Annotated in this window: 50 protein-coding genes and 2 tRNA genes (2 of these 52 running past the window's edge); 32 read left to right on the top strand and 20 right to left on the bottom strand. The window is 67.3% G+C overall.

The features are described 5' to 3' along the window. On the top strand, window positions 1-698 hold the final stretch of the coding sequence (gene gshA, locus CFB45_RS17675; RefSeq protein ID WP_179255072.1) for a glutamate--cysteine ligase. Its footprint begins 916 nt before the window's first position; the window shows 698 of its 1,614 coding nt (coding positions 917-1,614); its start codon lies beyond the left edge, outside the window; its stop codon occupies window positions 696-698. 102 nt (window positions 699-800) lie between these two features. On the opposite strand, the gene CFB45_RS17670 is transcribed toward gshA, so the two are convergent. After that, a complete protein-coding gene (locus CFB45_RS17670; RefSeq protein WP_089426676.1) occupies window positions 801-1,112 on the bottom strand; it encodes a DUF4148 domain-containing protein in 312 nt (103 codons plus the stop codon). Between the two features lie 420 nt (window positions 1,113-1,532). Between CFB45_RS17670 and CFB45_RS17660 the strand changes: the two genes are divergently transcribed. Then, window positions 1,533-3,173: an L-lactate permease gene (locus tag CFB45_RS17660; protein ID WP_089426615.1), complete on the top strand. Its 1,641-nt coding sequence runs from the start codon at window positions 1,533-1,535 to the stop codon at window positions 3,171-3,173. A 95-nt stretch (window positions 3,174-3,268) separates the two neighbouring features. Here CFB45_RS17660 and CFB45_RS17655 read toward each other — a convergent pair whose 3' ends face one another. Beyond that, a complete protein-coding gene (locus CFB45_RS17655; protein WP_089426614.1) occupies window positions 3,269-4,186 on the bottom strand; it encodes a LysR family transcriptional regulator in 918 nt (305 codons plus the stop codon). Window positions 4,187-4,414: 228 nt separating this feature from the next. Between CFB45_RS17655 and CFB45_RS17650 the strand changes: the two genes are divergently transcribed. Beyond that, on the top strand, window positions 4,415-6,589 hold the full coding sequence (locus tag CFB45_RS17650) for a phosphocholine-specific phospholipase C (RefSeq protein WP_089426613.1): 2,175 nt from the start codon (window positions 4,415-4,417) through the stop codon (window positions 6,587-6,589). Window positions 6,590-6,795: 206 nt separating this feature from the next. Beyond that, complete coding sequence (locus tag CFB45_RS17645; RefSeq protein WP_089426612.1) at window positions 6,796-7,524, top strand: phosphonate utilization associated transcriptional regulator; 729 nt, start codon at window positions 6,796-6,798, stop codon at window positions 7,522-7,524. Between the two features lie 118 nt (window positions 7,525-7,642). On the opposite strand, the gene CFB45_RS17640 is transcribed toward CFB45_RS17645, so the two are convergent. The 5 genes from CFB45_RS17640 to CFB45_RS17620 all read right to left on the bottom strand — a co-directional run bounded on the left by CFB45_RS17640 (window position 7,643) and on the right by CFB45_RS17620 (window position 14,275). Next, complete coding sequence (locus CFB45_RS17640; RefSeq protein WP_089426611.1) at window positions 7,643-9,031, bottom strand: FAD-dependent oxidoreductase; 1,389 nt, start codon at window positions 9,029-9,031, stop codon at window positions 7,643-7,645. 96 nt (window positions 9,032-9,127) lie between these two features. Next, window positions 9,128-10,258, bottom strand: coding sequence for a 2-aminoethylphosphonate--pyruvate transaminase (locus CFB45_RS17635; protein ID WP_089426610.1), 1,131 nt, complete (start codon window positions 10,256-10,258; stop codon window positions 9,128-9,130). 48 nt (window positions 10,259-10,306) lie between these two features. Then, window positions 10,307-12,034, bottom strand: a complete 1,728-nt coding sequence (locus CFB45_RS17630) for a putative 2-aminoethylphosphonate ABC transporter permease subunit (protein ID WP_089426609.1) — start codon at window positions 12,032-12,034, stop codon at window positions 10,307-10,309. Continuing rightward, window positions 12,031-13,122: a putative 2-aminoethylphosphonate ABC transporter ATP-binding protein gene (locus CFB45_RS17625; RefSeq protein ID WP_089426675.1), complete on the bottom strand. Its 1,092-nt coding sequence runs from the start codon at window positions 13,120-13,122 to the stop codon at window positions 12,031-12,033. Before CFB45_RS17625 ends, CFB45_RS17630 begins: the two co-directional genes overlap by 4 nt. Window positions 13,123-13,219: 97 nt before the next feature. Then, on the bottom strand, window positions 13,220-14,275 hold the full coding sequence (locus CFB45_RS17620; protein WP_089426608.1) for a putative 2-aminoethylphosphonate ABC transporter substrate-binding protein: 1,056 nt from the start codon (window positions 14,273-14,275) through the stop codon (window positions 13,220-13,222). A 208-nt stretch (window positions 14,276-14,483) separates the two neighbouring features. On the opposite strand from CFB45_RS17620, the gene phnA reads away from it, so the two are divergent. Next, complete coding sequence (gene phnA, locus CFB45_RS17615; protein WP_047852694.1) at window positions 14,484-15,722, top strand: phosphonoacetate hydrolase; 1,239 nt, start codon at window positions 14,484-14,486, stop codon at window positions 15,720-15,722. A 29-nt stretch (window positions 15,723-15,751) separates the two neighbouring features. Further along, window positions 15,752-17,206 (top strand): phosphonoacetaldehyde dehydrogenase, encoded by a 1,455-nt coding sequence (gene phnY / locus CFB45_RS17610; RefSeq protein ID WP_089426607.1) that lies wholly within the window; start codon window positions 15,752-15,754, stop codon window positions 17,204-17,206. An 88-nt stretch (window positions 17,207-17,294) separates the two neighbouring features. Here phnY and CFB45_RS17605 read toward each other — a convergent pair whose 3' ends face one another. Further along, a complete protein-coding gene (locus CFB45_RS17605; protein ID WP_089426606.1) occupies window positions 17,295-17,570 on the bottom strand; it encodes a hypothetical protein in 276 nt (91 codons plus the stop codon). A gap of 325 nt (window positions 17,571-17,895) precedes the next feature. Between CFB45_RS17605 and CFB45_RS17600 the strand changes: the two genes are divergently transcribed. From CFB45_RS17600 to CFB45_RS17590, 3 genes are read left to right on the top strand one after another with little or no spacing between them, the layout of a single operon-like run. Next, complete coding sequence (locus CFB45_RS17600) at window positions 17,896-18,678, top strand: amino acid ABC transporter substrate-binding protein (protein ID WP_043185191.1); 783 nt, start codon at window positions 17,896-17,898, stop codon at window positions 18,676-18,678. Between the two features lie 14 nt (window positions 18,679-18,692). Continuing rightward, the gene (locus tag CFB45_RS17595) at window positions 18,693-19,373 is read left to right on the top strand and encodes an amino acid ABC transporter permease (RefSeq protein ID WP_089426605.1); all 681 of its coding nucleotides are present in this window, start codon (window positions 18,693-18,695) and stop codon (window positions 19,371-19,373) included. Continuing rightward, window positions 19,370-20,128 (top strand): amino acid ABC transporter ATP-binding protein, encoded by a 759-nt coding sequence (locus tag CFB45_RS17590; protein WP_089426604.1) that lies wholly within the window; start codon window positions 19,370-19,372, stop codon window positions 20,126-20,128. The genes CFB45_RS17595 and CFB45_RS17590 overlap by 4 nt, the downstream gene beginning before the upstream one ends. A gap of 39 nt (window positions 20,129-20,167) precedes the next feature. Here CFB45_RS17590 and CFB45_RS17585 read toward each other — a convergent pair whose 3' ends face one another. Next, complete coding sequence (locus CFB45_RS17585; RefSeq protein ID WP_089426603.1) at window positions 20,168-20,983, bottom strand: alpha/beta fold hydrolase; 816 nt, start codon at window positions 20,981-20,983, stop codon at window positions 20,168-20,170. Window positions 20,984-21,064: 81 nt separating this feature from the next. Here CFB45_RS17585 and CFB45_RS17580 point away from each other — a divergent pair, with 81 nt between their 5' ends. Further along, entirely contained in the window at window positions 21,065-21,679 is a 615-nt protein-coding gene (locus CFB45_RS17580) for a CGNR zinc finger domain-containing protein (protein WP_089426602.1), read from the top strand. Between the two features lie 54 nt (window positions 21,680-21,733). Here the strand turns inward: CFB45_RS17580 and CFB45_RS17575 are convergent, their stop codons facing one another. Then, window positions 21,734-22,783: a DUF3592 domain-containing protein gene (locus CFB45_RS17575; protein ID WP_089426601.1), complete on the bottom strand. Its 1,050-nt coding sequence runs from the start codon at window positions 22,781-22,783 to the stop codon at window positions 21,734-21,736. A 187-nt stretch (window positions 22,784-22,970) separates the two neighbouring features. Continuing rightward, window positions 22,971-23,046: transfer RNA gene (locus CFB45_RS17570), tRNA-Lys, on the bottom strand. A 191-nt stretch (window positions 23,047-23,237) separates the two neighbouring features. On the opposite strand from CFB45_RS17570, the gene CFB45_RS17565 reads away from it, so the two are divergent. Both CFB45_RS17565 and CFB45_RS17560 read left to right on the top strand, forming a co-directional pair. Beyond that, the gene (locus CFB45_RS17565) at window positions 23,238-23,642 is read left to right on the top strand and encodes a PaaI family thioesterase (protein ID WP_059232891.1); all 405 of its coding nucleotides are present in this window, start codon (window positions 23,238-23,240) and stop codon (window positions 23,640-23,642) included. 8 nt (window positions 23,643-23,650) lie between these two features. Beyond that, the gene (locus CFB45_RS17560) at window positions 23,651-24,517 is read left to right on the top strand and encodes a patatin-like phospholipase family protein (RefSeq protein WP_089426600.1); all 867 of its coding nucleotides are present in this window, start codon (window positions 23,651-23,653) and stop codon (window positions 24,515-24,517) included. Window positions 24,518-24,575: 58 nt separating this feature from the next. Here the strand turns inward: CFB45_RS17560 and CFB45_RS17555 are convergent, their stop codons facing one another. Continuing rightward, on the bottom strand, window positions 24,576-25,589 hold the full coding sequence (locus CFB45_RS17555; protein ID WP_089426599.1) for a D-2-hydroxyacid dehydrogenase family protein: 1,014 nt from the start codon (window positions 25,587-25,589) through the stop codon (window positions 24,576-24,578). Between the two features lie 426 nt (window positions 25,590-26,015). Here CFB45_RS17555 and CFB45_RS17550 point away from each other — a divergent pair, with 426 nt between their 5' ends. Further along, a complete protein-coding gene (locus CFB45_RS17550) occupies window positions 26,016-27,065 on the top strand; it encodes a LysR family transcriptional regulator (protein ID WP_089426598.1) in 1,050 nt (349 codons plus the stop codon). A 126-nt stretch (window positions 27,066-27,191) separates the two neighbouring features. Here the strand turns inward: CFB45_RS17550 and CFB45_RS17545 are convergent, their stop codons facing one another. From CFB45_RS17545 to dprA, 3 genes are all read right to left on the bottom strand, one after another. Further along, on the bottom strand, window positions 27,192-29,789 hold the full coding sequence (locus CFB45_RS17545) for a DNA topoisomerase III (RefSeq protein WP_089426597.1): 2,598 nt from the start codon (window positions 29,787-29,789) through the stop codon (window positions 27,192-27,194). Between the two features lie 192 nt (window positions 29,790-29,981). After that, window positions 29,982-30,362, bottom strand: a complete 381-nt coding sequence (locus CFB45_RS17540) for a thioredoxin family protein (RefSeq protein ID WP_039353754.1) — start codon at window positions 30,360-30,362, stop codon at window positions 29,982-29,984. 36 nt (window positions 30,363-30,398) lie between these two features. Further along, window positions 30,399-31,745, bottom strand: coding sequence for a DNA-processing protein DprA (gene dprA, locus CFB45_RS17535; RefSeq protein ID WP_256978250.1), 1,347 nt, complete (start codon window positions 31,743-31,745; stop codon window positions 30,399-30,401). A gap of 185 nt (window positions 31,746-31,930) precedes the next feature. Here dprA and def point away from each other — a divergent pair, with 185 nt between their 5' ends. The 14 genes from def (at window position 31,931) to CFB45_RS17465 (ending at window position 44,761) form a co-directional block, all read left to right on the top strand. Next, a complete protein-coding gene (gene def, locus CFB45_RS17530) occupies window positions 31,931-32,434 on the top strand; it encodes a peptide deformylase (RefSeq protein ID WP_006477461.1) in 504 nt (167 codons plus the stop codon). A gap of 34 nt (window positions 32,435-32,468) precedes the next feature. Beyond that, window positions 32,469-33,452, top strand: a complete 984-nt coding sequence (fmt, locus tag CFB45_RS17525; protein WP_089426595.1) for a methionyl-tRNA formyltransferase — start codon at window positions 32,469-32,471, stop codon at window positions 33,450-33,452. A 120-nt stretch (window positions 33,453-33,572) separates the two neighbouring features. Then, the gene (locus CFB45_RS17520; protein ID WP_089426594.1) at window positions 33,573-34,208 is read left to right on the top strand and encodes a LysE family translocator; all 636 of its coding nucleotides are present in this window, start codon (window positions 33,573-33,575) and stop codon (window positions 34,206-34,208) included. 101 nt (window positions 34,209-34,309) lie between these two features. Then, window positions 34,310-35,167: a zinc metalloprotease HtpX gene (htpX, locus tag CFB45_RS17515; RefSeq protein ID WP_011353570.1), complete on the top strand. Its 858-nt coding sequence runs from the start codon at window positions 34,310-34,312 to the stop codon at window positions 35,165-35,167. Between the two features lie 232 nt (window positions 35,168-35,399). Further along, window positions 35,400-36,791 (top strand): 16S rRNA (cytosine(967)-C(5))-methyltransferase RsmB, encoded by a 1,392-nt coding sequence (gene rsmB, locus CFB45_RS17510; protein WP_089426593.1) that lies wholly within the window; start codon window positions 35,400-35,402, stop codon window positions 36,789-36,791. Beyond that, window positions 36,788-37,378, top strand: coding sequence for a DUF4390 domain-containing protein (locus CFB45_RS17505; protein ID WP_039353770.1), 591 nt, complete (start codon window positions 36,788-36,790; stop codon window positions 37,376-37,378). The genes rsmB and CFB45_RS17505 overlap by 4 nt, the downstream gene beginning before the upstream one ends. After that, window positions 37,368-39,782 carry a sensor histidine kinase EsaS gene (esaS, locus tag CFB45_RS17500; RefSeq protein WP_089426592.1) on the top strand — a complete coding sequence of 805 codons (2,415 nt, stop codon included), beginning with the start codon at window positions 37,368-37,370 and terminating at the stop codon, window positions 39,780-39,782. The genes CFB45_RS17505 and esaS overlap by 11 nt, the downstream gene beginning before the upstream one ends. Beyond that, window positions 39,783-40,484: a response regulator transcription factor EsaR gene (esaR, locus tag CFB45_RS17495; RefSeq protein ID WP_021163978.1), complete on the top strand. Its 702-nt coding sequence runs from the start codon at window positions 39,783-39,785 to the stop codon at window positions 40,482-40,484. 61 nt (window positions 40,485-40,545) lie between these two features. Then, window positions 40,546-40,621: transfer RNA gene (locus CFB45_RS17490), tRNA-Phe, on the top strand. Between the two features lie 358 nt (window positions 40,622-40,979). After that, window positions 40,980-41,714 (top strand): 7-cyano-7-deazaguanine synthase QueC, encoded by a 735-nt coding sequence (gene queC / locus CFB45_RS17485; protein WP_089426591.1) that lies wholly within the window; start codon window positions 40,980-40,982, stop codon window positions 41,712-41,714. 75 nt (window positions 41,715-41,789) lie between these two features. Further along, window positions 41,790-42,422: a 7-carboxy-7-deazaguanine synthase gene (gene queE, locus CFB45_RS17480; protein WP_011353564.1), complete on the top strand. Its 633-nt coding sequence runs from the start codon at window positions 41,790-41,792 to the stop codon at window positions 42,420-42,422. A gap of 18 nt (window positions 42,423-42,440) precedes the next feature. Further along, complete coding sequence (queD, locus tag CFB45_RS17475; protein WP_011353563.1) at window positions 42,441-42,893, top strand: 6-carboxytetrahydropterin synthase QueD; 453 nt, start codon at window positions 42,441-42,443, stop codon at window positions 42,891-42,893. A gap of 309 nt (window positions 42,894-43,202) precedes the next feature. After that, window positions 43,203-43,988 carry an HpcH/HpaI aldolase family protein gene (locus CFB45_RS17470; RefSeq protein WP_089426590.1) on the top strand — a complete coding sequence of 262 codons (786 nt, stop codon included), beginning with the start codon at window positions 43,203-43,205 and terminating at the stop codon, window positions 43,986-43,988. After that, entirely contained in the window at window positions 43,985-44,761 is a 777-nt protein-coding gene (locus CFB45_RS17465) for a tetratricopeptide repeat protein (protein ID WP_089426589.1), read from the top strand. Before CFB45_RS17470 ends, CFB45_RS17465 begins: the two co-directional genes overlap by 4 nt. 106 nt (window positions 44,762-44,867) lie before the next feature. Here CFB45_RS17465 and rodA read toward each other — a convergent pair whose 3' ends face one another. The 5 genes from rodA to CFB45_RS17440 all read right to left on the bottom strand — a co-directional run bounded on the left by rodA (window position 44,868) and on the right by CFB45_RS17440 (window position 51,170). Further along, window positions 44,868-46,016 (bottom strand): rod shape-determining protein RodA, encoded by a 1,149-nt coding sequence (rodA, locus tag CFB45_RS17460; RefSeq protein ID WP_089426588.1) that lies wholly within the window; start codon window positions 46,014-46,016, stop codon window positions 44,868-44,870. A gap of 11 nt (window positions 46,017-46,027) precedes the next feature. Beyond that, the gene (gene mrdA / locus CFB45_RS17455) at window positions 46,028-48,313 is read right to left on the bottom strand and encodes a penicillin-binding protein 2 (RefSeq protein WP_089426587.1); all 2,286 of its coding nucleotides are present in this window, start codon (window positions 48,311-48,313) and stop codon (window positions 46,028-46,030) included. A gap of 108 nt (window positions 48,314-48,421) precedes the next feature. Continuing rightward, entirely contained in the window at window positions 48,422-48,934 is a 513-nt protein-coding gene (gene mreD / locus CFB45_RS17450) for a rod shape-determining protein MreD (RefSeq protein WP_009687274.1), read from the bottom strand. After that, window positions 48,931-50,001, bottom strand: coding sequence for a rod shape-determining protein MreC (gene mreC / locus CFB45_RS17445; RefSeq protein ID WP_089426586.1), 1,071 nt, complete (start codon window positions 49,999-50,001; stop codon window positions 48,931-48,933). Before mreC ends, mreD begins: the two co-directional genes overlap by 4 nt. Before the next feature lie 125 nt (window positions 50,002-50,126). Further along, entirely contained in the window at window positions 50,127-51,170 is a 1,044-nt protein-coding gene (locus CFB45_RS17440) for a rod shape-determining protein (RefSeq protein WP_004189550.1), read from the bottom strand. 367 nt (window positions 51,171-51,537) lie between these two features. Here CFB45_RS17440 and gatC point away from each other — a divergent pair, with 367 nt between their 5' ends. The 5 genes from gatC to CFB45_RS17415 form a co-directional block, all read left to right on the top strand. After that, the gene (gene gatC, locus CFB45_RS17435; RefSeq protein ID WP_089426585.1) at window positions 51,538-51,837 is read left to right on the top strand and encodes an Asp-tRNA(Asn)/Glu-tRNA(Gln) amidotransferase subunit GatC; all 300 of its coding nucleotides are present in this window, start codon (window positions 51,538-51,540) and stop codon (window positions 51,835-51,837) included. A gap of 69 nt (window positions 51,838-51,906) precedes the next feature. After that, a complete protein-coding gene (gene gatA / locus CFB45_RS17430) occupies window positions 51,907-53,397 on the top strand; it encodes an Asp-tRNA(Asn)/Glu-tRNA(Gln) amidotransferase subunit GatA (RefSeq protein ID WP_089426584.1) in 1,491 nt (496 codons plus the stop codon). A 4-nt stretch (window positions 53,398-53,401) separates the two neighbouring features. Next, complete coding sequence (gene gatB, locus CFB45_RS17425; RefSeq protein WP_089426583.1) at window positions 53,402-54,877, top strand: Asp-tRNA(Asn)/Glu-tRNA(Gln) amidotransferase subunit GatB; 1,476 nt, start codon at window positions 53,402-53,404, stop codon at window positions 54,875-54,877. Between the two features lie 119 nt (window positions 54,878-54,996). Further along, a complete protein-coding gene (locus CFB45_RS17420; protein WP_089426582.1) occupies window positions 54,997-55,836 on the top strand; it encodes a polyphosphate kinase 2 family protein in 840 nt (279 codons plus the stop codon). 40 nt (window positions 55,837-55,876) lie between these two features. Continuing rightward, window positions 55,877-56,313, top strand: partial view of an exodeoxyribonuclease III gene (locus CFB45_RS17415; RefSeq protein ID WP_089426581.1) — the 5' portion only. Its footprint extends 337 nt past the window's final position; the window shows 437 of its 774 coding nt (coding positions 1-437); the start codon lies at window positions 55,877-55,879; the stop codon falls past the right edge of the window.

The following is a 56,313-nucleotide window of genomic DNA, read 5'->3' as shown; positions in this document are numbered from 1 at the left end:
AGAACGAGTTCTACTCGACGATCCGGCCGAAGCGCGTCACGTATTCGGGCGAGCGGCCGCTGCATGCGCTCGCGTCGCGCGGCGTGCAGTACATCGAGGTGCGCTGTCTCGACATCGATCCGTTTGAGCCGACCGGCATCGCACTGGAAACCGCGCGCTTCATCGATGCGTTCCTGCTCGCATGTGCGCTCGACGAGAGCCCGGCGCTCGACTGCCCCGCGTACAAGGAAGCGAACGCGAACTTCGGCAGCGTGACGATGGAAGGGCGCAAGCCGGGGCTCACGCTGCAGCGCGACGGCCAGCCGGTCACGCTGCAGTCATGGGCGGACGACCTGATGGCCGATATCGAAACCGTCGGCCGTCGTCTCGACGAGATCCGCGGCGGCGACGAGCATGTGCGCGCAATCGCTGCACAACGTGAGAAGCTCGCCGATCCGGAGCGCACGCCGTCCGCGCGCGTGCTGCGCACGATGCGCGAGCGTGGCCAGTCGTTCCTCGGGTTTGCGCTGGCGCAGAGCGAAACGCATGCCGCGTATTTCCGTGCGCGTCCGCCGTCGGCGGAGACGCTGCGCACCGAGCAGGCGCTCGCCGCGAAATCGCTGGCCGAGCAGGCCGAGCTCGAAGCGAAGGAGGCCGGATCGTTCGACGCGTTCGTCGCCGCCTATCGCGCTTATACGCTGAACCGCTTCAGCGTGTGATGTCTGCGCACGTGCATCGCGTCGGTCGGCGCGGTGCGCGATGCGTCTCTCCGTCGCTGGTCACGGCGCACCGTTGTGCGCGCGGTCCGGTTGAATCTGCCGTCAGTGATGCGCGTAGGTGCCGCGGTCGATCGCGTGCGGCAGCGCCGGTTTGCCCGATTCCACGTTTGCCCCGCCTTCGCTGCCGTAGCCGGGGTCCTCGCCGCGTGCCTGTGCGGCACGGCGCATGATCGCCTGCATGTGGTCGGGAAAGTCGGGACTGCTCGCGAGGCTCGTCCGGTAGCCGGCGGCCTGCAACTCCACGAGTTCCTGGCGGACCTGGGCACGCGTCAGCGTCGACGCGGCCTGCGCGTGAGCGGCGAAGGCCGCGCCGATCAGCACCCAGGCGCATGCCGCCCGTTTCATCGTCTTCATCGTGTTCACTCCGTGAGGTTCCGGCGCCGTGCCTGCCGTGGCCGGCGCGGGCGGAATCGATGCGACCAGTCTAGGCTTCGGACGCCAAACGAAACATCCCGCGCGTCGTCAGGCACCTTTGCCGCATGTGCAACATTGCGCGGGGGAGCCGCTCGCGGCGGGCTTTCTGTCGAATACGACAGCGGGTTGCCCGCTGCCGGTCAGCATGCGGCGGCTGGCCCATATCGGGTCGGCACGGATCGGGCTTGTCCTCCTTGTACAAGCGCCGCGCGCCTCCTAACCTCTTTTAAGCGACTGATCGGTTGGCCGTGCAACGTCGTTGCGTGCGCAAGCGCCTGATTGTTGTCGTGACCGCAGGACATCGCCTTGTACCGAACCCGGGGCATCCCGTTGCGAGCTCGGGTCGACTCTGGAGACACGATGAACCCCACCGACGCCCTACCGCCCGGCATCGTCTTCGCACAGCCGTTGACGCCGGTCGCCCACTCGCTGCTGCTGTCCTTCCTCGTCGCCGCGATCCCGATCGCGGTCGCGCTGATCGCGCTCGGCGTGCTGCGCCGCCCCGCTTGGCAGGCGTCGCTCGCCGGGCTCGTCGCGGGCCTCGCGGTCGCGATCGGCGCATGGGGCATGCCGGCGGGGCTCGCGTTCAACGCGGTCGGCGCGGGCATGGCGCTCGCGGTCGTGCCGGTGATGTGGATCGTCTTCAACGCGCTGCTGCTGTATAACATCGCGGTGAAGTCGGGCCGCTTCGACCAGTTCCGGCAGTGGATGCTCGACAACCTGCCCGACGACCGCCGCCTCGTGCTGCTCGTCGTCGCGTTCTCGTTCGGCTGCCTGCTCGAAGGGATCTCGGGGTTCGGCACGCCGGTCGCGATCACGAGCGCCCTCTTGATCGCGCTCGGCTTCCCCGCGCTCGAAGCGCTCACCTACACGCTGCTGTTCAACACGGCGCCGGTTGCGTTCGGCGCACTCGGCGTGCCGATCACCGTGCTCGGCGCGGTCACGTCGCTGCCGCCCGCGACCCTCGCGCAGATGGTCGGCCGCCAGCTGCCGTTCTTCGCGCTGCTGCTGCCGTTCTACGTGGTCGGCGCGTACGGCGGGCTGCGCTCGATCTCGAAGCTGTGGCCCGCGCTGCTCGTGTCGGGCGGCAGCTTCGCGATCGCGCAGTTCGTCACGTCGAACTTCCTCGGCTACCAGCTCACCGACGCGCTGTCGTCGCTCACGTCGCTGATCGTCACGATCGGTTTCCTGCAGGTGTGGAAGCCGCAGCCCGATCCGCAATACGCGCTCGCGCGCAGCGTGCCGGCGACGGCCGGCGCCGCGCGCGCGGGCTTCGGCGGCTGGTTGCCGTGGCTCGTCGTGTCGGTGGTCGTGATCGTATGGGTGCACGCGAACATCGCGGCAATCGGCGACGTGAAGATCAAGTGGCCGGGCCTGCACAACGCGGTGTTCGTGTCGCTGTATCACAAGCCGTATGCGGCGATCTGGGACTTCCAGCCGCTCGGCACGGGCACCGCGATCCTGCTCTCGGCGATCATCACGGCCGCGCTGACACGCACCGGCGTGGGCGATTTCTTCGATTGCGTGGTCAAGACCTGGCGGCAAACGTGGATCGCGATCGTCACGGTGATGATGATCGTCGGGCTCGCGTACCTGCTGAACTACTCGGGGATCAGCTACACGCTCGGCACCGGCGTCGCGTCGACCGGTGCGCTGTTCCCGCTGGTGTCCGCGTCGCTCGGCTGGATTGCGGTGTTCCTGTCCGGCAGCGACACGTCGGGCAATGCGCTGTTCGGCAACCTGCAGGTCGTCGCCGCGCGGCAGCTCGGCCTCGATCCGGTGCTGATGGCCGCGACCAACTCGTCGGGCGGCGTGATGGGCAAGATGATCTCGCCGCAGAACATCGCAACGGGGGTATCGACGACGGACCTGAAAGGACAGGAAGGTGTCGTGTTCGCGCGCACCTTCTGGCACAGCGTGATTCTCACGCTGTTGCTCGGTGTGCTGGTGTTCCTGCAGCAGCACGTGCTGACGTGGATGATTCCGGCACTGCCGAAGTGAGGTGAGCGCGACGACAGAAGGAAGGCACGAGGAAAAGCGAGGGAAGGCGCGGGAAAAGCGCCAGTCACGTGCGGAACCGGCGAACGCGCGGCAGTTCAGCGTGCGTTCGCCCGCCGCGCCGTTCGTCCTGCTTCATCCGTCCCGGCAGTGCCGCTGCCGGCCGGCAGGATGCAGGCGAGGAACGCGTCGATCGCGGGGCTCTGGCGGCGCGCCTTCAGGTAGTACACGTATTCGTCGATCGTCGTGTCGACGCCGCGCAGCGCGATCACGCGCAAATCCGGATGCCGTTCGGCCTCGCCGAGCGGAAACAGGCTGCCGCCCACGCCGTGCAGGATCGCTTCGCGAATTGCTTCACGGCTGCCGATCTCGGCCACCGAGACGGCTGCGACACCGGCCGCCTCGAGAATCGTCTCCGTGCAGCGGCGCGTGACCGAGCCTTCCTCGCGAATCAGCAGCCGCACGTCGGCGAGTTGCGCCGGCTCGATCGCGTCGAAGCGCGCGAGCGGATGGTTGCGATGCACGACGAGCACGAGCGGGTCGGTCGAGATCACCTTGCGTTCGAGGCCGTCGGCATCGTTGCGCTGCGACGAGACGGCGAGATCGATGCGGAATTCCTGCAGCGCCTGCAGGATCTCCTCGGAGTTGCCGATCCGGCACGTGAGCGCGATCGACGGATGCGCGCTCGAGAAGCGGCCGACCGCGTCCATGATGTAGTACGGCCCCGTCGCGCCGATCCGCAGGTGGCCTTCGAACAGGCCGCCGACGTTGCGCAGCATGATGTCGGCCTGCGCCTCGAGCGCGATCATCTTCTCGACGAGCGGCAGCAGCTCGATGCCCGTCTCGGTGACTTCGAGCTTGCGGCCGCTGCGGTAGAACAGCTCGACGCCGTACACCTGCTCGACCTGCCGGATCTGCGCGGCGATCGTCGGCTGGCTCACGCCCAGGTGGCGCGCGGCGCGCGTGATGCTGCCCTGCCGGACGGTCGCGTGGAACGCCTTCAGCTGATCGAACACGACTCGGCTTCTCCCCTCTGTATCGCGCGTCAGCGTAGCGCACGCGTATGTCGGCCGGATGAAAGGCGCGTCGTGCGCCGCTTCGAAAAAATTCCTGGGGGTAACCCAAAGAAACCTGCGGTAACCGGTCACGGCCGGGACACGCCGATGCGGGGTAATAACGGCAACACACCACCGCCGGCCCCGCTCGACCGGCGCCCCACTCCTATCGACAACAGGGTTCTCTTCATGTCCTCGAACAATCGACGCGATTTCCTGCGCCTCGCCGCGCAGTCGGCCGGCGCGATGGCCGCCTACGCGGGCTTCCCGCCCGCGATCCGCAATGCGCTGGCGATGCCGGCCGCCTATCGCACGGGCACGATCCGCGACGTCGAACACGTCGTGATCTTCATGCAGGAAAACCGTTCGTTCGACCATTATTTCGGCGGGCTGCGCGGCGTGCGCGGCTTCAACGACCCGCGCCCGCACCTGCTGCCGAGCGGTGCACCGGTGTGGCAGCAGCCGCCGGCGTCGGTGTTCACGAAGAACTACCATTCGCGCGGCCTCGATCCGTCGGCGCCGTACGTGCTGCCGTTCTACCTCGATCCGAAGCAGACGACCGAATTCCAGCCGGGCACCAACCACGGCTGGAGCAGCGGCCACCTGTCCTGGAACAACGGCCAGTGGGACCAGTGGGTGAACCAGAAGCAGGACGTGCTGACGATGGGCTACCTGAAGCGCCAGGATCTCACGTACCACTACGCACTGGCCGACGCGTTCACGATCTGCGATTCGTACTTCTGCTCCGCACATGCCGACACGGCGCCGAACCGCATCTACCTGTGGACCGGCACGGTCGACCCGCGCAACATCTACGGCAACCCGCCGAACGGCCCGGGCATCGGCGAGCGCGACGACGTGAACGGCTACACGTGGACGACCTACGCGGAACGCCTCGAGAACGCGAAGATCAGCTGGAAGGTGTACCAGGGCGGCACGGGCATCCCGGGCGACCCGACCGACAACTACACCGACAACTCGCTGATGTTCTTCAAGCGCTTCCAGGTGAAGGAAGGCGCGAGCGGCCCGCTGGTCGACAAGGGCGCGTCGGACCATACGCTCGCCGAGCTGAAGGCCGACGTGCAGGCGAACCGGCTGCCGCAGGTGTCGTGGATCGTGTCGCCGTACAAGTACAGCGAGCACCCGCAGGCGTCGCCGACCGACGGCGCGTTCTACATCAACATGGTGCTCGAGGCGCTCACGTCGAACCCGGAAGTGTGGGCGAAGACGGTGTTCATCCTGAACTACGACGAGAACGACGGGCTGTTCGACCACGTCGTGCCGCCGGTGCCGCCGGTCACGAGCGGCGTGGGCGGCCAGGGCATCGTGTCGTCGAACCTGCTGTCGAATCTCGGCGACGAGCTGCTCGACCTGAACAAGTACCCGGGCGAAATGAGCCCGCTCGTGCCGGGCGCCGACCCGGGCGGCATCCAGCCGATCGGCCTCGGGCCGCGCGTGCCGCTGATCATCATCTCGCCGTGGACGAAGGGCGGCTGGGTGTGCTCGGAGACGTTCGACCATACGTCGGTGCTGCGTTTCCTCGAAGCGCGTTTCGGCGTGAAGGAGCCGAACATCAGCGCATGGCGCCGGTCGATCTGCGGCGACCTGACGTCGGCCTTCGACTTCTCCGCGCGCCCCGACACGCGCACGGTCAGCTTCACGGTGCCGCAGCACATCGCGACGGCCGGCCAGGCGTACCAGGTGCCCGCGCAGCAGTCGATGCCGACGCAGGAGCCCGGCACGCGTCCGGCACGTGCGCTGCCGTACGAGCTGTTCGTGCACAGCCGCGTGAGCGGGCACGACGACAGCGTATCGCTCGACTTCGCGAACACCGGTGACGCAGGCGCCGCGTTCTACGTGTACGACCGCCGCAACCCGACGACGCCGCCGCGCCGCTATGCGGTGTCCGCGCACGACCGCTTCGTCGACACGTGGAACACGTCGGCCGCGCGCGGCGACTACCATCTCGCGGCGTATGGCCCGAACGGCTATCTGTGCGAGTTCCAGGGCAACACGCGGCTCGCGGCGGACGGCCGCCACGCGAACCCCGAAGCGCGGATCGGCTACGACGTGCGCAACCGCCACGTGTACCTGCAACTGCGCAACAGCGGGCGCGCGACGTGCCGCGTGACGGTAGACAACGCGTATAGCCACAAGCATGCGCGGACCTACACGCTGGAGCCGGGCGAGCGCATCGAGGATCACTTCGAGCTGTCGTCCAGCCACGGCTGGTACGATCTGACGATCACCGCGACGACGCTGCGCGGCGGCGACGACAAGGTCATGCGCCGCTTCGCGGGCCACGTCGAGACGGGGCGGCCGAGCCAAAGCGATCCGGGGCCGGTGAAGCACCCGACGGCCTGACGGCTGCCGCGCGTCGCGCGAGGCGGGTGAGGTCAGCCCGCCGCGCGGCCGCGGCCTGCCGGTTGCACGTCGGTTGCATTCCGGCACGCGGAATTGGCTTTTGGAAACTGAAAACTGTTGACAATGTGACGGGCCGAGGGTATACAAGGATCATTCGCCGATATGGCGCCCTCGTTCTCTACCGCAGCCTTGCTGCCTGCCCGACCATGACAGCCCCGAACGCGCTCAGCGCCATCGAACTCCTGCAAAGCCAGTCGCTCGCGATGATCGTCCAGGACATGCTCGAGCGCGCGATCGTCTCCGGCGAATACGCGCCCGGCGAGAAGCTCAACGAAGTCGAGATCGCGACCAAGCTGAACGTGTCGCGCGGCCCCGTGCGCGAAGCATTCCGCGCGCTCGAGCAGGCCGGCCTGCTGCGCAACGAGAAGAACCGCGGCGTGACGGTGCGCGTCGTGCCGCTGCGCGAAGCCGAGGAGATCTACGAAGTGCGCGCGATGCTCGACGAGTCGGTCGCGCGCGCGCTCGCAAAGCGCATCTCGCCCGACACGCTGAAGGTGCTGAAGGGCATCATCCAGTCGATGAAGGACGCCGCGAAGACGCACGACGTCACGCGCTATACCGAGCTGAACGTGCAGTTCCACGACGCGATGGTCGTCGGCGTCGGCAATACGCATCTCACCGATACCTACCGCCGGCTCGTGCGCCAGCTCGGCCTGCTGCGCCAGGCGGCAATCGAGGCCGAAGAGGATGCAATCGCCGTGTCCGCGGCCGAGCACGACAAGATCGTGCAGGCGCTCGCGGGTGGCGACGAGGAGCAGGCGGTGGCACTCGTGCGCGAGCACGTCACGCACGGCCTCGCACGTATGCGCCGCACGCACGAGCAGGGGCTGCCGGCGGCGGGGAAGGCGGCGCGGGAGAAGACCGTGCGCGCGTAAGCGCCCGGCAAGGCCCGCGCGGGGTGCCGCGCACGGCACAACGCAAAGGGACGCTTCGCCGCGTCCCTTTTTTTCATTGCGTCTTCAGGTCATGCAGGTCCCGCAGGTCGACGCATCGTCACGCCTTGTCGGCCTTCCCGGCCGCGCTCGCGAATTTCGCGAGCCACGTGTCGACAACTGCCGGCGGCCGGCTCTCGTCCTCCGCGCGCTCCTTGCGGCGGATCGCATTGCGCACGACGTGCGCACCGACATAGCGGATCGGCTCCGGCGGGAAATGGCCAAGCGGGCCGCGCACGATCGGGCTGCGCGTCCATGCGTTGTCGAGGCCGAGCACCAGCGACGACAGGATCTGCCCGCCCATGTAGGTCGGCCCCACGCCGTTGCCCGAGTAGCCGAAGCCGTAGAACACGTTCCGCGCGTCGTCGAGGCGGCCGAAGAACGGGAAGCCGGTGACGGAGCGATCCGACGGCCCGTTCCAGCTCGCGGTGACCGGCACGCCCGCGAGCGACGGAAAGAACTCGCGCAGGCTTTGCGTGAGTTGCGCCTCGTACGGCGAGCGCTGGTCGAACACGGGCGCGATGCGGCTGCGCCACGAGAACGTGTTGCCGCCCTTGCCGAGCATCAGCCGCCCGTCGGCGGTGGTGCGGTAGTAGTAGACGAAGATCCGCGAATCGAGCACCGACACGCCGTCCACGAGCCCGGTTTTCTCGAGCAGCTCGGGGCATTTCTCGGTGATGACCATGTCGCTCGACACGACCGCGATCGTGCGCTCGAACTGCGGGAAGCGGCTTGCCATCCACGCGTTGATCGCGAACACGAGCTTGCCCGCGCGCACGCTGCCGGACGGCGTGCGCACGACGGCCGGCTGCCCGGGCGTGAAGTCGAGCATCGGCGTACGTTCGTAGATCCGGATGCCCATCGCGAGCGCCACGCGCCGCAGCCCGCGCACGAGCTTGCCGGGATGCACCGTCGCGGCGATCGGCGAGTAGACACCGTTGAGATTGCGTGCGGACCCCGAGCGGCGCGCGACCTCGGCAGGCGGCAGCGGCTCGTAGCTATGGATGCCGCACGCGGCGAGCGCGTCGAGCACCGGCGCGAGCGTGCCGACCTGCGCACGCGACGTCGCGGTGTACAGCGTGCCGTCGAGCCGCAGCTCGGCATCGATGTCGTGCGCGCGGCAGAAATCGGCGATGTGCTGCACGGCCGCTTCGGATGCTTTCACGAGCCGGATTGCCTCGGCTTCGCCGAACAGCCGCCGCAGCGTCAGGAATTTCGCGGACCATGTGAGCAGGCAGCCGCCGTTGCGACCGCTCGCACCGGCGCCGCACAGGTCGGCCTCGACGATCGCGATGTCGAGCGCGGGGTTCTGCTGCTTCGCCTGGATCGCGGTCCAGAGCCCGGTGAAGCCGCCGCCGACGATGCACACGTCGGCCTGCGTCGCACCTTGCAGTGCGGGGGCGAGATCGCCGTCGTTGAACAGCGCTTGTTCGATCCAGAAGGGTCGCATGGGAGGGTTCGTCGAAAAGGGGCCGTGCCGTGCACGGCCCGAAAAAAGACGGCCGCCGCATGCGAACGTGCATGCGGCGGGTTACATCACGTCACGTCAGGCGGCCGCTTCCGCCGACACGCGACGCACGCCCATTGCCCGCAACGTGTCGGCGATCGCGGCGACCGCGCCCGGGATGCCGGCTTCGCCGAAGTGGCCAATGCAGCCGACCCGGAACGTCTCGACCTCGGTCAGCTTGCCCGGATACAGGATGTAGCCGCGCTGCTTGACCTCCTGATAGAACCGCTTGAAGTCGTAGTTCGGATCGTCCGGTGCATGGAACGTGACGATGATCGGCGCCTGGATCGCCGGATCGAGGAACGGCCGGAAGCCGAGCGCGAGCATCCCGTCGATCAGCGCGCGATAGTTGCGCTGGTAGCGGCCGCCGCGTGCCGCGAGCCCGCCTTCGTCGACGTATTGCGCGACGGCGGCGTCGAGTGCCGCGACCACGTGCGTCGGCGGCGTGAAGCGCCACTGCGTCGTGCGCTGCATGTAGACCCACTGGTCGTACAGGTCCATCGCGAGCGAGTGGCTGTTGCCTTCGCAGCGTTCGAGCGCGCTGCGCTTCGCGATCACGAAGCCGAGCCCCGGCACGCCTTCGAGGCATTTGCCGGATGCAGCGATCACCGCGTCGAACGGCGTCGTGCGCGCATCGATGTCGATCGCGCCGAACGAGCTCATCGCGTCGACGATCAGCGCGCGGCCGTGCTTCGCGACGACCTGCGCGATGTCGTGCAGCGGGTTCAGCACGCCGGCGCCCGTTTCGCAGTGCACGAGCGCGACGTGCGTGATGGTCGGATCGGCGGCGAGCGCGCGCTCGACGTCGGCCGGATCGACGCGGCGATCCTCGCTGTAGTCGATCGTCGTCAGCTGGCGGCCGAGCACGCGGCAGATCTTTGCGATGCGCTGGCAGTACGCGCCGTTGTTCGGCACGAGCACGTGGCCGTCGCGCGGCACGAGCGTGCCGAGGGCCGCTTCGACCGAGAACGTGCCGCTGCCTTGCAGCGGCACGCATTCGTGCGTGCCTTCGCCGTGCACGATCTGCAGCAGGCGTTCGCGCAAGCGCGCGGTGATCGCGTTGAAGTCGCTGTCCCACGACCCCCAGTCGCGCAGCATCGCGTCGCGCGTGGTGTCGGAGGTCGTCAGGGGGCCAGGGGTGAGCAGGATGGGCTGGGCGGCGAGCGTCATGGTGTCTCCTTGATGAAGTCGGGACGTCACGTGAATACGGTCAAAGAATCAACGGCGATGCGGATTGCGCCAGGCCTGCGTGCGGCGCAACAGTCGATGCGAGATGCACGCGAACAGCACGCACGCGAACGACGACGTCGCGAGCACGAGCGTGGCCATCGCGGCGGCCGGGCCCATCTGGCCCGCGTCGTCGAGGTTCAGGATCGCGACCGAGGCGGGCTGCGTGTCGGGCGAGTAGAGGAACGCGACGGCCGAGACCGTCGTCATCCCGTTCACGAACAGATAGCGCGCGATCAGCAGGATCGCCGGCAGGCATACCGGCACGGTCACGCGCAGGAAGGTCTTGTAGAACGGCACCTTCAGCGACGCGGACACGGCCTCGAACTCGCTGTCGATCTGCCGGAGCGCGGTGACGGCGGTCAGGTGGCTCGATGCGTAGTAGTGCACCACCGTGACGATCGCGAGCAGCCACAGCGACCCGTACAGCCCGTTCAGCGGATTGCCGGGCGCGTTGAACAGGAAGATGTAGCTGATGCCGAGCACGAGCCCCGGCACGCCCATCGGCAGGATCGCGCACAGCGCGATGAAGCCGCGCAGCCAGCGCGCGCCGCGGGTCTTCTCGATCAGGTAGGCGCCGCCGAACACGACGATCGTGCCGCCGAGCGCCACGGTCGCGGCCATCCGCAGGCTGTTCTTGTACGCGTCGAAGATGCCGGCGCCGATCAGCCCCATCTCGTAGTGCTGCAGCCCGACGCGCATCTGGTACGGCCAGAACTTCACGAACGACGCGAACACCGAGATGCCGACCACCGCGATGAAGAACGCGCACACGATGCCGCAGTACGCGAGCATCGCGGCGTCGAAGCCGCGCGACGGCTTCGGCTGGTACGGCGTCGAGCGTGCGCCGAGCTGCGACTGCTGGCGGCGGCGGATGAAGAAGTCGACGCCGAACGCGACGAGGGCCGGACACAGCAGCATCAGGCTCACGACCGCGCTGCGGTTGAAATCCTGCAGGCCGATGATCAGCTTGTAGATGTCGGTCGACAGTACGTTGTACGAACCGCCGATCACCACCGGCACGCCGAAGTCGTTGATGCACATCGTGAACGCCACCATCGTCGCGCTGATCAAGCCGTACTTCGCACCGGGCAGCGTGATCGTGAAGAACTTGCGGATGCGACTCGTGCCCATCGCGTCGGCGGCCTCGTAGAGCCGGCCGTCGGCCAGCGACAGCGCGGTGACGAGGATCATCAGCACGTGCGGGAACGACGCATACACCATGCTCAGCACGATGCCCGGCAGCCCGTAGATCGAATGGCCGTGCAGCAGCGGCTTGAGCAGCCCCGCGTTGCCGAACCAGTAGATGAACGACACCGCGGACAGCAACGTCGGCGCGAGCAGCGGCAGCAGCGCGATCGTGCGCGCCGCGTTCTTCAGCGGCATGCACGAGCGCGTCAGCGCGTAAGCGAACGTGAACGCCATCGGCACGACGATCGACGTGACGAGCGCGCCGACCGTCAGTGAATGCAGCATCGAGCGCAGCACGCCGCTGTCCTCGAGATACTCGACGAAGTTGTGCGCGCCGACGAAGCGCCCGTCCGCATCGACGAAGCATTTCTGCACGACGAGCGCGAGCGGCAGCAGCAGGAACATCGACATCAGCGCGGCCATCGCGACGAGCGCGAGCTGCGCGATGCGGTCGTGCCAGTGCGTGATCTGCCGCACGTCGGCGGGGGCGGAGGCGCCGCGGCGGCGCTCGGTCAGGACGGTGCTCATTGCAGTCGCTCCTTCGCGCTCGGGAACACGCGGACATGCTCGCGATCGAGCGCGAGGTCGATGCGCGCGCCGGCCTGCACGCCGGTGCGGTCGACGTCGTGATACGACAGGTCGGCGACGATCTCCTGGCCGTCGAGCCCGTCGATCCGGAAGCTCACGCGGCAGAACGCGCCGAGGAATTCGAGCTTCTCGACGCGGCCGGCCAGCACGTTGTCGGCCGTCTCGCCCGGCACGCGGATGCGCAGGTCCTCAGGCCGCACGTAGACCGACACCGCCGCGCCTTGCGCCGGCCGTGCCGTGCCATGGCGGCAGTCGAGGCCGACCGCGCCCGCGCGCAGCGAGCCGTCCTGCGCGACTTCGGCGGGAATCGTGTTGACGCGGCCGATGAAGTCCGCGACGAACGGCGACGCGGGCTGCCGGTAGATTTCGAGCGGCGTGCCGATCTGCTCGATCACGCCGTGGTTCATCACGACGATGCGATCGGCCATCGACAGCGCTTCTTCCTGGTCGTGCGTGACCATGATCGTCGTCACGCCGAGCCGCTGCTGCAGCGCGCGGATCTCCTGGCGCAGCCGCACGCGCACCCGCGCGTCGAGCGCCGACAGCGGCTCGTCGAGCAGCAGCAGGCCAGGGGAGGTGGCGAGTGCGCGCGCCAGTGCGATGCGCTGCTGCTGGCCGCCGGACAGCTGGCCCGGATGCTTGCGATGGCTGTCGGGCAGGCCGACCAGCGCGAGCAGCGTGTGCACGCGCTCGTGGATCGCGTCGCGCTTCATCTTGCGGTTCACGAGCCCGTACGCGACGTTGTCGTACACGGTGAGGTTGGGGAACAGCGCGTACGACTGGAACACGATCCCGTAGTCGCGCAGTTGCGGCGGCAGCCGCGAGATGTCGCGGCCGTCCTGCATGATGTGGCCGGCGTTCTGCGTCTCGAGCCCCGCGATGATCCGCAGCAGCGTAGTCTTGCCGCAGCCGGACGGCCCCAGGAAGCAGATCATTTCGCCCTTCATCACGCTCAGGTTGATGTCGGTCAGGACCTGCGTGTCGTTGTACCGCTTCTCGATGCGTTCTACGCTCAGATAAGGTGCCATGCGCGCCTCCATGCTGGGGCGGCCCGGGGGCCGGATTCGACGATGGAAAGGGTGGCGCGGGGCGGCGCGCGGCGCGGCCCCGCGGCGGGTCGCGGTATTACTGCTGCGCTTTCGCGCCGTAGCGCTTCTGCCACGTATCGAGAATCGACTGGCGGTTCTTCGCCGACCACACGAAGTCGTTCTTCACGAGCAGGTCCGAGTAGTTGTCGGGGATGCCGGCCAGCTTGCGCGCGACGCCCGGGTACGCGACGATCGCCCACCAGCGCGCGGTGATCTGGTTCGCCTCCTTGCTCGCCATGAAGTCGGCCAGCTTCTTCGCGGCGTCGGGCTGCTTCGTCGTCTTCATGATCGCGGTGCCTTCCATGTCCCAGCCGAGCCCTTCCTTCGGGAACACGAGATCGATCGGCGCGCCCTGCGACTGCAGTTCGTGGCCGCGGAACTCGAACGAGATGCCGATCGGGAATTCGCCGGTGCCGGCGAGCGTGCACGGTTTCGAGCCCGAGTGCACGTATTGCGCGACGTTCTTGTCGAGCGCGTCCATGAATTTCCAGCCTTTGTCGTCGCCGAAGGTCTGCAGCCACGCGGTCACGTCGAGGTAGCCGGTGCCGGACGAAACCGGGCTCGGCATCACGATCGCGCCTTTATAGACGGGCTTCGTCAGGTCTTCCCACGACGTGGGCTTCGGGATGCCCTTCGCCTGCGCGGCGACGCGGTTGTAGCAGATCGTCGCGCCCCACACGTCCATGCCGACCCAGTGCGGCGGCGTGTTGGCGTCGCTGTACTTGCGCGTGAGCTGGTCGAAGCCCTTCGGCGCGTACGGCATCAGCATCCCCTGTAGGTCGAGCAGCGTCAGGCTCGACGCAGCGAGGCCGAGCACGACGTCCGCGCGCGGGTTGTTCTTCTCCGCGAGCAGCTTCGCGGTGACCGAGCCGGTCGAGTCGCGCACCCAGCGGATCTCGATATCGGGGTTCGCTTTCTCGAACGCGTCCTTGTAGGGCTTCATCGCCTCGTCTTCCAGCGCGGTATAGACGAGCAGCGACGTCTTCGCGTGCGCCGCCTGCACCGCGCCGAGCGCGACCGCCGCGGCCAGCGCGAAACGGGCCGCGCCCGCCGCCCATGCGTTCAAACGCTTGTTTACCGGCACTTCGTTCATCTTCAGACCCCTTGACTGTGGCGCCGCGGCACGCGGCGGATGAGTGGAGACCAGCCCTCTTGCTGCACCGTTGTTTTGCTTTCTGTTCTCTGCATGTTGTTGACAATCTACAAATCATCAATTTTAATGTCAAGCATGGAAAACACCTCCCTTCGGCGCGGCGCGGGCGCCGACGGCTCACCCCTTCGACCTGAAAGGAATGAACGTCATGAATGAAACGCCTGTATCCGTGGAAGTGAACGGCCGCCGCTACAACTGGATGAGCCGGCCCGTGGTGGTCGTCTGCGTCGATGGCTGCGCATACGAATATCTGGAAGAAGCGGCCGAGGCCGGCGTCGCACCGTTCCTGCGCACGCTGCTGAAGCCGGGCACGGCGCTCAAGGGCGAGTGCGTGGTGCCGAGCTTCACGAACCCGAACAACCTGTCGATCGTGACAGGCGTGCCGCCGGCGGTGCATGGGATAAGCGGCAACTACTTTTACGATCGCGACACCGGCGCCGAGGTGCTGATGAACGATCCGAAGTACCTGGTCGCACCGACCGTGCTCGCGACCTTCGCGGAGCAGGGTGCGAAAGTCGCGGTCGTCACCGCGAAGGACAAGCTGCGCCGCCTGCTCGGCAAGGGGCTGAAGGGCATCTGCTTCTCGTCCGAAAAGGCCGATGAGGCGAGCATCGAGGAAAACGGCATCGACAACGTGCTCGAGCTGGTCGGCAAGCCGGTGCCGAGCGTGTACAGCGCGGACCTGTCGGAATTCGTGTTCGCGGCCGGCGTGCGCCTGCTCGAGACGCGCCCGATCGACCTGATGTACCTGTCGACCACCGACTACGTGCAGCACAAGTGCGCGCCCGGCACGGAAGGCGCGAACGCGTTCTACGCAATGATGGACACGTACCTGCAGCGTCTCGACGCGCTCGGTGCGATCGTCGCGATCACGGCCGACCACGGAATGAATGCGAAGCACGACGACGAAACCGGCGAGCCGAACGTGATCTACCTGCAGGAGCTGTTCGACGAGTGGCTCGGCGAGGATGCGGCGCGCGTGATCCTGCCGATCACCGATCCGTACGTCGTGCACCACGGCGCGCTCGGCTCGTTCGCGACCGTCTACGTGCCGGCGACGGCCGACGCCGAAGCGCTGCGCGCACGGCTCGCCGCGGTCGACGGCATCGAGGTCGTGCTCACGGGCGCCGAGGGTTGCGCGCGCTTCGAGCTGCCGCCGGCGCGGATGGGCGACCTGATCGTGATCTCGAAGCAGGACGTCGTGCTCGGCACGCGCCGCATCAAGCACGACTTGTCGGGTCTCGACGTGCCGCTGCGCTCGCACGGCGGGATCTCGGAGCAGATCGTGCCGCTGATCTTCAGCAAGCCGGTCGCCGGCGACGTCTCGGGCCGCGCGCGGCTGCGCAACTTCGACATCATCGACATCGCGCTCAACCATCTGCAGTGATGCGCACGCATCCGTAAGGGGACACACTCATGAACGCCATTGCAGCATCGCCGGACGTCCGCGAGATTCGTCGCGAAGCACTGCGAATCGATGGGGAACGGATTCATCGGGACGCGGTAATCGAAGTGCGCAACCCGTACGACGGCGCGCTGGTCGGCACCGTGCCGAAGGCGACGCTGGACGACGTGCGGCGCGCGTTTGCCGCCGCACGTGCCTACCGGCCGACGCTGACGCGCCACGATCGCGCGGCGATCCTGCGCCGCGCGGCCGACATCGTGCGCTCGCGCACCGCCGAGATCGCGGCGCTGATCACGGCCGAGGCCGGCTTGTGCATCAAGGATTCGACGTACGAAGCGGGCCGCGTGGCCGACGTGCTGACGTTCGGTGCCGGGGAAGTGCTGAAGGACGACGGGCAGATCTTCTCGTGCGACCTGACTCCGCACGGCAAGAAGCGCCGCGTGTACACGCAGCGCGATCCGCTGCTCGGCGTGATCTCGGCGATCACGCCGTTCAATCACCCGATGAACCAGGTCGCGCACAAGATCGTGCCGTCGGTCGCGACCAACAACCGGATCGTCGTGAAGCCGTCGGAGAAGGTGCCGCTGTCGTGCTACCTGTTCGCGGACATCCTGTACGAAGCCGGCCTGCCGCCGCAGATGCTGCAAGTGCTCACCGGCGACCCGAAGGAGATTGCCGACGAGCTGATCACGAACCCGGCGATCGATCTCATCACGTTCACGGGCGGCGTATCGATCGGCAAGTCGATTGCGTCGCGGATGGGCTACCGGCGCGCGGTGCTCGAACTCGGCGGCAACGATCCGATCATCGTGATGGAAGATGCCGACCTCGACGAAGCGAGCACGCTTGCGGTATCGGGCTCGTATAAAAACTCGGGCCAGCGCTGCACGGCGATCAAGCGGATGCTCGTGCACGAGTCGGTGGCCGATCGCTTCACGGAGCTGGTGGTCGAGAAAACCAGGGCGTGGTCGTACGGCAACCCGGCCGATCCGTCGGTGGACATGGGCACGGTGATCGACGAAGCGGCCGCGAAGTTCTGCGAGCAGCAGGTGAATGACGCAATCGCACGCGGTGCGCGGCTGCTGGTCGGCAACGTGCGCAACGGCGCGCTGTATTCGCCGACGGTGATCGATCGCGTGACGCCCGACATGCCGCTCGTGAAGTACGAAACCTTCGGCCCCGTGTCGCCGATCATGCGCTTTCGCGACATCGACGACGCGATCCGGATGTCGAACAGCACCGACTATGCGCTGTCGTCATCGGTCTGCACGAACCGCTTCGACCACATCACGCGCTTCATCACCGAGCTGGAAGTCGGCAGCGTGAACGTGCGCGAGGTGCCGGGCTACCGGCTCGAGCTGACGCCGTTCGGCGGCGTGAAGGATTCGGGGCTCGGGTACAAGGAGGGCGTGCAGGAAGCAATGAAGAGCTTCACGAATACGAAGACGTATTCGCTGCCGTGGTAAGCGACGCGTGATGCGCGCGCGCCGGCTCGAAGGCCGGCGCGCGGAGATTCCCCGGGCGGATGCGCCCGCGATGGCCGCCAGGCGACGGTCAATCGTCGTCGTCGTGGTGGTGATGTCGCCAGCCGCGATGCCAGCCGTTGTCGTGACGGTAGCGGCGATAGCGATATTCGCCGTAGTACGGGCCGTAATAGGCGGGTGCCGGCTCGTACACGACGGGCGGCGGCGTGTAGTAGACAGGCGGCGGCGCCTCGATCACCGGCCCCGGCACGCCCAAGTACACGCCGACGTCGGCGTGCGCGAATGCGCCTGCCGACAGGCAGGCGGCCGCGAGGCCGACGGCACTGGAGAACAGGATGCGTTTCATTTGCCGTTCACTCCGTTCGCGGGGCAAGGCCCGCGAGCAACAGGTTGACCTGCCTTCATGGTACGTAGCGCATGCCGAACGGGTGATACCACGGTGTCGCTTCTGTAACCGCCGGTAACGAATCGTCGGATCATTGCCGCGCTGCATCGCGACGGATTTCATCTGAGGGATGAGGGGGGCTGGCCGGCGCGTTATTCGTCGCGCTCATATCGATAGCCGATTTGCGTTTTTGCCGGGCCTCGACGCGTCGGTAGAATTCGCGGACCTCTCGAACGGCATATATGTGCCGCGGGACCATTCCCTCCAATCATTCGGGGTCCGCACCATGAAATTCCTTCGCTCCATCCTGGTCGTCGCCATGCTGCAGGCCGTTTCGGTCACGAGCGCGCTGGCTGCCGACGACCTGTCGCAGATCAAGTCGTCCGGCGTGTTCCGGGTCGGTACCGAAGGCACGTACGCGCCGTTCACGTACCACGACGAAACCGGCAAGCTGACGGGCTTCGACGTCGACATCGCGACCGCGATCGCGCAGCGCCTCGGCGTGAAGCCGCAGTTCGTCGAAGGCAAGTGGGACGGGCTGATCGCGGGCCTCGACGTGAACCGCTACGACGCGGTCGTCAACGAAGTGTCGATCACCGACGCGCGCAAGGCGAAATACGATTTCTCGACGCCGTACATCACGTCGCGCGCGGTGCTGATCGTGCGTGCGGACAACACGACGATCCGCTCGTTCGACGACCTCAAGGGCAAGAAATCCGCGAACACGCTGACCAGCAATTTCGGCAAGCTCGCGGCCGCGCACGGCGCGGACGTCGTGCCCGTGCAGGGCTTCAACGAATCGATCGACCTGCTGAGCTCGGGGCGCGTCGACGCGACGATCAACGATTCGCTGTCGTACCTCGATTTCCGCAAGCACAAGCCGGACGCGAAGCTGAAGATCGCGGCGACCGACACGGGCGGCGCGAGCGACGCATCGGGCGTGCTGCTGCGCAAGGGCAGCCCCGCGCTGGTGGCCGCGATCGACAAGGCGCTCGCGGACATCAAGGCCGACGGCACCTACGCGAAGATCTCGCAGAAGTATTTCGGCCGCGACGTGTCGCAGCCGTGACGCGAGGCTGAACGATGCCGGCCTGGCTTCACCTGATGGCGGAATCGCTGCGGCCCCTGCTCGTCGCGGGGCTCGTGTTCACGGTGCCGCTCACGCTCGCGTCGTTCGCGATCGGCCTGTTGCTCGCCTTCGGCGCGGCGCTCACGCGGCTGTTCGGGCCGCGCTGGGCGCAGGCCGCCGTCCGTTTCTACATCTGGCTGTTTCGCGGTTCGCCGCTGCTCGTGCAGCTGTTCGTAATTTTCTACGGGCTGCCGAGCGTCGGCATCGTGCTCGATCCGCTGACGGCAGCGGTGATCGGCTTCTCGCTGAACGTCGGCGCGTACAACGCCGAGGTGATCCGCGGCGTGATCGAATCGATTCCGAAGGGGCAGTGGGAAGCCGCGTACTCGATGGCGATGACGCGCCCGCAGGCGCTGCGCCGCGCGATCCTGCCGCAGGCCGCGCGCGTCGCGCTGCCCGCATTGTCTAATTCGTTCATTTCGCTCGTGAAGGACACGTCGCTCGCGGCCGTGCTGACCGTGCCGGAAATCTTCCAGGCCGCGCAGCGGATCGCGGCCGTGACCTACGAGCCGATGATTCTCTATACGGAAGCCGCGCTGGTCTATCTGCTGCTCAGCTCGGTGCTGTCCACGCTGCAGCGTCGCCTCGAAATCCGCTTCGGCCGTCATGCGCTGTTCCAGGCGGAACTGCGATGATCAGGCTCGAACGCATCGACAAGTCGTTCGGCACGCATCGTGTGCTGCAAGGGATCGACCTCGCGTTGCAACCCGGCAGCGTGACGGCGCTGATCGGGCCGTCCGGCAGCGGCAAGAGCACGCTGCTGCGTTGCGTGAACCTGCTCGAAGTGCCCGAGGCGGGCACGCTGACGGTCGGCGACGCGCGCATCGACTTCTCGCCGGCGCACCGGCCGGCGCGCGATGCCGTGTTCGCGGTGCGACGCCAGACCGGCATGGTGTTCCAGAACTTCCAGCTGTTTCCGCACCTGAGCGTCGTGCAGAACGTGATGGAAGGGCTCGTCACCGTGCAGCGCTGGCCGCGCGAGCGGGCCCGCGAACGCGCGCTCGCGCTGCTCGAGAAGGTCGGCATCGCGGACAAGGCCGACGCGTGGCCCGGCACGCTGTCGGGCGGCCAGCAGCAACGCGTCGCGATCGCGCGTGCGCTCGCGCCGTCGCCGCAGGTGCTGTTGTGCGACGAGCCGACGTCGGCGCTCGACCCGGAACTGTCCGTCGAAGTGGTCGAGGTGCTGCGCCAGCTCGCACGGGAAGGCACGACGATGCTGATGGCCACCCACGACCTGCGCCTGGCCGCATCGATTGCACACGACGCGGTGTTTCTCGCGGAAGGCCGCGTTGTCGAAGCCGGTGCGTCGCGCGACCTGTTCGGCGACCCGCGCGATCCGCGTACCGCGAAATTCATCTCGACGCTCGCGCAGGGCGTGCCGGTGTTCTGACGCGGCACACGTGACAAGCGACATGCGCTACAGCTGGCGTCAACCTTGCGCTGATGCGTCGAGCACCGCCGCGACGATCGCCTCCGGCGCATCTTCCTGCACCAGATGGCCTGCGCCCGGCACCCGAATCAGCTGGCCGTGTGCGATGCGATCGGCCAGCGCCTGCCCCTGTTCGAGCGGAATCCACGCGTCGTCCTCGCCCCACACGATGCGCACCGGAAAGTCCGGCGGCGCGTAACGGGCCTCGGCTTCCTCGATGTAGCGCTGGCGCATCTGCGCGATCTGGCGATAGAACGCGGCCTGCCCGTCGGGCGTGAGCCACGGCGCGCGGTAGATCGACAGCGCCTCGTCGCTCAGCGGCCGCGCGACCGCCTTGCCGAGATACGCCGACACCAGCGCGTGATGCGCATACGCGGGCAATCCGGTGAAGGCGGCTTCGTGCTGCGCGACATGACGCACGAACGGCGAACCCTGCGGCGCGATCGCGACCGGATTCACGAGCGTGAGATCCGCATAGGCGACGCCGTCGAGAAAGTGCGCGCGCAGCACGGTTGCGCCGCCGTAGTCGTGCGCGAGTACGCGGGGGCGTGAGATGTTCCACTCGTCGAGCAGCGCGCCGAACAGCCTGTTCTGGCGGCCGAGCGACACGTCCGCGTCCGGCATGTCGGACTGACCGTAACCGAGCAGGTCGTAGAAGAACACGCGATGACGCCGCGCGAGCCACGGCGCGATCCGGCGCCACACCTGCGACGAAAACGGCGTGCCGTGCACGAGCACGAGCGGCGGGCCTTCGCCGATCGTTCCCCAGGCAATCCGGTGGCCTTCGAAAATGAAGCGGTTGGCGAGTTCGAGCATCGGCCTCTCCGTGCTAACCTGTTTTGGTTGTTAACAGGTTACTCCCGATTGCCCGGGTATGAAACCGATAGGTGAAAATAAATGGTTACTCGACACGAGTCCGCGCGGGCCGCGCACGCATGGGGTTCAGCCGATTTCGTCGGCGGCCATCCGGCGCTCGATTTCCTCAACACGGTGGCCGATACGGGCAAGACGCGCGACGCGGACAAGCTCGTCGACTGGCCGGCCGTGCATGCGTGGGCGGAACGATCGGGGCTGCTGGCGCCGGCCGATCTGGCGCGGATGCTGCGTCATGCGCGGCAGGACGACGCGGACGCGCTGGCGGCGCTGCATCGCTTTCGCGAGGATGCCTACACGGCAATCTCGCACCTGACGGCCGGAGGCGGCGGCACGACCGGCGCGCGCGCGGCGGACCGGCTCGCCGTCGCGATTCGCGAGGCGATCGGGCGCAGCGCGTTCGATGCGGTCGACGGCCGGTTCGCGTGGCGGCCCGACGCGCGTGCCGCGTCGCGCTGGGTCGACGCGGCCGCACTCGGCTTCGAGCAACTGCTGCGCAGCGACGATTTCGCGCGGGTGAGGCAGTGCGGCCGGTGCACGTGGTTCTTCGTCGATCGCGGCCGCGGCGTCGGGCGCCGCTGGTGCGACATGCGCACATGCGGGAACCGCGCGAAGGTGGAGGCGTTCAGGGAGCGGTGACGCGCGCGCCGTACCGCTTGTCGTGCCACGCGATGTGCGGCCGGCGCGCGAGCATCATGGGGCGACCTCGTGCGACCGATGCTCCGGCCACAGCGTCGCGGCGACGAACAGCCCGGCCGCGAGGAACGGCGCACCGATTGCGAGCAGGATGGCCGTGAGGCCCCAGCGATCCCAGAAGCGGTCGACGACCGCGCGCTCGGGGGTGACGGGGTCGTACAGCACGTTGACCGCTTCGCCTTCCTGCAGGCCCGGATGCGACGACGCCGCGCCCTGGGCGAACGTGATCCGGCGTCCGCTGTCGGTCGTGAACGCGACGATCGCCGAATACAGCGACGTGCGCGAGCGGGCCGATCGCGCATTTTTTGCGATCTCGACGACGTGGCCGGTTGAGCGCGCGTAGTGGTGGGCGATCTGCCACTGACGCAGGCCGGCTGCGCCGGCACCGGCAATGAAGCCCGTGCCGATCGTGATCGGAATCAGCACGATCGCGATATCCCAGCGGCGTCGCGCCTGCTTGCGCTCGGCCCGGGCGGGCGGCGCATCGGATTGCATGCGGTGGCGCTTGCCGGCGATCAGCAGGGCGCCGATCGCGAACGACGCGACGGCGAGCAGCGCCGCCACCGCCGCCGGAAACCAGCGTTGCGCGAAATCGTCGATCAGCGCGGGGCGCTCGGGATGGACGGGATCGAGCAGGACCTCGACGTTCTCGCCGATGTCGTAGGCGGGGGTGGTCGACGCGGTATTGCCAGCGACCTCGCGGCGCTGGCCGTCGTTCGCGAGATACGCGACGATCGGCCGGTACGCGCGCATCGCGTCGCTGTCCTGCACGATACGGACGACCGTGCCCGGCGTGCGGACCAGATGACCGGTCGCCTGGCCGGTCGTGACGGCGAGCACGCCTGCCAGTACGAGCAGTACGACGCCGAGCGCCATGGCGACAAGCGCGTCCTTACCCGGCATGGCCGGATCCGGTTCGTGCGTCGCACTGCGGATGCCGGTGTGATCGGGGGAATGGCGTGTCCTCACGGACCGGCCGATATCGGCGCAACCAGGCTCTCTGAATGGTCGCGTCTCGGTTACATGCTTCCATGTCTGACGTCCCATGTTCTCTCAGTGCCGGCGGGCAAACGGCAGTGCCTGCGCCGGTCGTGTGATATTTGTCGGACGATTCTAGCGGAAACGATGTGGAACAGGCGTGCGATGGCGTACTGCGACAGGACGCGCGCCGCGCGTGCGACGGCGGAAAAGGAAAAAGCCCGGTTAGCTTTCGCTAACCGGGCTTCGGAATTCCTGGTGGGGCGTGAGTGACTCGAACACTCGACCTACGGATTAAGAGTCCGCTGCTCTACCAACTGAGCTAACGCCCCCAACAGAAGAAAGATTATGCACGGGTATTTCGGGTCTTGCAAGCCCTTTCTGCAAATTTCCTGAAAATATTTCGTCACCACGACGGCAGTTGCCGGCCCGATCACGAGCGATCGCAGTTTTCGCGCTCCCGGTATGATGACGCCACACGTGTTGCGCGGCGGTCGCGCAACGCTTTCTGGGCTTCCCGAAGATGGACGAAAACGCAGTCCGCGAATTGCTGGATCGCCTGCTGGCCCCCTGGGTCCGCTCGCTCGGTCTGGTTCCCGTGTCGATCGGCGACGACAGCGTCACGCTGCGCCTGCCGTTTTCCGGCGAATTCCGCCATTCGGGCGGCATCATCTGCGGCCAGGTGTTCACGGCGGCCGCCGACACCGCGATGGTGGTCGCGATCTCGGTCGCGCTCGGCGAGTTCCGGCCGATGACCACCGTATCGCTGAACACGAACTTCATGCGGCCCGTGCGCAAGGGCGACGTGCTCGTCACCGCACGCGTGCTGCGGATGGGCCGCAATCTCGTGTTCGGCGAAGTCGAACTGTTCGACGAGGACGGCAAGATGGCCGTTCACGCGACGTCGACCTACGCGCTCGTCAGCTGAGCGGCGCGATGTTCGACCAGATCGTCTTTGCGGGCGGCGGTAATCGCTGCTGGTGGCAGGCTGGCTTCTGGGACGTCGCCCAGCCGGCGCTCGGCCTGCGCCCGCGCGTGATCACCGGCATCTCGGCCGGCGCGGCGACCGCGTGCATGCTGTATACGCGCGACGCCGCCTGGGTGATGCGCTATTACGAAGAGGCGCTGCGCCACAACCGGAAGAACGCGTACTGGGGCAACCTGTTCGGGCGCGAGCCCGTGTTTCCGCATTACCGGATTTACCGCCAGGCGCTGCTCGACATCTACGGCGAGCCGTTCGCGAAGCTGGCCGCGGCGCCGGAGATCCGCATCGGCGTGTCGCATGTGCCACGCTGGCTCGGCGCGCGCAGCGCGGTGGCCGCCGGGCTCGTCGCGTACAACATCGAGAAGTACGTGCGCAAGACGCTGCACCCGACGCTCGGGCGCTCGCTCGGCTTTCGGCCGGAATTCGTGCGCGCGCAGGCCTGCGCGCGCGTCGACGATCTCGCCGATCTGATCCTGCAGTCGTCCTGCACGCCGCCGTTCACGCCGGTGCTGCGCCGCGGCGGCCGGCCCGTGCTGGATGGCGGGATGGTCGACAACGTGCCGGTCGACGCGCTCGACCCGACGCCCGGCGACGTGCTGGTGCTCGTCACGCGGCTGTACCCGCGCCCGCAGATGTTCACGGTCGCGCACGGCGAGCAGCGACGGCTGTACGTCCAGCCGTCGAGCAAGGTGCCGATTTCGAGTTGGGATTACACGAGCCCGTCGCAGATGCGGCATGCGTACGACCTCGGGCGGCGCGACGGCGAGCATTTCCTCACGCGCGTCGGCGCGATGACGGGCGGCCGCGTGGCCGCCTGAAGACGGGAAGCAGGAGGAGCAGGAAGCGGGGCCGCGCGGCAGGCGCGGCCCGCGGCGCTCAGCGCACGCGGCGCGGCGTCAGTGCTTCCGGGTTGACGACGCTCGACATGTCGCCCTGGTCGAACGCCAGAATGTTCCGGAATGCCGCGCTGAAGTAGAGCTCGTAGCTTTCGCGCTCGACGTAGCCGATGTGCGGCGTGCAGATCACGTTTTCCATCCGCAGCAGGCTGTAGCCCTGCAGGATCGGCTCGCTCTCGAACACGTCGATCGCGACCATCCCCGGGCGGTTGTGCGACAGCGCGTTGACCAGTGCATTTTCCTCGAGCAATTCGGCACGGCTCGTGTTGACGAGCAGCGACGTCGGCTTCATCCGCATCAGGTCTTCCTGCTTCACGATCCCGCGCGTGTCGTCATGCAGGCGCAGGTGCAGCGACAGCACGTCGCTCTGCTCGAACAGCGCTTCGCGGCTTTCGGCGGCCGTATAGCCGTCGGCGCGCGCGGCCTCGAGCGAATGCTCGCGGCCCCAGATCAGCACGTTCATCCCGAACGCCTTGCCGTAGCCGGCGACGAGCCGGCCGATCTTGCCGTAGCCCCAGATGCCGAGCGTCTGGCCGCGCAGCACCTGGCCGAGGCCGAAGTTCGGCGGCATCGCCGACGTCTTCAGGCCCGACTGTTGCCACGCGCCTTGCTTCAGGTTCGCGACGTATTGCGGAATGCGGCGCTGGGCGGCCATCACGAGCGCCCAGGTCAGTTCCGCGGGGGCAATTGGCGAGCCGGTGCCTTCGAGCACGGCGATGCCGCGGTCGGTACACGCCTCGAGATCGATGTGGCTCGAAATGCGTCCGGTCTGGCTGATCATGCGCAGGTTCGGCAGCTTGGCGAGCAGTTGCGACGAAATCGGGGTCCGTTCGCGAATCAGCACGAGCGCCTCGACTTCCGCCAGACGGCTGGCGAGCTGTCCCAATCCGCGCACCGTATTGTTGAAGACCTTCACGTCGTGGTCGGCAAGCATCTCGAAGCAGTTCAGCTTGCGGACGGCGTCCTGGTAGTCGTCGAGGATGGCAATTTTCATGGTGAGCGGGTGTCGCGCGTTGAAAGCGGCGGTGGCGGCGGCGCACGTCGCGCACCCGTCCCGCCCGGCCGGGGCCGACATGATGCTACGTCGGCCGCCTTCATGGTGTCTTTTTAACAGGTTGTTACGCTCCGCCGCAATTGGCGGCGGCCTGACCCGGCGCCGCTTGCGCGACGGGTGGAAGGGTGCGCTGTTGTGTCGCATCAAATACGTCCTTCCTGATTCGGCCACTTACTCGACGAGGTTCACCCAATTGTTGCTCCAATCAGAATAATTGGATCAACTATCCGCATAAGGCGAGGATTTTTGACTATTTTTATCGTCAACCGGGGCCTTGTTGAGCAACTCTGCATCATTTCCGCTGTCGTAGGAGAATTACGCATTTGCTTCATCTTTTTGAAGTTGTAACAGCGGCAGGAGTCGTTTATGGATCATTTGCAGTCGATGCGCGTGTTCGTCAAGGTTGCAGATCTCGGCAGTTTTGCGCGGGCCGCGAGTGCAATGGATATCTCCAACGCGGTCGCGACGCGTCACGTCGCCGATCTGGAAGGCCGGCTCGGCACGCGTTTGCTGAACCGCACCACGCGCAGCCTTTCCCTGACGGAGTCGGGCCAGGTCTATCTGGAGCGTGCTCGCCAGATCCTCGATGAGCTCGAGGACGTCGAGCAGATGGTCGTTGCGCGCAATCACGAGCCGGTCGGAACGTTGCGCATCGTTGCGCCTGTCGTGTTCGGCCTGCACAACCTCGCGCCCGTGTTGCAGTCGTACACGGAGAATTTCCCGAAAGTGGTGCCGGATCTCACGCTGGTCGACCGGCAGGTCGATCTCGTCGAGGAAGGCTTCGACGTCGGCATCGTCGTCACGCGCCAGATGCGCAGCGCGAGCATCGTCACGCGGCGCCTGACCACCGGCTGCATGACCGTGTGCGCGACGCCGAGCTATCTGGAGAAGCACGGCGTACCGACCCATCCGGAGCATCTCGCCGAGCACCCGAGCCTGAGCCTGCCGACCGAATACTGGGGTGACGAGCGTGTGTTCACGGGGCCGGACGGCGAAGTGCGCGTGCGCCCGACCAATGTGATCGTCGCGAACAACACCGCGATGCTGCGCCAGTTCGCGCTGCTCGGGATGGGGGTCGCGATTCTGCCGAGCTACCTGATCGGCGGCGATATCGCGCGCGGCGCGCTCGTGCGGCTGCTGCCGGATTTCCGGCTGCCGCAGGTCGAGATCAACATCGCTTACCCGAGCCGGCGCCATCTGCCCGCGAAGGTGCGCACGTTCATCGACCACCTCGTCGAGCATTTCAGCCACTCGACCGACGCGACGATGGGCGAGCAGTGGGCCGCGCAGAGTTCGGCGCTCGCGCCGATCGGTGTCGAGACACGTGCCGAGCAGCCGGAAGCGGCCGACCCGAACCTGTCGCCGCGTCTGCCGCGTTCGCCGCGCACGCGCGTTGCGGCGCCGTCGCCGCTGTAACGGCACGACGGCCTGGCGGCGGTTGCCGCCGGCACAAAGAAAAACGCGGATCGAGCAATCGATCCGCGTTTTTTTATGGCTGCCTGCCAGAGTTCGGCATGGCCGGGGAGCCCGGCCGCCAGGCCGTCACGAGCCCGTCTTGCGCGCCGTCGTCTTGCGGGCGGCGGTCTTGCGGGCCGGTGCCGGTTTCTCTTCGGCGCCTTCCGTCACGGTTTCGGCATCCTTCGTCGCCGATTTTGCCGTCTTCTTCGCGGCAGCGGCCTTCGGCTCCTTCTTCTCGAACTCGAAGCCGATCTTGCCGTCCGGCTGCTTCACGAGGAAGGCCTTGAAGTTGCGTCCCGTGCGCGACGACTTGAAGTTCGGCAGCAGATCCGTGCGGCCGTCGGCCAGCAGCTTGCCCATCTGCTCGCGCGTGATTTCCTGCTGCAGGATCACCTTGCCCGAGCGGAAATCGCAGGTCTTCGGGTTGGCCACCGAGTGCTCGCACACGTAGCTCATCCCGTGCTCGAACACGCGGCCCTTGCACTTCGGGCACGCGCCGACCGGCTCCTGTGCGGAAAAGTCGGGCGCTTCGCCTTCCTCACCGCCGGTGTCCTGGCCGAAATCGAACTCGAGCTTGTAGTTCTTCGTCTCGTCGTCGAAGGACAGCTTGAGGATCGCCGAGAACGGGCGGCCCATCTTGCTGCGGAAGCCGGACAGCGGGCCGATCGTCTTCTCGCGCAGCAGCTCCTCGACTTCCGCGATCTCGAACTGCCGGCTGCCCGGGATCTTCGAGATCGAGAACTCGCACTTCGTGCACGCGAAGCGGCGGTAGTTTTCCTTCACCTGGCCGCCGCAGTTCGGGCACGGCGTCTCGAGCGTCGCGTAATCGCCGGGGATCGTGTCCGAATCGTATTCCTTCGCGCGCTTGACGATCTGCTGCGTCATGCGGGCGATTTCCTGCATGAACGCTTCGCGCCCGAGGTTGCCGCGCTCCATCTGCGACAGCTTGTATTCCCATTCGCCGGTAAGCTCGGGCGCGGTGAGTTCCTTCACGCCGAGCCCGCGCAGCAGCGTCATCAGCTGGAATGCCTTCGCGGTCGGGATCAGTTCGCGGCCTTCGCGCACGAGGTATTTCTCGCCGAGCAGGCCTTCGATGATCGCCGCGCGCGTGGCCGGCGTGCCGAGGCCCTTCGCGGCCATCGCCTCGCGCAGTTCGTCGTCCTCGACGAGCTTGCCCGCGCCTTCCATCGCGGACAGCAGCGTCGCTTCCGAGTAGCGTGCGGGCGGCTTCGTGACGAGCGCGACGGCGGCGATTTCGTCCGTCTTCACCTTCTCGTCCTTCTGCACCGGCACGAGGTTCGCATCCGCGCCTTCGGCGTCGCGGCCGTACACCTGCAGCCAGCCCGGCTCGACCAGCACCTTGCCTTCGGTCTTGAAGTGATGGCCGGCGACTTCGGTGATCCGCGTCGTGACGCGGAATTCGGCGGCCGGGAAGAACACGGCGAGGAAGCGCTTCACGACCATGTCGTACAGCTTCTGCTCCGGCTCGGACAGCGACTTCGGCGCCTGCAGCGTCGGGATGATTGCAAAGTGGTCGCTGATCTTCGAGTTGTCGAAGATCCGCTTGTTCGGCTTCACCCAGCCCTTGTCGAGCACCTGCTTCGCGTGCGGCAGGTAGTTGTTGCTCTCCTTGAGCATCTCGAGCGTGGACTGGACCGTCGACAGGTAGTCTTCCGGCAGCGCGCGCGCGTCGGTACGCGGGTAGGTCAGCACCTTGTGCTTTTCATACAGCGCCTGCGCGAGGCCGAGCGTGTTCTTCGCGGAGAAGCCGAAGCGGCTGTTCGCTTCACGCTGCAGGCTCGTCAGGTCGAACAGCAGCGGCGACAGCTGCGTCGACGGCTTCGATTCCTCGGAGACCGTGCCGATCTGGTCGCGGCACGCGGCGACGATCGTTTCGGCCGCCGGCAGGCTCCACAGGCGGGAGTCGCGCTTTTCCGGATCGAATTCGTCGCGCTTGAATTTAGGGTCGTACCACTTGCCTTCGTAGAAGCCGCCCGCGCACGCGAATTCGGCCTTCACTTCCCAGTAGTCGCGCGGGACGAAGCGGCGGATTTTCTCTTCACGTTCGACGACGATCGACAACGTTGGCGTCTGAACGCGGCCCACTGTCGTCAGGAAGAAGCCGCCGCCCTTGCTGTTGAACGCGGTCATCGCGCGGGTGCCGTTGATCCCGACGAGCCAGTCGGCTTCCGAGCGGCAGCGTGCGGCGTCGGCGAGCGGCAGCATGTCCGCGTCGCTGCGCAGGTTCGCGAAGCCGTCGCGGATCGCCTGCGGGGTCATCGACTGCAGCCACAGGCGCTGGACCGGCTGCTTCGCCTTCGCATGCTGCGCGATCAGGCGGAAAATCAGCTCGCCCTCGCGCCCCGCGTCACATGCGTTGATCAGGCGGTCGACGTCCTTGCGCTTCAACAGCTTGGTGAGCACCTTGAGGCGCGACTCGCTTTTTGCGATCGGGTTCAGGTCGAAATGCGGGGGGATGACGGGCAGATGCGCGAAGCTCCATTTCCCGCGCTTGACCTCGTACTCTTCCGGGGCGGCGATTTCCAGCAGGTGGCCGACAGCGGACGAAAGGACGAAATCGTCGCTCTCGTAATACTCGTCATGCTTGGTAAAGCCGCCCAAAGCGCGTGCGATGTCGTTCGCGACAGAAGGCTTTTCCGCAATGATCAGTGCTTTGGACATGACAGGTGTGTGTTGGTAGACCGGGTTCGCCGGTTGTGGGTCCCTTTTACGACCGCTTTATAGCACACGCCGCAGCAATGGCGGCTCAGCGCGTAAAAAGCGGCTCATCATAGAGGGGGGGCGCAACGGCGGCAAGCGCCCGGCGCGGCGGGGCGCGCAAACGCGCGCTAAACCACCGGCCGGCTCGCGAATTCAGGCTTCGACGGCCAGGATGTTGCGCAATTTCGGTGCGTGCGGCGCACCGGGTACCGCGCTCAGGTCGGACAGCATCCGCTCGACGATCGCCGCATGCGGCAGCACCGTGCCGAAGAAGCGGGCGGTGTGGGTATCTTCGATCAGGATGGTCGGGAAGTTCTCGACGTCGAGATCGTCGAGCTGATCGGCATGCGTTTCGATGTCGATCCAGGCAAAGCAGGCGTCCGGATGCGCGTCGGCGAGCTGGTCGAAGGCCGTCCGGTAGTCGCGGCACGTGCCGCACCACTCGGCGCACAGGCAGGCGACGAGCAACGTGCCGGGATCGGCGAGGCGCTCGGCGATCCGATCCGCATCGGTGTCGAGATTCAGCGCGGGCATGGGTTTCCTTGGGTATCGTCGGCGGCCTTGCCGCCCCTATGCGGGGGAATGTAGCACGCCGTCCCCGGGCGAGGTGCGCGCTGCGTCAAGCCGCGCGAAGCGCCCGCCGGGGAGGCTGGCGACGCGGCCGGCCAGTTCCAGCGCCAGCAGCGCGCGGTGCAGCACGTCGTCAGGCAGGCTGCTGTGCTCGGCGATCCATTCGTAGGTGACGGGGCCGTATCCCAATGCGGCAAGCACGGCCTGCTCTGCCGGGGCGGCGGGCAGCGGTGGCGCCGGCGACGGTGCTTCGTCTCGGGCGGACGCGGTGGCCGGAACGGCATCGCCATTGTGGATAACATCGGCCGCGGCACGCTGAGTGGCGGTTTCGGTTTCGCGGAGGCTGCCGGTGCCCGCGCACGGATGCCCGGAACGCGCCGCACCGCTCGCCGTGCCGGCCTTCGATTCACCCAACCCGTATTCCTCGAGCACGTCGAGCGGCGCCGCCGTGAGCTTCGCGCCGTCGCGAATCAATGCGTGGCAGCCCTGCGCCAGCGGCGCATGGATCGAACCCGGCATCGCGAACACATCGCGCCCCAGTTCGTTCGCGAGCCGCGCGGTGATCAGCGAGCCGGAGCGCGGCGCGGCCTCGACGACGAGCGCGCCGATCGCGAGCGCGGCGATCAGCCGGTTGCGCTGCGGGAAGTGGGCGGCGCGGGCCGGCGTGGCGAGCGGCCATTCCGACACGATCGCGCCGTGCGCGGCGATCTCGTGGGCGAGCGCGCGGTGCCGCGCCGGGTAGACGAGATCGGCGCCGGTCGCGATCACCGCGACCGTGCCCGACCGGCCGTCGAGCCCGCCACGATGTGCGGCCGCGTCGATCCCGAGCGCGAGGCCCGATACGATCGGCAGCCCGGCGTCGGACAGTTCGCGCGCGAAGTGCGTTGCGTCGGCGAGCCCTTGCGGCGTGGCGTGGCGGCTGCCGACCACGGCGAGGCTGCGCGCGTGCAGCAGGTCGAGCCGGCCCTTTACATATAGCAGCAGCGGCGGATCGTGCAGGTCGCGCAGCCGCGACGGGTAGGCCGGATCGTTGAGCGTGACGAGCGCATTGCCCGGCGCGTCGAGCCACGCAAGCGCGGCGTCGGTGCGCGCGTCGAGATCGCCGCGCTCGCTTGCGCGCACGGCCAGGGCGGCGGCGGCGCTGGTGACGGCGGTGATGGCGTGGTCGGGCGCACGCAGCAGCGCGTCCGGCGAGCTGAACGCATCGAGCAGTGCCTGCAGTGCGGCCGGGGCGAGGCCGGGCGCATGCGCGAGCTGCAGCCACGCGCGCACGGCGGAGGGGCTCAGCGCTTGCGGCGACATGAGGCGCCCCTCGAATGCGGTGGCCAGCGGACCGCGTGGCGCCATGATAAAATTTTCATCATCCGAAATACTCGACAGGGCCGCGCGCGCAGGCGCCCGGCCAATTGCAGGAGGCGTGATCCGCGGCATTGATTCGCCGCGCGTCCGCCTCATCTTCATTGCATCCCGGCAGCAGCGCCAGCCGGCCGGATGGCCGATGCGGCACGCCGCTCCACCGAATACCGAACGCCATGGCTTTACTCAATATTCTTCATTACCCCGACAAGCGGCTGCACAAGGTCGCGAAGCCCGTCGACAAGGTCGACGACCGGATCCGCAAGCTCGTCGCCGACATGGCCGAGACCATGTATGCGGCGCCAGGGATCGGCCTTGCCGCCACGCAGGTCGACGTGCACGAGCGCGTGATCGTGATCGACGTCTCCGAGGAGAAGAACGAGCTGCGCGCGTTCATCAACCCGGAGATCGTGTGGTCGAGCGATGCAAAGCAGATCTATGAAGAGGGCTGCCTGTCGGTGCCCGGCATCTACGACGAAGTCGAGCGTCCCGATCATGTGCGCGTGCGCGCGCTCAACGAGCAGGGCGAGACTTTCGAGCTCGACTGCGAGGGCCTGCTGGCCGTGTGCGTCCAGCACGAGATGGATCACCTGATGGGGCGCGTGTTCGTCGAATACCTGTCGCCGCTCAAGCAGACGCGCATCAAGACGAAGATGAAGAAACTCGAACGCGCGATGTAACGCGCGTTCGCCTTGCCCGACCCCGAACGCTGTCATGACCCATACGTTGCGCGTAGTTTTTGCCGGCACGCCGGAATTCGCCGCGGCTGCCCTCGCCGCGATCCACGAGGCCGGTTTTCCGGTGCCGCTCGTGCTCACCCAGCCCGATCGCCCTGCCGGGCGCGGGATGAAACTGCAGGCGAGCGCGGTGAAGCGCTATGCCGTCGAGCACGGGATGCCCGTCGCGCAACCGCCGTCGCTGCGCCGCGCGGGCAAGTACCCGGCCGAGGCGGCCGACGCGATCGAGCTGCTGCGCTCGACGCCGCATGACGTGATGGTGGTCGCCGCCTACGGCCTGCTGCTGCCGCAGGAAGTGCTCGACATTCCGCGCGCCGGCTGCATCAACATTCACGCGTCGCTGCTGCCGCGCTGGCGCGGCGCCGCGCCGATCCACCGCGCGATCGAGGCCGGCGATGCCGAGACGGGCGTCACGCTGATGCAGATGGACATCGGCCTCGACACCGGCGCGATGATCGAGGAAGCGCGCATCGCGATCGCGCCCGACGAGACGACCGCGACGCTGCACGACCGGCTCGCCGCCGAAGGCGCGCGACTGATCGTCGACGCGCTCGTGCAGCTCGAGCGCGACGGCGTGCTGCCGGCGACACCGCAGCCGGCCGACGGCGTGACCTATGCGGAAAAGATCGGCAAGCACGAAGCGGCGCTCGACTGGCGCAAGCCGGCCGACGTGCTTGCGCGCCAGGTGCGTGCGTTCGATCCGTTCCCGGGCGGCGTCGCGACGCTCGACGGCGCGGCGATCAAGCTGTGGGCAGCCGAGCCGGTGGCGGCGCGCGGCGACGCGGCGCCCGGCACGATCGTCGAAGCCGCGCCGGAAGGCGTGGTCGTCGCGTGCGGCAGCGGTGCGCTGCGCGTCACGCAGTTGCAGAAGCCGGGCGGCAAGCGGCTGCCCGCGCGCGAATTCCTGGCCGGCTCGCCGCTCGCCGCGGGCCAGCGTTTCGCGCTGACCGACGTTGCCTGACGCTGCCTGACCGCCATTCGACACGGCCTGCCGGGCGTGCGCAATCGGCCGGATGGTCGAGTCGCGCGGCGCGGCAGGCGCGCGTAGAATTTCCCTGCGCTCCCCGGTTTCGAGGTTTTCATGTTCGGCATCACCCATTTCGGCTTCTTCGTGCTGGCAGTCTTCCTGCTGAACGTCACGCCCGGCCCCGATACGGCCTATATCGTCGGCCGCAGCGTCGCGCAGGGCCGCGGCGCGGGGCTGATGTCGGCGTTCGGCATTTCGGCCGGCTGCTGCGTTCACGCGCTCGCCTGCGCATTCGGCCTGACCGCGCTGCTCGCGGCGTCGGCTGCCGCATTCACGGTGATCAAGCTGGTCGGCGCCGCCTACCTGATCTACCTGGGCGTGCGGATGATCATCGCGAAGCAGGCGGCCGAGCCGTCGGGCACGGCGGCCACGCAAGCCGCGAAGCCGCTGCGCCAGCTGTTCATGCAGGGCTTCTGGACCAACGTGCTGAACCCGAAGGTCGTGCTGTTCTTCGTGTCGTTCTTCCCGCAGTTCGTGTCGGCCGACAGCCCGCACAAGGCATGGGCGTTCCTGACCCTCGGCGGTGTGTTCGTCGTGATGAGCACGGTGTGGACCAGCCTCGTCGCGTGGGTCGCGGGCAGTGTCACGGCACGCTTCTCCGGCAAGCCGGGCGTCAAGAAGTGGCTTGACCGCACGGTCGGCAGCGCTTTCGTCGGCCTCGGTCTTCGTCTTGCAACATCGCAACGGTGAGATTGAATTTTTCCGGCAAGACCTTATCTAACAAAACGCTTACAATTTTCCGCCGTGCCCTTTTGATGCGCGGCGGGTCCCCTGACGGATAAGGAGTGGGTATGTTCAATTGGGTCAAAACGGCGATGCTGATGGCCGCGATCACGGCCCTGTTCATCGTGATCGGCGGGATGATCGGCGGCTCGCGGGGCATGACGATCGCGCTGCTGTTCGCGCTCGGCATGAATTTCTTCTCTTACTGGTTCTCGGACAAGATGGTGCTGCGCATGTACAACGCGCAGGAAGTCGACGAGAACACGGCGCCGCAGTTCTACCGGATGGTGCGCGAGCTGGCCACGCGCGCGAACCTGCCGATGCCGCGCGTCTACCTGATCAACGAGGATGCGCCGAATGCGTTCGCAACGGGCCGCAACCCCGAGCACGCGGCCGTCGCCGCGACAACGGGCATCCTGCGCGTGCTGTCGGAGCGCGAGATGCGCGGCGTGATGGCGCACGAGCTTGCGCACGTGAAGCACCGCGACATCCTGATCTCGACGATCACCGCGACGATGGCGGGCGCGATCTCGGCCATCGCGAACTTCGCGATGTTCTTCGGCGGGCGCGACGAGAACGGCCGGCCGGCCAACCCGATCGCGGGTATCGCGGTCGCGCTGCTCGCACCGATCGCAGGCGCGTTGATCCAGATGGCGATTTCGCGGGCTCGCGAGTTCGAGGCCGACCGCGGCGGCGCGCAGATTTCCGGCGATCCGCAATCGCTCGCGACCGCGCTCGACAAGATCCATCGCTATGCGGCGGGCATCCCGTTCCAGGCGGCCGAGCAGCATCCGGCCACCGCGCAGATGATGATCATGAACCCGCTGCACGGTGGCGGCCTGCAGAATCTGTTCTCGACGCACCCGGCCACCGAGGAGCGCATCGCGCGCCTGATGGAGATGGCGCGTACCGGCCGCTTCGACTAAGCCACGGCACACCGTGCGGCAGTTGCCGCGCGGGGGCCGTCACACCACCCCGCACGCTTCGCGCTGCGGGGTGTTTCATTTGCGCGTGCCGTAAAGGGGCCAAAGGGCCTGCAGCATCGCACGCTACAATGCCCGGTTTGGGATGGCAGAGCCCACGGGCGCCGCGATCCCGCCGTTTGCCGCATTGGCTTGCTGTGCCCGTTGGCCGCGCTTGTTTGCCGAATTTGCTCCGATGACACGAACCCGTTCTACCGCTCCGTCTTCTTCCGGCCGCCCGGCGCGCCTGTCCGCGCTGCATCTCGCGCCCGATTCGCTCGGCTTCGCCCTCGACGCGGCCGCGCAGGCGGTCGATGCGGTGCGGCGCGGCACCGCGCTGCCGGCTGCGCTGTCGGCGGTATTCGCGCAGATGCCGTCCGGTGCGCAGGCGCTCGCGCGCGGGGCGACGCAGGACGTCGCTTACCGGACGATGCGCCGTCTCGGCAGTGCGGACTGGCTGATCGGCCGGCTCATCAGCAAGGCGCCGCCCGCCTACGTGCACGCGGTGCTCGCCGGTGCGTTCGCGCTGCTGCTCGACCCGGCGGACGAGGCCGCGTATCCGGCGTTCACGGTGGTCGACCAGGCAGTGACCGTGATCGGCGCGCGCCGCGAATGCGCGTTCGCGAAGGGGATGGTCAACGCGGTGCTGCGCCGTTTCCTGCGCGAGCGCGACACGCTCGTCGCGGCGCTGCAGGACGATGTCGTCGCGCGCTGGAACTACCGCGCGTGGTGGGTCGCTTCGGTGCAGCGCGCGTGGCCCGACGCATGGCAGGCGATCCTCGCGGCCGGCGAGCGGCAAGGGCCGCTGACGCTGCGGGTGAACGCGCGCCGCGCGAGCGTCGACGCGTATCTCGAGACGCTGCGCGAGAACGGGATCGACGCGACTGCGATCGGCCGGCATGCGGTGCGGCTCGCGTCGGCGCTGCCGGTCGATCGCATTCCGGGGTTTGCCGACGGTGTCGTGTCGGTGCAGGACGCCGGCGCGCAGCTCGCCGCCGAGTGGCTCGGTGCGCGCGACGGCATGCGCGTGCTCGACGCATGCGCGGCGCCCGGCGGCAAGACCGGTCATATTCTCGAATTGGCCGATGCGGAAGTCGTCGCGCTGGAAAGCGACGCCGCGCGCGCGGCACGGATCGGCGAGAACCTCGTGCGACTGTCGCTCGAAGCGGACGTGCGTGTCGGCGATGCGGGTGCGCCCGATGCGTGGTACGACGGGCGCCCGTTCGACCGCATCCTTGCGGACGTGCCGTGCTCGGCGTCCGGCATCGTGCGTCGGCACCCTGACATTCGCTGGCTGCGCCGCGAGGCCGACATCCCGGCGCTCGTCGCGGAACAGCGCCGCATCCTGGCGGCGTTGTGGCCGCTCGTGAAGCCGGGCGGCGAACTGCTTTACGTGACCTGTTCGGTCTTCCCCGAGGAAGGCGAACTGCAGGCCCGCTGGTTTGAAGCGGCCTGTGAAGATGCGGTACGATTGGACGCCCCCGGCCAGCTGCTGCCGGGCGGAGTGCAGGGAGGGGCGGCCGCCGGCGCACTCGACCAGAACACCGATCACGACGGATTTTTCTACGCGCGGTTTCAGAAACGGTGACGATCAAACACCTTTTTCCACTTCGGCTCGCGGCCGTCCTGATGGTCGCGTTGACGCTGTGCCTGGCCGTCGTCCGGCCGGCGCATGCCGAGTCGATCGCCGTGCAGCGCGCGTCGCTCCAGTCCGACGGAAGCGGCTGGGCGCTCGACGCACGCTTCGATTTCGAACTGAACCCGAACCTCGAGGATGCCGTCAACAAGGGCATTCCGCTTTATTTCACGACCGACTTCGAGTTGAGCCGTGCGCGCTGGTACTGGTTCGACGAGCAGCCGGTGGCGGTGACGCAGACGATCCGCCTGTCGTTCCAGCCGCTCACGCGCGAGTATCGCGTGTCGACGGGCGGCCTGCAGCTCGGTTTCCCGTCGCTGAAGGACGCGCTCGCGGTCGTCAGGCACATCACGTCGTGGCACGTGATCGACCGCAACCAGGTGCGCGCCGGTGAAACCTACACGGCGTCGGTGCGGATGCAGCTCGATACGGCGCTGATGCCGAAGCCGTTCCAGGTCGATGCCGTGAACAACCGCGACTGGACGCTCGGGTCCGACTGGAAGCGCTTCAACTTCACGGTGACCGAACGTGCTAAATAAAGTGCGCCGCGCGGCCAGCGGGAAGAGCCTCCTCATTCGCGTGATCGTCTCGACCGTCGCGCTGACCGCGCTGCTGCTGCTCGTGCTGCTCGCGGCCGCGAGCGCGAACACCGAATTCTTCGACCGCTACTACTCGTGGCTGTACGCGACGAACATCGTCGTCGCGCTCGTGTTCCTGCTCGTGGTGCTCGGGCTGATCGGGATGATCGTCGTGCGCCTGAGGAAGGGCAAGTTCGGCACGCGGCTGCTCGCGAAGCTCGCGGTGTTCTTCGCGCTCGTCGGCGTGGTGCCGGGCGGGATCATCTACATCGTGTCGTACCAGTTCGTGTCGCGCAGTATCGAGTCGTGGTTCGACGTGAACGTCGAGACGGCGCTGACGGCCGGCCTGAACCTCGGCCGCGGGATGCTCGATGCGTCGCTGTCCGATCTGCAGACGAAGGCGCGGCTGATGTCCGACCAGCTCGCGAGCGTCGATGCGAACACCAACGGCACGACGCTCACGCTGCTGCGCCTGCGCGACCAGTTCGGCGTGCAGGACGCGACGATCGTCGAGCCGAGCCGCGGCGGCTCGGGTGCGGCGCCCGACCTGCACATCGTCGCGCAGGCGTCGGGCAATTTCGCGGCACTGATTCCGGACGACCTGCCGACGCCGCTGATGCTGAACCAGGCGCGCGAACACGGCGCGTACGCGGCGATCGAGGGTGAAGTCGACGGCGACCCGCGCGCGCACGGCGCGAAGGGTGCGCTGCGGTTGCGCGTCGTGCGGCCGATTCCCGATGCATCGACGTCGTTGCTGCAGCCGGCGGAACGCTTCCTGCAGCTCACGCAGCCGGTGCCGCCGACGCTTGCCCACAACGCGGACGCCGTGCAGCGCGCGTATCGCGAGTACCAGGAAAAGTCGCTGGGCCGCACGGGGCTGCGCAAGATGTACATCGGCACGCTGACGCTTGCGCTGTTCCTCGCGACCTTCATCGCGATGATGCTCGCGCTCGCGCTCGGCCAGCAGCTCGCGCGGCCGCTGTTCCTGCTCGCGCAGGGCACGAAGGAGGTCACCGAAGGCGACTACACGCCGAAGCGCGAGATCAAGACGCGCGACGAGCTCGGCTTCCTCACGCAGTCGTTCAACGCGATGACGCGTCAGTTGTCCGAGGCGCGGCTCGCGGTCGAGAAGAACCGCGTCGCGCTCGAGCATTCGAAGACGTATCTCGAGAGCATCCTCGCGAACCTGACGGCCGGCGTGTTCGTGCTCGACCGGCAGTTCCGGCTGACGACGGCCAATCGCGGCGCCGAGCGGATCTTCCGGCAGCCGTTCAACACGCTGATCGGCACGACGCTCGACCGGATCGGCGTGGCCGCCGGGTTCGGCGCGATGGTGCGCAAGGCGTTTGCCGATCGCGAGGCGGCGTCCGACGGCGGCAGCGGCGATCGCGGCCACTGGCAGCAGCAGTTCGCGATCGAGGTGCCGGGCGAAGCCGATCCGCTGACGTTGCTCGTGCGCGGCACGCGCCTCGTGTCGACGGTCGAGGGGCAGGCCGACGATCCGCAGACGTCCGGTTACGTCGTCGTGTTCGACGACATCTCCGACGTGATTTCCGCGCAGCGTTCAGTTGCATGGGGTGAGGTCGCGCGCCGGCTCGCGCACGAGATCAAGAATCCGCTGACGCCGATTCAGCTGTCGGCGGAGCGGCTGCAGATGAAGCTCTCCGACAAGCTCGCCCCGCCCGATGCCGATGTGCTCAAGCGCGGCGCGACGATGATCGTCAATCAGGTCGCCGCGATGAAGCGGATGGTCGACGATTTCCGCGAATACGCGCGCACGCCGCCGGCGGTGCTCTCGAACCTGCAGTTGAACGAACTGGCGAGCGAGGTGCTCGGGCTGTACGGTGTGGGCGAAGGCAAGAGCGCGATCGTCGCCGAGCTCGCGCCGTCGCTGCCGGTGATACGCGGTGATGCGACGCAACTGCGCCAGGTGATTCACAACCTGCTGCAGAATGCGCAGGATTCGGTCGCGGAGTCGGCGCATCCGCGTGTGTTGATCGAAACCAAGACAGTAGAATATGGCGATCCCGACGCCGAGGGCAAAACGCGCGTCGCGGTACGTCTTACCGTGTCCGACAACGGGCCCGGTTTTCCGGCGCGCATCCTGACTCGCGCGTTCGAGCCTTATGTGACGACGAAGGCGAAGGGCACGGGTCTGGGGTTGGCCACGGTCAAGAAGATCGTCGATGAGCACGGTGCGCGGATCGATCTGCGCAATCGCATGCACGGCGAGACCGTCGAGGGTGCGCAGGTGTCGATCCTGTTCCTGCAGATGGCGAGCGATGCGCCAGGCGCCGAATCGGGCGTGCAGGACGGGGCGGCCCCCGCCAAGACAAAAGCAAGTGAGCAGACAAAGGCAGCGTAAATGGCAACCATCCTGGTGGTAGATGATGAAATGGGCATCCGGGAATTGCTCTCGGAGATCCTCAGCGATGAAGGACACGTCGTCGAGGCGGCGGAGAACGCGCAGGCCGCGCGGGAATACCGGTTGAATCAGGCGCCCGATCTCGTGCTGCTCGATATCTGGATGCCCGATACCGACGGCGTGACGTTGCTCAAGGAGTGGGCGGCGCAGGGGCTGCTGACGATGCCCGTGATCATGATGTCCGGGCACGCGACGATCGATACGGCCGTCGAGGCGACGAAGATCGGCGCGCTCGATTTCCTCGAGAAACCCATCGCGCTGCAGAAGCTGCTGAAGTCCGTCGAGCACGGTCTCGCCCGCGGTGCGGCGCCGGTGTCCGCGAACGCGGCGGCGAAGGCCGGTGCGGGGCAGGCGGCGGGGCCCGCGGCGGTGGCGTCCGCGGCCGCGCTGCCGACGCTCGGCGACGACATGGCTTCGGCACTCGGCCTCGCGGGCCAGACGGCCGCGATCCCGTTCGACATCCCGTTGCGCGAAGCGCGCGATGCGTTCGAGCGCGCGTACTTCGAATATCACCTCGCGCGCGAAAACGGCAGCATGACGCGCGTCGCGGAGAAGACGGGCCTCGAGCGCACGCACCTGTATCGCAAGCTCAAGCAGCTCGGCGTCGAGCTCGGCAAGAAGCCGTCCGAAGGCGCCGTATAAAATATTTCGTGAAAGTACTTGATCAAGTAACGAAGGATGGATATACTTTCTCTTCTTCGTTGGCCCGGTAGCTCAGTTGGTAGAGCAGCGGATTGAAAATCCGCGTGTCGTTGGTTCGATTCCGACCCAGGCCACCAGAATTAAAACCCCAAGAATCGGAAGGTTCTTGGGGTTTTTCGTTTGTGGTGGGGTTTGCGTGACCAGTGGCGTGGGATGGCGTGCCCGGCAGTGTTCATGAGGGCATGATAAAATCCGTGTCCGCTCAATAACTTAGCGCATCGCTTCATGCGCACGGCAGGCTGCCAGCGTGGCGCCGCCGTGGCGCGCGGCAACGATGCCGCGCGATGGGCGGTATAAGCGCTCCGCCGCGTTCGCGGCCGATTGCGCTGCCTATACTGGTCGAGCCGGCCCAGGCCGGCACGCGTCGGGCCGCCCGGCGGCAGCCGGCCCCGGGGCGCAGCGCGACGCGAGCCTACACATTCACGGAGTATCACGGTGATTCGGACAGACGCTAAAGACGGCGCGCTCGTGTTGTTTTCCGGCGGGCAGGACTCGGCCACGTGCGTGGCATGGGCCCTCGAACGCTACCAGACGGTCGAGACGCTCGGCTTCGATTACGGCCAGCGCCACCGCGTCGAGCTCGAATGTCGCGAAGGCGTGCGCGAAGCGCTGAAGCGTGACTTTCCCGCCTGGTCGGACCGGCTCGGCGACGATCACATGATCGACCTGTCGGTGCTCGGCGCGATCAGCGATACCGCGATGACGCGCACGATCGAGATCGAGACGACGGCCAACGGCCTGCCGAACACGTTCGTGCCGGGCCGCAACCTGATGTTCATGACGATCGCCGCGGCGATCGCCTATCGCCGCGGGCTGCGCGTGCTGGTCGGCGGGATGTGCGAGACGGATTTCTCGGGCTATCCCGACTGCCGCGACGACACGATGAAGGCGCTGCAGGTCGCGCTGAACCTCGGGATGGATACGCGCATGGTGCTCGAGACGCCGCTGATGTGGCTCGACAAGGCGCAAACCTGGCAGCTCGCCGAACAGCTCGGCGGCGAAGCGCTCGTCGAACTGATCCGCGTCGAGACGCACACGTGCTACGTGGGCGAGCGCGCGGAACTGCACGACTGGGGCTTCGGCTGCGGCGAATGCCCGGCCTGCAAGCTGCGCAAGCGCGGCTACGAGGCCTACCTGAAGGGCGAGCGGGTGACCGAAGCGCCGCTGTGATGCAGCGGCAACGGCAGCGCCTGGTGATTAACGGATTCTGATCGACAACGAGCGGCGCGAGCCGGACGAAGGACGATGACTTACGCGGTCAAGGAAATTTTCTACACGTTGCAGGGCGAGGGCGCGAACGCGGGCCGGCCGGCCGTGTTCTGCCGGTTCGCCGGCTGCAACCTGTGGTCGGGCCGCGAAGAGGATCGTGCGGAGGCCGTGTGCCGCTTCTGCGATACCGACTTCGTCGGCACCGACGGCGAGAACGGCGGCAAGTTCAAGGATGCCGAAGCGCTCGTCGCGACGATCGCCGGCCTGTGGCCGGAGGGCGAGGCGCACCGCTTCGTCGTCTGCACGGGCGGCGAGCCGATGCTGCAGCTCGACCAGCCGCTCGTCGACGCGCTGCACGCGGCCGGCTTCGAGATCGCGATCGAGACCAACGGCTCGCTGCCGGTGCTCGAATCGATCGACTGGATCTGCGTGAGCCCGAAGGCCGACGCGCCGCTCGTCGTCACGAAGGGCAACGAGCTGAAGGTCGTGATCCCGCAGGACAACCAGCGGCTGGCCGACTACGCGAAGCTCGACTTCGAGTATTACCTCGTCCAGCCGATGGACGGCCCGTCGCGCGACCTCAATACGAAGCTCGCGATCGACTGGTGCAAGCGTCATCCGCAGTGGCGGCTGTCGATGCAGACCCACAAATATCTGAACATTCCCTGAGCCCCGGCTTTTGACATCGTGCTGATTACCCGAAAACTCGAATTCGACGCGGGCCACCGCATTCCCGACCACCGCAGCCAGTGCCGGAACCTGCATGGCCATCGCTATGTGCTCGAAGTCACGCTGCGCGGCGATCTCGTCGATACCGAGGGGGCGCCCGACCGCGGCATGGTGATGGATTTCGCCGACGTGAAGGCGCTCGCGATGGAGCACCTGGTCGGCAAGTGGGACCACGCGTTCCTGGTCTATGCGCGAGACGACGTCGTGCGCTCGTTCCTCGAGCAGATGGCCGACCACAAGACGGTCGTGATCGACCGGATTCCAACCGTCGAGAACCTCGCGGCGATCGCGTTCGACATCCTCGCGAACGTGTACGACGCGCACTACGGCGTGAACCTGCGGCTCGAGCGCGTGCGCCTGTACGAAACGCCGAACTGCTGGGCCGACGTCGAGCGCCAGCCCGGCCGCTGATCCCGCCTTCCCGGCCGCCCCGCCACCCGGCGCGGGCTGCCTGACGCCGCACCCCGCGGCCCCGTCCCGCCTCGCTCCCCGTCCGTTCCCACATTTCGCGCAACGCCGCGCTATGATCGTTGCGTGGCGCCGAAAAACGCCGCCGTGCGCGGGTCGTGCGGTCGGCGCTGTCAGATCGGCCGCCCATGGCCGACCAACGTTCCAGGGCCCGGTCCTGGCGCCGCCGTGCTTCGCTGCCCGGTGTGTCGCGCTCCGCTTTGCCCGTTGCTTGTCCCGTTCGCTTGCCGTTCCGTCCAGGAGGCCGTATCGATGAGCACGCTCACCAATTCCCTCAAACAACGCCTGCGCGACGGCGACGAGCCGCTGTACGGCCTGTGGCTGTCGCTCGGCAGCGAGTCGGTCGCGGAAGCGCTCGCACATGCCGGCTACGACTGGCTCTGCATCGACATGGAGCACGCGCCGAACGACAGCCGCGATGTTGCATCGCAGTTGCGCGCGATCGCCGCCGCCCATCTGCCGAGCGAGCCCGTCGTGCGCGTGCCGGCGCGTGAGCCGTGGCTCGTGAAGCGTGCGCTCGATGCGGGCGCGCGCACGCTGATGTTTCCCTGCATCGAGACGCTCGACGACGCCACGCACGCGGTGCGGCTCACGCGCTATCCGTCGCCCGATTCGCCGGACGGGCTGCGCGGCGTCGCGGGCATGGTGCGCGCGGCGGCGTTCGGCATGCGTCGCGACTACGTGCAGACGGCGAATGCGCAGGTCGCGGTGATCGTGCAGATCGAATCGGCGCGCGGCGTCGATGAAGTCGAGCGGATTGCGGCGCTGCCCGGCATCGATTGCCTGTTCGTCGGCCCGGCCGATCTCGCGGCGAGCCTCGGGCACCTTGGCGACATCCGTCACCCGGACGTCGAAACCGCGATGGCGCGCGTGCTCGCGGCCGGCCGGCAGGCCGGCGTCGCGGTCGGTATCTTCGCGGGCGATACGGCGGCCGCGCGCCAGTATCGCGAGGCCGGCTACCGGATGATCACGGTGTCGGCCGACGTCAGCTGGTTGTTGCGGGCAACGCGGCAGGCGCTGCAGGAGGTGCGGTCATGAACGGTGGCGATGGCGCGTGCCGTGGGCGCGCGCAGGGTGGGATCGGGAGGCGCCGGCAGGTCGGCGCGGTGCTCGGCCTGTGGGTCGTGTGGATCGCGGCTGCCGCGCAGGGCGCGCCGCAGGCGAAGCCCGATCCGTCGCACGAGACGCAGTCGGCGGTCGCCGACTACAACGCCGGCGACTTTCGTGCGGCGCTGGTGCAGTTCCACGACGCGGCCGAGCGCGGCGACCGTCTCGCGCAATTCAACTACGCGATGATGCTGCTGACGGGCGAAGGCGTGACCGCGAACGTCGACGAAGGGCTGCGCTGGCTGAAGCGCGCGGCCGACGCGAACATGTCGCATGCGCAGTATGTATACGGCCGGATGTTCGACGACGGCGAGTTCGTCGCGCGCGATCCGGCCGAAGCGCACCGCTGGTTCCTGCGGGCGGCGAAGCAGGGGCACGTGCAGGCCGAGTTGTCGCTCGCGAACCAGTTCCTCGACGGACGCGGCACGCCGCGCGACAACCGGCAGGCGTTCACGTGGTACAAGCAGGCCGCCGACGCGGGCGAGCCGACCGCGCAGTACGTGACCGCGTCGTTCTACGAGCGCGGTGGCGACGGCGTCGCGCAGAACCTCAACATCGCGCGGGCGTATTACGCGGCGGCGGCCGCGCAGGGCGACGAGACGGCCGGGCTGAAATTCAAGGAGCTGAGTGCGCGGCTGAAGGCGCAGGGGCCGGCATCGGGCGCCGGCGCGGAGCCGGGCGGGGCGCACGCACCGCCGCCGTGAGCCGGGGCGCGCGCCACGCGGCACTGCGTGGCCGCGCTTGTCATCCGCAGTCGAAAAAAAACGGCGCCGATGCGCCGTTTTTCTTTATGCGGTGCGTGCCGCGCGGTCAACTCTTCATCAACCGCCGCTGCCGCCCGACGCTCATGATCATCCCGATCGCGATGCCGAGCGTCGTGAGCGCGGTGCCGCCATAACTCATGAACGGCAGCGGCACGCCGACGACCGGCAGCACGCCGCTCACCATCCCGATGTTGACGAACGCATAGACGAAGAACGCGAGCGTGAGCGAGCCCGCGAGCAGGCGGCCGAACAACGTCGCGCCCTGCGCGGCGATATAGAGCCCGCGTGCGATCAGCGCCATGTACAGCGTCAGCAGCACGAGCCCGCCGACGAGCCCCCATTCCTCGGAGAACACCGCGAAGATGAAGTCGGTGTGCTTCTCCGGAATGAATTCGAGGTGCGCCTGCGTGCCTTTCAGGTAGCCCTTGCCGAGCACGCCGCCCGAGCCGATCGCGATCACGGCCTGGATCGTGTGGAAGCCCTTGCCGAGCGGGTCGGAAGTCGGGTCGAGCAGCGTACATACGCGGTGCTTCTGGTAATCGTGCATCAGCGGCCACTGCACTTCGGGCTGGCAGATGCGCTCTTCGAACACGGCGATCGAGCCGACCGCGATCACGCCCGCGACGAGCACCGGCACGATCAGCTTGAACGACAGGCCGGCGAGGTAGATCACGAAGAAGCCGGCCGCGAACACGAGCAGGCCCGTGCCGAGGTCGGGTTGCTTCGCGATCAGCCCGACCGGCACCAGCAGGATCCCGAACGCGACGATGAAGTCGTACCAGCGCAGCCCGCCCTCACGGCGCTGGTAGTACCACGCGAGCATCAGCGGTGTCGCGATCTTGAGGATTTCCGACGGCTGGATCACGACGCCGACGTTCAGCCAGCGCTTCGCGCCCTTCTTGGTCATCCCGAACAGCGCGACCGCAATCAATAGCGCGACCCCGAACGTATAGAGCGGGACCGCGAAGCGCATCAGCGTCGTGGGCGGGATGTTGGCGATCACCCACATCAGCACGAACGTCAGCAGGATGTTGCGCAACTGGTCCTCGACGCGGCCGGGCATGTCGATCGCCGCGCTATACAGCGTGACGATGCCGACGCACAGCAGCAGGAACACGATGAGGGCGAGCGGGCGGTCGAAGCCCGCGAACATCTGCTTGATCTTGTCGAGCCAGGCGCGCTTGTCGAATTGCATGCCTTTCTCCGTTAATGAGCGGTGCCGGCGTCCGCCGCCTTCGCGGGGGCCGTTGCACGGTGATTGTCGTCGCGCGGCGTGGCGACGAGCGGCTGCGCATCGCTGGCGGGCCGGCGTGGCCGGTGCGGGCGCCTAATCGGCGGCAGGCTCGCGGCCCTCGGCGCAGCGGCACTGGCGCTGGCCGGCGGGGCGGCGCTGGCGCTGGCGGCAGCCGATGCTTCGGAGGCGGCCGCGGCCGATGCTGCTTCCGCCGCGCTGGCCGCGGTCGGCACGACCGGCTGCGGCAGCGCGGTGAAGCCGGCCGCGACGGCAGCCGGCTTGTTCGCGTCGCCGATCACCGGCGCATTGACGGGTTCGGTCGCCGACGCCGCGGCAGCCACGGCCGCGGCCTCGTTCTGCGGGTTCTGGCGGTCGACGAGGAAGAAGTCGAGCACGCGGCGCGCGATCGGGCCGGCGGCCTGCGCACCCCAGCCACCGTTCTCGACAACCAGCGCGACGGCGATCTGCGGATGGTCGACCGGCGCGTACGCGATGAACAGCGCGTGGTCGCGCAGGTGCTCGGCGAGCAGGTGGCCCTTGTAGTTGGAGCCTTGCAGCGAGAACACCTGCGCGGTACCGGTCTTGCCGGCGGCGAGGTACGGCGCGCCGCGGAACACCTTGTACGCGGTGCCGGACGGGTTCTCGATCACGTTCTCCATCCCGCGCTTCACGACGTCGATGTCGGCCTGCTTGAGCGGGATCGTTTCGCTTTCCTTCGGCACGGTCAGGCGGCGCCCGCGCGTGATCGGATCCTCGACTTCCTTCACGAGGTGAGGCTTCATCACGACGCCGTTGTTCGCGAGCGTCGCGGTCGCGTGTGCGAGCTGCAGGATCGTGAACGAGTTGTAGCCCTGGCCGATCCCGAGGCTGATCGTCTCGCCGTCGAACCACTTCTGCTGCGCGGCCTTCTTGAACGCTTTCTTCTTCCAGTCGGTCGACGGCAGGATCCCGCGCGCCTCGCCCTGGATGTCGATCCCGGTGATCTGGCCGAAGCCGAACGGCTTCATGAAGTTCGCGATCGAGTTCACGCCGAGGTCGCGCGCGAGCATGTAGAAGTAGGTGTCGTTCGACACCATGATCGCCTTGTTCATGTCGACCCAGCCCTGGCCCGAGCGCACGTCGTTGCGGAACGTGTGGCCGCCGAACGTGAAGTAGCCGGGATCCTGGAAGCCCCAGCCCGGCGTGCGCTTGCCGAGCGTCAGGCCGGCGAGCGCCATGAACGGCTTGTACGTCGAGCCGGGCGGATAGGTGCCGTGCAGCGGGCGGTTCAGGAGCGGCTTGTCGGTCGAGTTGTTCAGCTCGTCCCAGGTCTGCTGGTCGATGCCGTCGACGAACGAGTTCGGGTCGAAGCTCGGCGACGACACGAACGCGAGCACATCGCCCGTCTTCGGCTCGATCGCGACCAGCGCGCCGCGCTTGCCGGCGAACGCCTGCTCGGCCACCTGCTGCAGCCCGATGTCGAGCGACAGCACGAGGTTGTTGCCGGGCGTCGCCTGCGTGCGCGACAGCGTGCGCACCGGCCGGCCGCCGGCCGTCACCTCGACCTCCTCGAAGCCCGTCAGCCCGTGCAGCTCGGTCTCGTAGCTCTGCTCGACGCCGATCTTGCCGATGTAGTCGGTGCCCTTGTAGTTGTTCGCGTCGCGGCGCGGATCGTAGTTTTCCTGATCGCTGTCGTTGTCGTCGCTCATCGCGTCGATGCGATCCTGGTCGCGCTTCGAGATCCGGCCGATGTAGCCGATCACGTGCGCGGCCGTCGTGCCGAGCGGATATTGCCGGAACAGCCGTGCGCGCACGTCGACGCCGGGGAAGCGGAAGCGCTGCGCGGTGAAGCGCGCGACTTCGGCGTCGGTGAGGCGGGTGCGGATCGGCAGGCTCTCGAAGTTCTTCGAGTCTTCCTGCAGCTTCTTGAAGCGGCGGCGGTCGCGCGCGTCGATCGGGATGATCTCGGACAGCTTGTCGATCGTGTTGTCGAGCGTGTCGTCGAGCTTCGACGGCGTGATCTCGAGCGTGTACGCCGAATAGTTCTTCGCGAGGATCACGCCGTTGCGGTCGGTGATGATCCCGCGGTTCGGCACGATCGGCGCGACGGAGATGCGGTTTTCCTCGGCCTGCAGCGCGTATTTGCCGTGCTGCATCAGCTGCAGGTAGAAGAAGCGGCTCGCGAGCAGCCCGAAGCAGACGAACACGAACACGCCCGCCGCCGCGACGCGCAGGCGGAACTTCGAGAGCTGCTGTTGGGTGTCGTTGAATTCGGTCATGCGGTTAGGAGCGATCTGGCCCGCGCACGCAGTGCGGGCGCGGTGCCGCCCCGGAGCGCGGCGCGCGGCGGGCGTGGAGGCGGCGGGTATTCAAGGCAGGCCCCTGGCTCAGATGGGGCGCGTATCGTCCGGATCGACCGGGCGGCGTTGCGGCATCAGCAGCAGGTGGCTCGCGATCGGCCACAGCGCGGCTTCGACGAAGCCGTCGACCAGGTAGCGCCAGCCCGGGAACGCGGCGCCCATCACGAGGCGGATCACGAACGGCACGAGCTGCGCGACGACCAGGAGCGGCGTGACGTACAGCACCTGCACGCCGATCGGCATCCACAGCACGCGGCGGTGGATCGTGATCGCGCCGTACGACAGCAGCGTATAGGCGAGCGCATGCTCGCCGAGCAGCCCCGCGTCATGCACGTCCATCAGGATGCCGAGCGCGAACGCGACGCCCATCCCGACCTTGCGCGGCTGATGGATGTTCCAGAACAGCAGCACGAGCGCGACGAAGTCGGGCACGCCGGGCAGGCGGCCCCACGGCATCAGGTTCAGCAGGAACGCGGCGGCGAGGCTGAAGACGATGAAGTACGGATTGACCGGCTGCAGGATGTATTGCGGGCGATTCATCGCTGGGCTCCTGATTGCCCGGCCGCGGGCTTCGCGGGCGTGGCGGCGGGCTTGGCCGGGGCGGCCGGCGCCGCAGGCTTTGCGCCGGGCTGGGCCGCGGCGGCCGGCTTCGCGTTCGCGTCAGCCTTGTCGGCCTTCTCGCTCTTCTCGCCCTTCGCGGCGGCTTTCGCGCCTTTCTTGCCCTTCGCGTTCTTGTCTGCGGCCGGATCGGGCTCGGCCGGGCGCGGCGGGATGTCGTTCTGGTAATGCAGCACGAGCATCTGGCGCGCGCCGCGCACGGCGGCGATCGGCGCGCAGGTCACGCGCGCGAACGCCGTATCGGCGAGCTTGTCGACGCGCACGACCTTCGCGACCGGCAGGCCGGGCGGATAGACGCCGTCGAGGCCGCTCGTGACGAGCTCGTCGCCGACGACGAGATCCGCGCTGGTCGGCACGAAGCGCAAATCGAGCGAATCGCCCTTCGGCGTGCCGTAGATCACGCTGCGCAGGCCGGTGCGCAGCACCTGCACGGGAATCGCGAGATCGCGGTCGGTGACCAGCGTGACTTCGGACTGCAGCGGGAACACGCGCGTGACCTGGCCGACCACGCCGTTTTCGCTCACGACGGGTGCGCCGTTCTGGATGCCTTGCTGGGAGCCCTGGCCGATCACGATCTTCTGCGTGAACGGATCGCTCGTGTCGTACTGGATCTCGGCCGGCGTCGACTGTGTCGCGATGTGCTGGCGCAGCTCGAGCACCGCGCGCAGGTGCGCGTTCTCCTGCGTGAGCACGGCGGCCTGGTTGGCTTGCGTGGACAGCTGCAGGTTGCGTTTGCGGAGGTCGTCGTTCTCGTGGCGCAGCGACGCGCCGGTGACGGCGATGTCGGCCGCGCCCATGAACAGGTCGCGCGGCACGAGCGCGGCGCGCTGCAGCGGATAGAGTACGGTGCCGAGCACGCCGCGGACGATTTCGAGCGTGCTGAAGCGCGCGTCCGAGACGAGGAGCGCGATGGCGAGGGCAACGAAGAAGATGAGCCGCGCGAGCGCGGGCGGACCTTGCTTGAAGAGGGGCGGCGGACTGTATTCCATGGTCGGCGCCGGGCGCGAATGATCGGTTAAATGATGCTCAGACGCGCAAACGGCGCGGCGGTTCGTTCTAAACGAGCGAGCCGGCCACGCCGCGGTTGCGTCATGTCAGGGAACTGCCTGGACGATCACTCGTACGAGAAGATGCTGCCCAGCTTGTCCATGCGCTCGAGCGCCATGCCCGAACCGCGTACGACGCAGGTGAGCGGATCTTCCGCGACGAGCACCGGCAGGCCGGTTTCTTCCGCGAGCAGGCGATCGAGGTCGCGCAGCAGTGCGCCGCCGCCCGTCAGCATCATCCCGCGTTCGGCGATGTCGGCGCCGAGTTCCGGCGGCGTCTGTTCGAGCGCGATCTTCACCGACGACACGATCTGGTTCAGCGGATCGGTCAGCGCTTCGAGGATTTCGTTGCTGGAGATCGTGAAGCTGCGCGGAATGCCTTCCGACAGGTTGCGGCCCTTCACTTCCATTTCCTTGACTTCGGAGCCCGGGAACGCAGAGCCGATTTCCTTCTTGATCGCCTCGGCGGTCTGTTCGCCGATCAGCATCCCGTAGTTGCGGCGGATGTAGTTGACGATCGCCTCGTCGAACTTGTCGCCGCCGACGCGCACCGAACCCTTGTACACGATCCCGCCGAGCGAGATCACGCCGACTTCCGTCGTGCCGCCGCCGATGTCGACGACCATCGAGCCGGTGGCTTCCGACACCGGCAGGCCCGCGCCGATCGCAGCGGCCATCGGCTCTTCGATCAGGTAGACCTGCGAGGCGCCGGCGCCGTGCGCGGCTTCCTTGATCGCGCGGCGCTCGACCTGGGTCGAGCCGCACGGCACGCAGATGATGATGCGCGGCGACGGCGAGAACATGCGCGACTCGTGGGCCGTCTTGATGAACTGCTTGATCATCTGCTCGGTGACGGTGAAGTCGGCGATCACGCCGTCCTTCATCGGGCGGATCGCCTCGATGTTGCCCGGCACCTTGCCGAGCATCTGCTTGGCTTCCTTGCCGACTGCCTGGATGGTCTTCTTGCCGTTGGGGCCGCCTTCCTGGCGGATCGACACGACGGAGGGCTCATCGAGCACGATGCCCTTGCCGCGCATGTAGATCAGGGTGTTTGCGGTGCCGAGGTCGATCGCGAGATCGTTGGAGAAGTAGCTGCGCAAAAAACCGAACATTCAGAATCCTGTTTCGCTCTGGGCCGGCCCTGCATAGCGAGCGCTGAGGGCGGCAGCGGAAAAAATAACAGCCTCGGGAAGCGTGGCGGAAGCGGCCGCCGCGGCGCACGAAGCTGCGAGTGATGTCTACCGGGGATCGCACGATGCACGCACGGCCTGCCGAAGCGGGGCGAAACGGTGCGGGAAAAGGCTGCCGGGTTTGGGTCGAACGCGTAATGATACCTTATAATTTCACGGTATTTGAATCGAAACGGGCGGTATTTTTGCCGCTTCGGCCCCGATTTTTGAGGGTGGGATCGCACCCTCCAACCCCCCGCCGCAGCGCTGCTTTTGATGCGCTGCGCAGCCTTGTTTTTCCGGTGATCGCATGGCCCTGACCCTGACCGATGTGAAACGCATCGCGCACCTGGCGCGACTCGAAATGGCCGACGCCGACGCCGAGCACATGCTCGGCCAGCTCAATGAACTCTTCGGCCTCGTCGAGCAGATGCAGGCGGTCGACACCGCCGGCATCGCGCCGCTCGCCCACCCGATCGAACAGATCCAGGCAGTCGCGCAGCGCCTGCGCGACGACGCCGTGACGGAAGTCGTCAATCGCGACGACAACCAGCGTCCGGCGCCGGCCGTCCAGGACGGCCTCTATCTCGTGCCGAAGGTGATCGAGTAAGCATTCGATGACAAGCGCGCCGCCGCCGCTGCGCCGCGCGCCACCCAGAATTCCCAGGAAAACCACTCAATGCACGCAAAAAGCCTGACCGAACTGCGCGCCGCGCTCGCCGCCAAGGAATGCTCGGCCGTCGAGCTCGCGCAGCTCTACCTGAAACGGATCGAAGCCGCGCGCGACCTGAACGCGTTCGTCCACGTCGACGCCGATCTCACCCTCGCGCAGGCCAAAGCCGCCGATGCCGAGCTCGCGCGCGGCGCGGGCGGTGCGCTCACCGGCCTGCCGATCGCGCACAAGGATGTCTTCGTCACGCGCGGCTGGCGCTCGACGGCCGGCTCGAAGATGCTCGCGAACTACGAGAGCCCGTTCGACGCGACCGTCGTCGCCCGCCTGCAGGCGGCCGGCATGGTCACGCTCGGCAAGACCAACATGGACGAGTTCGCGATGGGCTCGTCGAACGAGAATTCGGCGTTCGGCGCGGTGAAGAACCCGTGGGACACGAACGCGGTGCCGGGCGGCAGCTCGGGCGGCAGCTCGGCCGCCGTGGCCGCGCGCCTCGCGCCGGCCGCGACCGGCACCGACACCGGCGGCTCGATCCGCCAGCCCGCGTCGTTCGCGGGCGTCACCGGCATCAAGCCGACCTACGGCCGCGTGTCGCGCTACGGGATGATCGCGTTCGCGTCGTCGCTCGACCAGGGCGGCCCGATGGCGCAGAGCGCGTCCGACTGCGCGCTGCTGCTGAACGGAATGGCCGGCTTCGACGAGCGCGACTCGACGAGCCTCGAGCGCGACGAAGAGGATTTCACGCGCCACCTCGGCCAGCCGTGGGCCGCCGGCAACGATGCGGGCAAGCCGCTCGCCGGCCTGCGCATCGGCCTGCCGAACGAGTATTTCGGCGCGGGCCTCGCCGACGACGTGCGCGCGGCGATCGACGCGGCGCTCAAGCAATACGAAGCGCTCGGCGCGACGCTCGTGCCCGTGTCGCTGCCGAAGACGGAACTGTCGATCCCCGTGTACTACGTGATCGCGCCGGCGGAAGCGTCGTCGAACCTGTCGCGTTTCGACGGCGTGCGCTTCGGCCACCGCGCCGCGCAGTACGGCGACCTGCTCGACATGTACAAGAAGTCGCGCGCGGAAGGCTTCGGGCCTGAAGTGAAGCGCCGGATCCTGGTCGGCGCGTACGTGCTGTCGCACGGCTACTACGACGCGTACTACCTGCAGGCGCAGAAAATCCGCCGCATCATCGCGAACGATTTCCAGGAAGCGTTCAAGTCCTGCGACGTGATCATGGGCCCGGCGTCGCCGACGGTCGCATGGGATCTCGGCTCGAAGGGCGACGATCCGGTGCAGATGTATCTCGCGGATATCTACACGCTGTCGGTGAGCCTCGCCGGCCTGCCCGGCATGAGCGTGCCGTGCGGCTTCGGCGCGGGCGCGAATGCGAAGCGCCCGGTCGGCCTGCAGATCATCGGCAACTATTTCAACGAAGCCCGGATGCTGCAGGTCGCCGACGCGTTCCAGCGCGCGACCGACTGGCACAAGCAAGTTCCGGCAGGGGTGTAAGCATATGACTACTCAATGGGAAGTCGTCATCGGTCTCGAGACGCACGCGCAACTGTCGACCGTCTCGAAAATTTTCTCGGGCGCGTCGACGCAGTTCGGCGCCGAGCCGAACACGCAGGCCTGCCCGGTCGACCTGGCGCTGCCGGGCGTGCTGCCGGTGCTGAACCGCGGCGCGGTCGAACGCGCGATCCGCTTCGGCCTCGCGATCGGCTCGACCATCGCGCCGCGCAGCATCTTCGCGCGCAAGAATTATTTCTACCCCGATCTGCCGAAGGGCTATCAGATCAGCCAGTACGAGATTCCGGTCGTGCAGGGCGGCCAGATCACGATCCAGGTGCCCGCCAACGAAAAGGCCGGCAAGGAAGCGTACGAAAAAACGGTCAACCTGACCCGCGCGCACCTCGAGGAAGATGCGGGCAAGTCGCTGCATGAAGACTTCGCCGGGATGACGGGGATCGACCTGAACCGAGCGGGCACGCCGCTGCTCGAGATCGTCACCGAGCCGGAAATGCGCAGCGCGGCCGAGGCGGTGGCCTACGCGAAGGCGCTGCACGGGCTCGTCGTGTGGCTCGGCATCTGCGACGGCAACATGCAGGAAGGCTCGTTCCGCTGCGACGCGAACGTGTCGGTGCGTCCGGTCGGCCAGGAGAAGTTCGGCACGCGCGCGGAAATCAAGAACCTGAACTCGTTCCGGTTCCTCGAGGAAGCGATCAACTACGAAGTGCGTCGCCAGATCGAGCTGATCGAGGACGGCGGCGAAGTCGTGCAGGAAACGCGCCTCTACGATCCGGACAAGCGCGAGACGCGTTCGATGCGCAGCAAGGAAGACGCGCACGACTACCGCTACTTCCCCGACCCCGACCTGATGCCGCTCGTGATCGGCCAGGACTGGATCGAGCGCGTGCAGTCCGGGATGCCCGAGCTGCCGGCCGCGATGCAGCAGCGCTTCGCCGACGAATACGGCGTGTCCGCGTACGACGCGGGCGTGCTGACGTCGAGCAAGGCGATGGCCGCGTACTTCGAGGCCGTGGTCGCGAAGGCCGGCACCGCGAACGCGAAGATCGCCGCGAACTGGCTGATGGGCGACGTTTCGTCGCAGCTGAACCGCGACGGCATCGAGATCGACGCGATTCCGGTCTCGGCCGCGCAGCTCGCGCTCGTGCTGCAGCGCATCGCCGACGGCACGATCTCGAACAAGATCGCGAAGGAAATCTTCGCGACGATCTGGGACGAGAAGGCGACCGACGAAGGCGCGGCCGACCGCATCATCGACGCGAAGGGGCTGAAGCAGATCTCCGACACCGGCGCGCTGGAAGCGATCATCGACGAAGTGCTCGCGGCGAACGCGAAGTCGGTCGAGGAATTCCGCGCGGGCAAGGAAAAGGCGTTCAACGCGCTGATCGGCCAGGCAATGAAGGCGACGAAGGGCAAGGCCAATCCGCAGCAGGTCAACGAGCTGCTGAAGAAGAAGCTCGGCTGAGCATGACCGCGCGCCTGAACCGCGCTTGACGACGGGCCGCCCCGAACCGGATCGGGGCGGCCCGTTGCGTTTTGGTGGATGCGTTATCGTATGCACCACAGCGTCCAACGGAGGAACGAATGGCGAAACAACCGTCGCTCGACGATTTCCGCGTGCCGTACTGCACGCGCGAGAAGGAAGCCGCAGCATTCAAGCTCGATGCGTTCGACCCGGCCGCGAAGCCGTTCTCGTCCGGTTCGAAGGACGACGACCGCGCACGGCTGTCGGTCGTGTCGACCGAGCTCGACGTGCAGCAGGAGCGCCTGCACACGCAGCAGAAGAAGCGCGTGCTGCTCGTGCTGCAGGGGATGGACACCAGCGGCAAGGACGGCACCGTGCGCGCGGTGTTCCGCGAGGTCGATCCGCTCGGCCTGCGCGTCGTGTCGTTCAAGGCGCCCACGCCGATCGAGGCCGCGCACGACTTCCTGTGGCGCGTGCATGCGCAGGCGCCGGCCGCGGGCGAGCTCGCGATCTTCAACCGCAGCCACTATGAAGACGTGCTCGTGCCGCGCGTGCTCGACCTGATCGACACGAAGGAATGCGAGCGCCGCTATCGGCAGATCCGCGATTTCGAGACGATGCTGGTCGAGAACGGCACGACGATCATCAAGTGCTTCCTGCACATCTCGAAGGACGAGCAGCGCGCGCGGCTGCAGGCACGCATCGACGATCCGACCAAGCACTGGAAGTTCGACATCTCCGATCTCGACGCGCGCAAGCACTGGGACGCGTACCAGTCCGCCTACCGCGACGCGCTTGCCGCGACGTCCGCCGAGCATGCGCCGTGGTACGTGATCCCGGCGAACTCGAAGACGCACCGCAACGTGATGATCGCCGAGCTGCTGCTGCGCACGATGACCGACATGAAGCTGGAATTCCCGCCGCCGAAGCCCGAGCTCGAAGGCGTGAAGATCCGCTAAGCTGCCCCCCTGAAAAACATCGAACTGAACGGAATCCGACATGATGCGAGTGATTACCGCCAACCTGAACGGCATCCGCTCCGCCGCGAAGAAGGGCTTCTTCGAGTGGCTCGGCGAACAGAACGCCGATTGCGTGTGCGTGCAGGAAATCAAGGTCTCGGCCGATGATCTTCCGGCCGAATTCGTCGAGCCGCACGGCTTCAAGAGCTATTTTCACCATGCCGAGAAGAAGGGTTACAGCGGCGCGGGCGTGTACAGCCGCCACGAGCCCGATGACGTGATCATCGGCTTCGGCAGCAGCGAATTCGATGCCGAAGGGCGCTATGTCGAGGCGCGCTACGGCAAGCTGTCGGTCGTGTCGGTGTACGTGCCGTCCGGCTCGAGCGGCGAAGAGCGCCAGCAGGCGAAGTACCGCTTCATGGACGAGTTCATGCCGCACCTCGCCGCGCTGAAGAAAAAGCGCGAGGTGATCCTGTG

Source organism: Burkholderia sp. HI2500, assembly GCF_002223055.1.
Taxonomy (GTDB): Bacteria; Pseudomonadota; Gammaproteobacteria; order Burkholderiales; family Burkholderiaceae; genus Burkholderia.
The sequence above is the reverse complement of the archived record's forward strand: the minus strand, read 5'-3'. Positions and strand labels throughout refer to the sequence as shown.

What these genes read in the sequence shown, in the direction of transcription:
- CFB45_RS17670 (WP_089426676.1), bottom strand. Translation starts at nt 1,112, where the DNA reads ATGAAGACGATGAAACGGGCGGCATGCGCCTGGGTGCTGATCGGCGCG.
- CFB45_RS17660 (WP_089426615.1), top strand. Translation starts at nt 1,533, where the DNA reads ATGAACCCCACCGACGCCCTACCGCCCGGCATCGTCTTCGCACAGCCG.
- CFB45_RS17650 (WP_089426613.1), top strand. Translation starts at nt 4,415, where the DNA reads ATGTCCTCGAACAATCGACGCGATTTCCTGCGCCTCGCCGCGCAGTCG.
- CFB45_RS17645 (WP_089426612.1), top strand. Translation starts at nt 6,796, where the DNA reads ATGACAGCCCCGAACGCGCTCAGCGCCATCGAACTCCTGCAAAGCCAG.
- CFB45_RS17640 (WP_089426611.1), bottom strand. Translation starts at nt 9,031, where the DNA reads ATGCGACCCTTCTGGATCGAACAAGCGCTGTTCAACGACGGCGATCTC.
- CFB45_RS17635 (WP_089426610.1), bottom strand. Translation starts at nt 10,258, where the DNA reads ATGACGCTCGCCGCCCAGCCCATCCTGCTCACCCCTGGCCCCCTGACG.
- CFB45_RS17630 (WP_089426609.1), bottom strand. Translation starts at nt 12,034, where the DNA reads ATGAGCACCGTCCTGACCGAGCGCCGCCGCGGCGCCTCCGCCCCCGCC.
- CFB45_RS17625 (WP_089426675.1), bottom strand. Translation starts at nt 13,122, where the DNA reads ATGGCACCTTATCTGAGCGTAGAACGCATCGAGAAGCGGTACAACGAC.
- CFB45_RS17620 (WP_089426608.1), bottom strand. Translation starts at nt 14,275, where the DNA reads ATGAACGAAGTGCCGGTAAACAAGCGTTTGAACGCATGGGCGGCGGGC.
- phnA (WP_047852694.1), top strand. Translation starts at nt 14,484, where the DNA reads ATGAATGAAACGCCTGTATCCGTGGAAGTGAACGGCCGCCGCTACAAC.
- phnY (WP_089426607.1), top strand. Translation starts at nt 15,752, where the DNA reads ATGAACGCCATTGCAGCATCGCCGGACGTCCGCGAGATTCGTCGCGAA.
- CFB45_RS17605 (WP_089426606.1), bottom strand. Translation starts at nt 17,570, where the DNA reads ATGAAACGCATCCTGTTCTCCAGTGCCGTCGGCCTCGCGGCCGCCTGC.
- CFB45_RS17600 (WP_043185191.1), top strand. Translation starts at nt 17,896, where the DNA reads ATGAAATTCCTTCGCTCCATCCTGGTCGTCGCCATGCTGCAGGCCGTT.
- CFB45_RS17595 (WP_089426605.1), top strand. Translation starts at nt 18,693, where the DNA reads ATGCCGGCCTGGCTTCACCTGATGGCGGAATCGCTGCGGCCCCTGCTC.
- CFB45_RS17590 (WP_089426604.1), top strand. Translation starts at nt 19,370, where the DNA reads ATGATCAGGCTCGAACGCATCGACAAGTCGTTCGGCACGCATCGTGTG.
- CFB45_RS17585 (WP_089426603.1), bottom strand. Translation starts at nt 20,983, where the DNA reads ATGCTCGAACTCGCCAACCGCTTCATTTTCGAAGGCCACCGGATTGCC.
- CFB45_RS17580 (WP_089426602.1), top strand. Translation starts at nt 21,065, where the DNA reads ATGGTTACTCGACACGAGTCCGCGCGGGCCGCGCACGCATGGGGTTCA.
- CFB45_RS17575 (WP_089426601.1), bottom strand. Translation starts at nt 22,783, where the DNA reads ATGGGACGTCAGACATGGAAGCATGTAACCGAGACGCGACCATTCAGA.
- CFB45_RS17565 (WP_059232891.1), top strand. Translation starts at nt 23,238, where the DNA reads ATGGACGAAAACGCAGTCCGCGAATTGCTGGATCGCCTGCTGGCCCCC.
- CFB45_RS17560 (WP_089426600.1), top strand. Translation starts at nt 23,651, where the DNA reads ATGTTCGACCAGATCGTCTTTGCGGGCGGCGGTAATCGCTGCTGGTGG.
- CFB45_RS17555 (WP_089426599.1), bottom strand. Translation starts at nt 25,589, where the DNA reads ATGAAAATTGCCATCCTCGACGACTACCAGGACGCCGTCCGCAAGCTG.
- CFB45_RS17550 (WP_089426598.1), top strand. Translation starts at nt 26,016, where the DNA reads ATGGATCATTTGCAGTCGATGCGCGTGTTCGTCAAGGTTGCAGATCTC.
- CFB45_RS17545 (WP_089426597.1), bottom strand. Translation starts at nt 29,789, where the DNA reads ATGTCCAAAGCACTGATCATTGCGGAAAAGCCTTCTGTCGCGAACGAC.
- CFB45_RS17540 (WP_039353754.1), bottom strand. Translation starts at nt 30,362, where the DNA reads ATGCCCGCGCTGAATCTCGACACCGATGCGGATCGGATCGCCGAGCGC.
- dprA (WP_256978250.1), bottom strand. Translation starts at nt 31,745, where the DNA reads ATGGCGCCACGCGGTCCGCTGGCCACCGCATTCGAGGGGCGCCTCATG.
- def (WP_006477461.1), top strand. Translation starts at nt 31,931, where the DNA reads ATGGCTTTACTCAATATTCTTCATTACCCCGACAAGCGGCTGCACAAG.
- fmt (WP_089426595.1), top strand. Translation starts at nt 32,469, where the DNA reads ATGACCCATACGTTGCGCGTAGTTTTTGCCGGCACGCCGGAATTCGCC.
- CFB45_RS17520 (WP_089426594.1), top strand. Translation starts at nt 33,573, where the DNA reads ATGTTCGGCATCACCCATTTCGGCTTCTTCGTGCTGGCAGTCTTCCTG.
- htpX (WP_011353570.1), top strand. Translation starts at nt 34,310, where the DNA reads ATGTTCAATTGGGTCAAAACGGCGATGCTGATGGCCGCGATCACGGCC.
- rsmB (WP_089426593.1), top strand. Translation starts at nt 35,400, where the DNA reads ATGACACGAACCCGTTCTACCGCTCCGTCTTCTTCCGGCCGCCCGGCG.
- esaR (WP_021163978.1), top strand. Translation starts at nt 39,783, where the DNA reads ATGGCAACCATCCTGGTGGTAGATGATGAAATGGGCATCCGGGAATTG.
- queE (WP_011353564.1), top strand. Translation starts at nt 41,790, where the DNA reads ATGACTTACGCGGTCAAGGAAATTTTCTACACGTTGCAGGGCGAGGGC.
- CFB45_RS17470 (WP_089426590.1), top strand. Translation starts at nt 43,203, where the DNA reads ATGAGCACGCTCACCAATTCCCTCAAACAACGCCTGCGCGACGGCGAC.
- CFB45_RS17465 (WP_089426589.1), top strand. Translation starts at nt 43,985, where the DNA reads ATGAACGGTGGCGATGGCGCGTGCCGTGGGCGCGCGCAGGGTGGGATC.
- rodA (WP_089426588.1), bottom strand. Translation starts at nt 46,016, where the DNA reads ATGCAATTCGACAAGCGCGCCTGGCTCGACAAGATCAAGCAGATGTTC.
- mrdA (WP_089426587.1), bottom strand. Translation starts at nt 48,313, where the DNA reads ATGACCGAATTCAACGACACCCAACAGCAGCTCTCGAAGTTCCGCCTG.
- mreD (WP_009687274.1), bottom strand. Translation starts at nt 48,934, where the DNA reads ATGAATCGCCCGCAATACATCCTGCAGCCGGTCAATCCGTACTTCATC.
- mreC (WP_089426586.1), bottom strand. Translation starts at nt 50,001, where the DNA reads ATGGAATACAGTCCGCCGCCCCTCTTCAAGCAAGGTCCGCCCGCGCTC.
- CFB45_RS17440 (WP_004189550.1), bottom strand. Translation starts at nt 51,170, where the DNA reads ATGTTCGGTTTTTTGCGCAGCTACTTCTCCAACGATCTCGCGATCGAC.
- gatC (WP_089426585.1), top strand. Translation starts at nt 51,538, where the DNA reads ATGGCCCTGACCCTGACCGATGTGAAACGCATCGCGCACCTGGCGCGA.
- gatA (WP_089426584.1), top strand. Translation starts at nt 51,907, where the DNA reads ATGCACGCAAAAAGCCTGACCGAACTGCGCGCCGCGCTCGCCGCCAAG.
- gatB (WP_089426583.1), top strand. Translation starts at nt 53,402, where the DNA reads ATGACTACTCAATGGGAAGTCGTCATCGGTCTCGAGACGCACGCGCAA.
- CFB45_RS17420 (WP_089426582.1), top strand. Translation starts at nt 54,997, where the DNA reads ATGGCGAAACAACCGTCGCTCGACGATTTCCGCGTGCCGTACTGCACG.